Annotated in this window: 47 protein-coding genes and 1 other annotated feature (2 of these 48 cut by a window edge); of the genes, 41 read left to right on the top strand and 6 right to left on the bottom strand. The window is 28.5% G+C overall.

Annotated elements, in window-relative coordinates; all coding sequences use genetic code 11:
- Positions 1-778, bottom strand: partial view of an ABC transporter permease subunit gene (locus Q3304_RS14220; RefSeq protein WP_223195857.1) — the 5' portion only. 125 nt of this gene lie to the left of the window's left edge; only the first 778 of its 903 coding nucleotides appear in the window; its start codon is at positions 776-778; its stop codon lies off the left edge, out of view.
- Positions 779-1,542: 764 nt separating this feature from the next.
- Here Q3304_RS14220 and Q3304_RS14215 point away from each other — a divergent pair.
- From Q3304_RS14215 to Q3304_RS14165, 11 genes are all read left to right on the top strand, one after another.
- Complete coding sequence (locus tag Q3304_RS14215) at positions 1,543-3,129, top strand: NAD(P)H-hydrate dehydratase (protein ID WP_407814856.1); 1,587 nt, start codon at positions 1,543-1,545, stop codon at positions 3,127-3,129.
- Between the two features lie 181 nt (positions 3,130-3,310).
- Entirely contained in the window at positions 3,311-3,757 is a 447-nt protein-coding gene (locus tag Q3304_RS14210; RefSeq protein WP_054269500.1) for an NfeD family protein, read from the top strand.
- A 20-nt stretch (positions 3,758-3,777) separates the two neighbouring features.
- Complete coding sequence (locus Q3304_RS14205) at positions 3,778-4,821, top strand: SPFH domain-containing protein (RefSeq protein ID WP_054269501.1); 1,044 nt, start codon at positions 3,778-3,780, stop codon at positions 4,819-4,821.
- 771 nt (positions 4,822-5,592) lie between these two features.
- Positions 5,593-6,753 carry a glucose-1-phosphate adenylyltransferase gene (locus Q3304_RS14200; protein ID WP_054269502.1) on the top strand — a complete coding sequence of 387 codons (1,161 nt, stop codon included), beginning with the start codon at positions 5,593-5,595 and terminating at the stop codon, positions 6,751-6,753.
- A 1-nt stretch (position 6,754) separates the two neighbouring features.
- Positions 6,755-7,885 carry a glucose-1-phosphate adenylyltransferase subunit GlgD gene (glgD, locus tag Q3304_RS14195; RefSeq protein ID WP_054269503.1) on the top strand — a complete coding sequence of 377 codons (1,131 nt, stop codon included), beginning with the start codon at positions 6,755-6,757 and terminating at the stop codon, positions 7,883-7,885.
- Positions 7,886-7,913: 28 nt separating this feature from the next.
- Positions 7,914-9,356: a glycogen synthase GlgA gene (gene glgA / locus Q3304_RS14190; RefSeq protein ID WP_407814857.1), complete on the top strand. Its 1,443-nt coding sequence runs from the start codon at positions 7,914-7,916 to the stop codon at positions 9,354-9,356.
- A 13-nt stretch (positions 9,357-9,369) separates the two neighbouring features.
- Complete coding sequence (locus Q3304_RS14185; RefSeq protein ID WP_167640072.1) at positions 9,370-11,790, top strand: glycogen/starch/alpha-glucan phosphorylase; 2,421 nt, start codon at positions 9,370-9,372, stop codon at positions 11,788-11,790.
- Positions 11,791-11,794: 4 nt separating this feature from the next.
- Positions 11,795-13,660: a glycoside hydrolase family 13 protein gene (locus Q3304_RS14180; RefSeq protein ID WP_407814858.1), complete on the top strand. Its 1,866-nt coding sequence runs from the start codon at positions 11,795-11,797 to the stop codon at positions 13,658-13,660.
- A gap of 240 nt (positions 13,661-13,900) precedes the next feature.
- Positions 13,901-14,539: a GntR family transcriptional regulator gene (locus Q3304_RS14175; protein WP_054276184.1), complete on the top strand. Its 639-nt coding sequence runs from the start codon at positions 13,901-13,903 to the stop codon at positions 14,537-14,539.
- 172 nt (positions 14,540-14,711) lie between these two features.
- Complete coding sequence (locus tag Q3304_RS14170; protein WP_407815446.1) at positions 14,712-15,584, top strand: MerR family transcriptional regulator; 873 nt, start codon at positions 14,712-14,714, stop codon at positions 15,582-15,584.
- Positions 15,585-15,620: 36 nt separating this feature from the next.
- A complete protein-coding gene (locus Q3304_RS14165) occupies positions 15,621-16,925 on the top strand; it encodes an MATE family efflux transporter (RefSeq protein ID WP_407814859.1) in 1,305 nt (434 codons plus the stop codon).
- 146 nt (positions 16,926-17,071) lie between these two features.
- Here the strand turns inward: Q3304_RS14165 and Q3304_RS14160 are convergent, their stop codons facing one another.
- Together Q3304_RS14160 and Q3304_RS14155 are read right to left on the bottom strand one after the other, a co-directional pair.
- On the bottom strand, positions 17,072-18,403 hold the full coding sequence (locus tag Q3304_RS14160) for an MATE family efflux transporter (protein ID WP_407814860.1): 1,332 nt from the start codon (positions 18,401-18,403) through the stop codon (positions 17,072-17,074).
- Positions 18,396-18,830: a MarR family winged helix-turn-helix transcriptional regulator gene (locus tag Q3304_RS14155; RefSeq protein WP_407814861.1), complete on the bottom strand. Its 435-nt coding sequence runs from the start codon at positions 18,828-18,830 to the stop codon at positions 18,396-18,398. Before Q3304_RS14155 ends, Q3304_RS14160 begins: the two co-directional genes overlap by 8 nt.
- Positions 18,831-19,487: 657 nt before the next feature.
- On the opposite strand from Q3304_RS14155, the gene Q3304_RS14150 reads away from it, so the two are divergent.
- The 4 genes from Q3304_RS14150 to speB are packed head-to-tail and all read left to right on the top strand — an operon-like array spanning position 19,488 to position 23,190.
- Entirely contained in the window at positions 19,488-20,963 is a 1,476-nt protein-coding gene (locus tag Q3304_RS14150; protein ID WP_407814862.1) for an aminotransferase class I/II-fold pyridoxal phosphate-dependent enzyme, read from the top strand.
- Positions 20,964-21,021: 58 nt separating this feature from the next.
- On the top strand, positions 21,022-21,435 hold the full coding sequence (gene speD / locus Q3304_RS14145; RefSeq protein WP_054269513.1) for an adenosylmethionine decarboxylase: 414 nt from the start codon (positions 21,022-21,024) through the stop codon (positions 21,433-21,435).
- Between the two features lie 35 nt (positions 21,436-21,470).
- Complete coding sequence (gene speE, locus Q3304_RS14140; protein ID WP_407814863.1) at positions 21,471-22,322, top strand: polyamine aminopropyltransferase; 852 nt, start codon at positions 21,471-21,473, stop codon at positions 22,320-22,322.
- Complete coding sequence (speB, locus tag Q3304_RS14135) at positions 22,312-23,190, top strand: agmatinase (RefSeq protein ID WP_407814864.1); 879 nt, start codon at positions 22,312-22,314, stop codon at positions 23,188-23,190. The genes speE and speB overlap by 11 nt, the downstream gene beginning before the upstream one ends.
- Positions 23,191-23,363: 173 nt before the next feature.
- Here speB and Q3304_RS14130 read toward each other — a convergent pair whose 3' ends face one another.
- Positions 23,364-23,564: a cold-shock protein gene (locus tag Q3304_RS14130; RefSeq protein WP_003418660.1), complete on the bottom strand. Its 201-nt coding sequence runs from the start codon at positions 23,562-23,564 to the stop codon at positions 23,364-23,366.
- A gap of 457 nt (positions 23,565-24,021) precedes the next feature.
- On the opposite strand from Q3304_RS14130, the gene Q3304_RS14125 reads away from it, so the two are divergent.
- Entirely contained in the window at positions 24,022-25,512 is a 1,491-nt protein-coding gene (locus Q3304_RS14125; RefSeq protein WP_054269516.1) for a 4Fe-4S dicluster domain-containing protein, read from the top strand.
- 268 nt (positions 25,513-25,780) lie between these two features.
- Complete coding sequence (locus Q3304_RS14120) at positions 25,781-27,277, top strand: 4Fe-4S dicluster domain-containing protein (RefSeq protein WP_407814050.1); 1,497 nt, start codon at positions 25,781-25,783, stop codon at positions 27,275-27,277.
- A gap of 256 nt (positions 27,278-27,533) precedes the next feature.
- Here Q3304_RS14120 and Q3304_RS14115 read toward each other — a convergent pair whose 3' ends face one another.
- Both Q3304_RS14115 and Q3304_RS14110 read right to left on the bottom strand, forming a co-directional pair.
- A complete protein-coding gene (locus tag Q3304_RS14115; RefSeq protein WP_054269518.1) occupies positions 27,534-30,446 on the bottom strand; it encodes an EAL domain-containing protein in 2,913 nt (970 codons plus the stop codon).
- Between the two features lie 74 nt (positions 30,447-30,520).
- Positions 30,521-30,769, bottom strand: coding sequence for a hypothetical protein (locus Q3304_RS14110; RefSeq protein WP_079739679.1), 249 nt, complete (start codon positions 30,767-30,769; stop codon positions 30,521-30,523).
- A gap of 196 nt (positions 30,770-30,965) precedes the next feature.
- On the opposite strand from Q3304_RS14110, the gene Q3304_RS14105 reads away from it, so the two are divergent.
- The 24 genes from Q3304_RS14105 to Q3304_RS13990 all read left to right on the top strand — a co-directional run.
- Entirely contained in the window at positions 30,966-31,880 is a 915-nt protein-coding gene (locus Q3304_RS14105; RefSeq protein ID WP_407814051.1) for a ComEC/Rec2 family competence protein, read from the top strand.
- 109 nt (positions 31,881-31,989) lie between these two features.
- Positions 31,990-32,181, top strand: coding sequence for a hypothetical protein (locus tag Q3304_RS14100; RefSeq protein WP_021383686.1), 192 nt, complete (start codon positions 31,990-31,992; stop codon positions 32,179-32,181).
- A 221-nt stretch (positions 32,182-32,402) separates the two neighbouring features.
- A complete protein-coding gene (locus Q3304_RS14095; RefSeq protein ID WP_021383697.1) occupies positions 32,403-32,753 on the top strand; it encodes a DUF6483 family protein in 351 nt (116 codons plus the stop codon).
- 261 nt (positions 32,754-33,014) lie between these two features.
- Entirely contained in the window at positions 33,015-34,520 is a 1,506-nt protein-coding gene (locus tag Q3304_RS14090) for a DUF1846 domain-containing protein (RefSeq protein ID WP_054269520.1), read from the top strand.
- Positions 34,521-34,908: 388 nt separating this feature from the next.
- A complete protein-coding gene (gene dinB / locus Q3304_RS14085; RefSeq protein ID WP_407814052.1) occupies positions 34,909-36,006 on the top strand; it encodes a DNA polymerase IV in 1,098 nt (365 codons plus the stop codon).
- 261 nt (positions 36,007-36,267) lie between these two features.
- Positions 36,268-37,404 carry an ABC transporter ATP-binding protein gene (locus Q3304_RS14080; protein WP_407814053.1) on the top strand — a complete coding sequence of 379 codons (1,137 nt, stop codon included), beginning with the start codon at positions 36,268-36,270 and terminating at the stop codon, positions 37,402-37,404.
- On the top strand, positions 37,397-38,944 hold the full coding sequence (locus Q3304_RS14075) for a glycine betaine ABC transporter substrate-binding protein (RefSeq protein WP_054269523.1): 1,548 nt from the start codon (positions 37,397-37,399) through the stop codon (positions 38,942-38,944). Before Q3304_RS14080 ends, Q3304_RS14075 begins: the two co-directional genes overlap by 8 nt.
- 252 nt (positions 38,945-39,196) lie before the next feature.
- Entirely contained in the window at positions 39,197-40,063 is an 867-nt protein-coding gene (locus Q3304_RS14070) for a cation diffusion facilitator family transporter (RefSeq protein ID WP_054269524.1), read from the top strand.
- 140 nt (positions 40,064-40,203) lie between these two features.
- A complete protein-coding gene (locus tag Q3304_RS14065) occupies positions 40,204-41,346 on the top strand; it encodes an aldo/keto reductase (protein ID WP_074178278.1) in 1,143 nt (380 codons plus the stop codon).
- 304 nt (positions 41,347-41,650) lie between these two features.
- The gene (locus tag Q3304_RS14060) at positions 41,651-42,871 is read left to right on the top strand and encodes a DUF6080 domain-containing protein (protein ID WP_223153215.1); all 1,221 of its coding nucleotides are present in this window, start codon (positions 41,651-41,653) and stop codon (positions 42,869-42,871) included.
- Between the two features lie 28 nt (positions 42,872-42,899).
- Positions 42,900-43,787 (top strand): decaprenyl-phosphate phosphoribosyltransferase, encoded by an 888-nt coding sequence (locus Q3304_RS14055; protein WP_407814054.1) that lies wholly within the window; start codon positions 42,900-42,902, stop codon positions 43,785-43,787.
- 21 nt (positions 43,788-43,808) lie between these two features.
- Positions 43,809-44,438, top strand: coding sequence for an HAD family hydrolase (locus Q3304_RS14050; protein WP_407814055.1), 630 nt, complete (start codon positions 43,809-43,811; stop codon positions 44,436-44,438).
- Positions 44,439-44,469: 31 nt separating this feature from the next.
- A complete protein-coding gene (locus tag Q3304_RS14045) occupies positions 44,470-44,907 on the top strand; it encodes a small multi-drug export protein (RefSeq protein ID WP_074178277.1) in 438 nt (145 codons plus the stop codon).
- Between the two features lie 211 nt (positions 44,908-45,118).
- Positions 45,119-46,486, top strand: a complete 1,368-nt coding sequence (locus tag Q3304_RS14040) for an MATE family efflux transporter (RefSeq protein ID WP_074178276.1) — start codon at positions 45,119-45,121, stop codon at positions 46,484-46,486.
- Between the two features lie 210 nt (positions 46,487-46,696).
- On the top strand, positions 46,697-47,962 hold the full coding sequence (locus Q3304_RS14035) for a 30S ribosomal protein S1 (protein WP_407814056.1): 1,266 nt from the start codon (positions 46,697-46,699) through the stop codon (positions 47,960-47,962).
- Positions 47,963-48,079: 117 nt separating this feature from the next.
- Positions 48,080-48,799: a phosphatase gene (locus Q3304_RS14030; RefSeq protein ID WP_054269531.1), complete on the top strand. Its 720-nt coding sequence runs from the start codon at positions 48,080-48,082 to the stop codon at positions 48,797-48,799.
- A gap of 20 nt (positions 48,800-48,819) precedes the next feature.
- Positions 48,820-49,266: a hypothetical protein gene (locus tag Q3304_RS14025; RefSeq protein ID WP_054269532.1), complete on the top strand. Its 447-nt coding sequence runs from the start codon at positions 48,820-48,822 to the stop codon at positions 49,264-49,266.
- A 157-nt stretch (positions 49,267-49,423) separates the two neighbouring features.
- Positions 49,424-49,671 (top strand) — a binding site (T-box leader).
- A gap of 127 nt (positions 49,672-49,798) precedes the next feature.
- Entirely contained in the window at positions 49,799-51,541 is a 1,743-nt protein-coding gene (gene leuA / locus Q3304_RS14020) for a 2-isopropylmalate synthase (protein WP_074178275.1), read from the top strand.
- Positions 51,498-52,775, top strand: a complete 1,278-nt coding sequence (leuC, locus tag Q3304_RS14015; protein WP_407814057.1) for a 3-isopropylmalate dehydratase large subunit — start codon at positions 51,498-51,500, stop codon at positions 52,773-52,775. The genes leuA and leuC overlap by 44 nt, the downstream gene beginning before the upstream one ends.
- Before the next feature lie 14 nt (positions 52,776-52,789).
- Positions 52,790-53,281: a 3-isopropylmalate dehydratase small subunit gene (leuD, locus tag Q3304_RS14010; protein WP_054269535.1), complete on the top strand. Its 492-nt coding sequence runs from the start codon at positions 52,790-52,792 to the stop codon at positions 53,279-53,281.
- Positions 53,282-53,287: 6 nt separating this feature from the next.
- On the top strand, positions 53,288-54,358 hold the full coding sequence (gene leuB / locus Q3304_RS14005) for a 3-isopropylmalate dehydrogenase (protein WP_407814058.1): 1,071 nt from the start codon (positions 53,288-53,290) through the stop codon (positions 54,356-54,358).
- A 281-nt stretch (positions 54,359-54,639) separates the two neighbouring features.
- Complete coding sequence (locus Q3304_RS14000) at positions 54,640-55,155, top strand: PaaI family thioesterase (RefSeq protein ID WP_054269537.1); 516 nt, start codon at positions 54,640-54,642, stop codon at positions 55,153-55,155.
- 351 nt (positions 55,156-55,506) lie between these two features.
- A complete protein-coding gene (locus Q3304_RS13995) occupies positions 55,507-56,583 on the top strand; it encodes an alanine--glyoxylate aminotransferase family protein (protein WP_021383755.1) in 1,077 nt (358 codons plus the stop codon).
- A 238-nt stretch (positions 56,584-56,821) separates the two neighbouring features.
- Positions 56,822-57,671: the 5' portion of a D-2-hydroxyacid dehydrogenase gene (locus Q3304_RS13990; RefSeq protein ID WP_407814059.1), read on the top strand. It continues 92 nt past the right edge of the window; only the first 850 of its 942 coding nucleotides appear in the window; its start codon is at positions 56,822-56,824; the stop codon falls past the right edge of the window.

The raw sequence follows: 57,671 nt of genomic DNA, 5'->3' as shown, positions 1-57,671 counted from the left end.
TTATAAGTTTTAAGTCGGTTGATAACATTCCTAAACTCATTGCAAAGTATATAGTGAATTGGTATATAAAAGAGCCAACGATTATTGCAGTAGTATCTTTAATAAAAGTGAATTTCTTAAATAAAGTAATACCAATTATTATAGATGCAATTCCAAGAACCAAAGTTCCTATACCCATATTTACATCTGAGAATCCTAAGAACTGAGCCATAAGGCTACCAGATAAAGCTATAAGTCCATTTGAAATCATAAGTCCTAGTATCTTTATAGAGCCGATATTTATACCCAAAGATTTAATCATTTGAGAGTTATCACCAACACCTTTTAAAGTGTATCCAAGACCTGTTTTTAAGAATAAGTCTAAGAAGACTTTACAAATAAAAACGAATACTAAGGCTAAAACTATAGGAGATACTTCTCCATTGAATAAGTGCTTGAAACTAAATAGAGGGATGTTTGATTTTCCCATTATTCTTAAATTGATAGAGTATAGCATTCCCATAACTAAAATACCAGAAAGTAAGTTAGAAATCTTAAACTTAATGTGAAGAATTCCAGTAACAAGACCAGCAGTGCAACCACATAAGATAGCCATTAGTGTTGCCACTACAGGGGAAATACCATTAGTAAGAGAAAATGCTACGATAGAAGCACCCATTGTGTAACTACCATCAGCAGACATATCTGGAAAATCTAAGATTTTGTAAGTTATATAAACCCCCAGTGCCATAATCGATAAAATTAAACTTTGCGTCATTACAGATATAATACCTGACATAAATAAAACACCCCTTTGAAAATATTTTTTAAATATTTTTTTAAATTTAATTTAAAAATTGAATTTTAATATAAAAAAACCACACAGTATATATAACTGTATGGCAAAAACACGAATGAGCCACACAGTATAATCCATGTGGCTCTATATTATGATGATAAAATAAAAACTTTAACAACAATTACTATAGCCAACACAGATACAATCCTTAAAAATCATAATCCTAAGGGGTTTGTATCTATGTCATGACAATTTGTCTTAACTTAGCTACAAACCCTAACTAAATTGGCTATTAAAAAATCGTACTTGTTTGTTTAATAAAGTCTTCATGTTTATCTCTCCTTTTAATTTAATAATTTTGAAAATTTTGTTTTCTATTTTGTATAGTAATTAGTTTAATACAGTAAAAAATAAAAGTCAACTATAAATTTAAGAAAATCATTAAATTATCAGAAAATTTGATTTAAATAAAAAAATTTTTATGTGTGGAATATAGCAATATTCTTAATTATTATTTTCTAAATAAAAATAAAAAATATTTGGATGATTAGTTCAAATAGGCTTTAAACCAACATAATAACTCAAATTATGTGATATAATAAAATTAAATAATTATTTTAATTCAAAATTTTTTGTTATTTTAGATTACTTTAAAATTTTAGTTTTAGTAATTTTATTATGATATTTATGATATTAAAAAGACTTCAATAGATATTTATCTGTGAATATTTAGGAAGTCTTTAACTTTATAGGAGTGATGATTTATGTTGATAGGTACATCTGATTTAAGTAAAAACGTTGATGCTGCATGTGTGACAGAGTTGGGAATCCCAATGATTGTATTAATGGAAAATGCCGTGATATCTGCAATGAAAAATATGGATATAGATATATATAATAGTTATGTGGTTGTATGTGGTGTTGGTAATAATGGTGGAGATGGTCTTGGGATAGCAAGACATTTAAATACAAAAGGAAAAGATGTAGAAGTATTTTTAATAGGAAATCTTGAAAAGCTAAGTGAATGTTCCAAAATAAACTACAATATACTTTTAAATATGGGTATTAATATTATAAATATTAATAAAAGTGATTTAATTGAAAAAGATGATGAAAATATAAATAAAAATAAAGTTGATAAAATTATTAAGAATGAAAAGGAAAATATTATAAAAAATAAAAATTTAACAATGTTTAAAGAAGCAATATCTAAAAGTGATGTTGTAGTAGATGCTATATTTGGGACTGGATTAAAAAGAGATATAACTGGTATTTTTAAAGAAGTAATCGACATGGTAAATGATAATAGTAAAAATACATATTCTATAGATGTTCCATCTGGTATAAATAGTGATAAAGGAAATGTGTTAGGAACTTGTATTAAAGCAAATAAGACAATTAGTTTTGAGTTTTATAAAAGAGGTTTTTTAAACTATGACACTAGTTCACTTATAGGTAATGTAATTGTAGAAAAAATAGGTGTTCCAGATTTTATTACAAAAAAATACCATGAAGACGAGTTCATAACTGATGAGAATTTTGTGAAAAATAATATTAGAATAAGAGATGTACATGGTTTTAAAAGTGATTTTGGAAAAGTATCTATAGTTGCAGGTTCAAAAGGATTTTATGGTGCAAGTTTTATAGCAACTGAATCTGCTGTTAAGAGTGGAAGTGGACTTGTGACATTGATTAGTGAAGAAGATGTACAAAACAAGGCATCTATTAGGCTTACAGAAGCGATGACTGTAAATTTTGAAGAAGAAAGATTGAATAAAATATTAAGTTCTAGTAATGCAATTGGTTTTGGTCCAGGAATGGGAGATAGTCATCAGACATTTGATAAATTGCTCAAAACAGTGGAAGGTTCTAATTGTCCAATTGTATTAGATGCTGACGGATTAAATGTTATGAAAGATAGATGTTATAGATTTTTAGAGTGGGAAAATAAATTCGTGATTACACCTCATCTGGGAGAAATGGCCAGGTTGACAGGAGACTCAATTGGGTATATAAGAGAACATAGGGTAGATGTAGCAAAAGAATTTGCTCAAAAATATAATGTAGTTGTACTTTTAAAAGGTTATCAAACTGTCATAACAGATGGCAAAAAAACATATATAAATCCTACAGGAAACAGTTGTATGGCAACTGGAGGAATGGGAGACTGTCTTCTTGGCATGATTACTTCATTTATAGGTCAAGGTGTGGATGTATTTGAAGCTACAGTCATGGGAGCGTATATACATGGTTATATAGGAGATAAATTAAGCAAGAAAATGTATACAGTAACTGCAACGGATTTAATAAGTAACATTTCGTTAACAATGAAGGAGTTTTTGCTTATCTAGTGAATGATATTTGATACTACTTTGTAACAACTTTAACAAAGTATGTTGATATAATACTATTAAATTAATTTAAAATTAATTTATTTTATTGGTTTATGGTTTAAATTTACATTTAAAAGCATTGTATAAACATAATATTTATATAGGGTTTTATAATTCATATGAAAAGAGGGAAGATAGTATGAAATTAATATGGTTGATAGTAGCAATCTTATTTGGAATAGCAGAAATGTTGACACCAAGTTTAACTCTGATATGGTTTAGTGTAGGAGCTGTAGTACTTATATTTTTAAGTAGCTTTGTAGAGAGTATATTCTTACAGATTCTAATTTTTGCAGTAATCTCTATAACTATGTTGGTTGTAGCTACTAAAAAAATAGTAAAGAAAGATAAAGGTTATAAGTCTAACACTAATTTACAAGCGATGATGTCTAAAAAAGGTGTTGTTACAGAAGAGATTTCTCCAAATAGCACAGGTTTAGTTGTAGTTGAACATGAAACATGGACTGCTATTTCTATAGATGGTGAAAAGATAGAAAAAGACTCTACAGTAGAAGTATTGAAAATAGAAGGGGTAAAACTAGTTGTTAAAAAAGTAAACTCTACAACTAGTGTGACAAATCAATAGAATAAAGGAGGATTTATAGTATGGGTATTAAAATTGTTTTAAGTATTGTATTAATAGTAGTAGTTGTAGCAATAAGTTTAACTTGTATAAGAGTTATAAAACAATCTAAAGTAGGTATAATAATGAGACTTGGAAAGTTTCAGAAAGTAGCTGATACAGGTGTACATTTCTTAATACCATTTTTAGATCAGATGGCATATGTAATTGATTTGAGAGAAATTGTAATAGATTTCCCACCTCAACCAGTTATAACTAAGGATAATGTAACTATGCAGATTGATACAGTTGTATATTATAAAGTTACAGACCCAGTTAGATATGTGTTTGAAATAGCAAATCCAATAGCTGCTATTGAAAACTTAACAGCTACAACATTAAGAAATATAATTGGTGAACTTGACTTAGATGAAACATTAACATCAAGAGATATAATAAACGTAAAAATGAGAACTATTCTAGATGAAGCAACAGATAAATGGGGAATAAAAGTAAATAGAGTAGAGTTAAAGAATATAATGCCTCCTCATGATATTCAAGTTGCGATGGAAAAACAAATGAGAGCAGAAAGAGAAAGAAGAGAAGCGATACTTCAAGCAGAAGGTAACAAATCAGCTGCGATATTACAAGCAGAAGGAGAAAAACAATCTGCTATACTAACAGCAGAAGCTAGAAAAGAAGCTATGGTACGTGTAGCAGAAGGAGAAAAAGAATCTGCTATCTTGGTTGCAGAAGGTGAAGCTGAAGCTATAAGACAAACAGCTATTGCTAAAGCACAAGGTGAAGCTGAAATGATAAAAAGAACTCAAGTTGCAACAGCAGAAGGTTTAAAATTAGTATTTTCAGCAATGAAAGAGTCTGATATTGACAATAATATTTTAGCATTGAAATCTATGGAAGCACTTGAAAAAATGGCTGAAGGTAAGTCAACAAAACTAGTTTTACCTTCGGAAGCAGTTAACTTCTTAGGAACATTTAAAGGAATAAAAGAAGTTATGAGTGATGATAACAAAGATATGTTAGATGTAAAAGAAGTTTTAGATAATAATGATTCATTAAAAAAATAAAAGAGTTTTGTTATCACAGGAAGGAAATGGAAATTAAAGGTCGAATTAATTAAATATAGTATAAAAATGCACGTTGAAAAGAAGAAGACTTATAGCTTTTTAAGTCTTCTTCTTTGTTTTTATTTAAAAAATAATATTATAAAAACAAATTAACAGAATTTTTATACAATTTATTCTTTACTAATATAAAAAGTGTTATATAATAATATATAAAACATGTAGGTAATGAGAATGATTTTAATTAATCTATTTATATCATTAGCACACATAATTATAAAAATAGCAACATTACTATTAATAAAACTAATAACCTAATTGTAACTTTGTAATTTACTGTTTAGATGATGTCAAAAAAGTGTTAATGAAAAAAAGGTTAACTATTGATTATTTAAAATTTTTTAGACAATTATTTAACAAATTTATAATTATGTTTTATTATCATGCATTTAATAAATAAAAAAATAAGTATATCTATTATGGTATAAAATATTCATAAAAAATGTTTTTTATATTTGTTAAATAAAATTTGTATTATTTTTTAACTGAGAATTGAATATTAATAAATACTATGGTGTTTATGGAAAATAATGTATACGTCAACAAGCATATTATGGGGTATACATTATATCAATTGTATAGTTGATATTATTTTATTTTTATTAAAGTATCATTTGAGCAAAATTTATACACAACATTTATTGACTGATAGAGTTTATAAAAGTAAAAATGCAATTATAAATATTAATTACTAGATGAGGGGAGTGTCATTAAATGAAAAAAGAGATGTTAGCTATGATTTTGGCAGGAGGGCAAGGTTCAAGGCTAGGCGTTTTTACAAAAAGAATTGCCAAACCAGCAGTGTCATTTGGAGGCAAGTATAGAATTATCGATTTTGTGTTAAGTAATTGTTCAAACTCTGGTATCGATACAGTCGGTGTTTTAACTCAATATAGACCGTTGATATTAAATTCACATATAGGTATGGGAAGTCATTGGGATTTGGACAGAATAAATGGTGGTGTATATGTTTTGCAACCATTTATGAATGAAAAAGAAGGTAATTGGTATAATGGTACAGCACATGCAATATATCAAAATATGGATTTTGTAGATACTTATAATCCAGAATATGTATTAATACTATCAGGTGACCATATATATAAAATGGATTATAGTAAGATGTTAAAATTTCATAAAGAAAAAGGCTCTAAAGCCACAATAGCAGTAATTGAAGTCCCTTGGGATGAGGCTTCTAGATTTGGAATAATGAATACAAATGAAGATTCAAGTATCTATGAATTTGAAGAAAAACCAAGTGAACCAAAGAGTAATTTGGCATCTATGGGAGTATACATATTTGATTGGAAGATGTTGAGAAGTTATTTTAAAGAAGCAGAAAAAAATTCAGAAGTAAATTATGATGATTTTGGAAAGAATTTAATACCTAAAATGTTAGAAGATAATGTTGGAATGTATGCTTATCCATTTAAAGGTTATTGGAGAGATGTAGGAACTATACAAAGTTTATGGGATGCTAATATGGATATAATAAAATCTCCAGAAACTCTTGATTTAGCAGACCCTAAATGGAAAATATATACAAATACTATGGCAATGCCTCCACAATATATAGGTAAAAATGCAAATGTCCATAGATCAATGATAGCAGATGGTTGTAGGATTTTAGGTGAAGTTGGTAATTCTGTATTATCACATGGAGTTGTTGTTGGTAAAGGAAGTAAGGTAATTGATTCAGTAATAATGCCAAATGTTGTAATAGGTGAAAATGTAACTATAGAAAAAGCTATGATAGGTGAGTGTGCAACAATAAATGATAATGTTCAGATAAAAAATGTAAATAATGAAATAAATGTAGTTTCTGAATACGAAAATATTGAACCTAGATGCGTATTAATAGAAGGAGGTCTTTAAGATGAGAAATGAATGTTTAGGCATAATAAATTTAAACAAAAAAGGAGACCCAGCAATAAACAAGCTTAACTATGGAAGACCAATAGCATCTACGCCAGTAGCTGGAAGATATAGAATAATAGATTTTGCTTTATCTAATATGATAAATTCAGGAATCACTAAAGTTGGAATATTCGCAAAGGAAAAATACAGATCATTGACAGACCATATAGGCAGTGGAAAAGACTGGGATTTAAGTAGAAAAAAAGGTGGCTTATCAATTTTTAGTCCAGAAAATACTAAGTATAGAAATACTTATTCACATAGAGAAGGTGATATATACACTATCTTAGCTAATCTAGATTATATAGAAAAGAGTGAAGAAGAATATATTTTAATAGCACCTAGTTATATGCTATGCAACTTGGATTATTCTAAAGCATTGGAGTATCATAAAAAATCTCATAATGATATAACTATAATATATAAAAATGTAAATAATGCAAATAAAGATTTTGCTGGTAATTTAACTTTGAATTTGGATAGTAACAATAGAGTAATAAATGTTGGAAATAATTTAGGTAAATTCCCTAGAGCCAATATATGTATGGAAACTTATATTATGAAACGTGAAGATTTTGTAGAGTGTATATATAATATTGTAAATAAAGGCAATTATTGTTATCTAGAAGAATTCATTATTGAAGAAGCAGAAAACATGAAAGTAGGAGCTTATGAGTATACAGGATATCTGAAATGTGTAAATTCTGTTGAATCATATTTTGAAATGAGTAAAGATTTATTAAATTTAGAAATTGCTGATGAATTATTGTATTCTGAAAGAAAGATATTTACAAAAGAAAAGAATGAATCGCCTACAATTTATACAGATAGTGCCAAGGTAGAAAATAGCTTTATAGCATCAGGTTGTCTAATTGAAGGTACTGTAAAAGATAGTATCATATTTAGAAAGGTCAATGTTGAAAAAGGAACAGTTATAGAGAACTCAATAGTAATGCAAAATTGTGTAATAAAATCAAATGCAAAATTATATAATGCAATATTAGATAAAAATACAAATATATCAAATGGAAAAGAATTAAGAGGAGATGAAAAATATCCTCTTGTAGTAGAAAAGAATACAAACATATAAATATATTTTTTAGAAGGGGGAATGACTAGTGAAGGTTTTTTATGTAACAGCAGAGTGTTGGCCCTTTGCAAAAACTGGAGGATTAGGGGATGTATCTTATGCATTACCTAAAGAATTAAAAAAAGAAGGCGTAGATGTAAGGGTTATAATGCCTAAATATTCAACTATACCAAGTTATTTAAAAGATCAACTAAAAGAGATAGCTGTGTTTAGTGTACGTGTTGGATGGAGAAATCAATATTGTGGGCTTTTAGAAATGGAATTGGATGGTGTCAAATTTTACTTTATAGATAATGAATTTTATTTTAGAAGAGAAGACGAAAGAAAGAGTATATATGGATATGGAGATGATGCAGAAAGGTATACTTTCTTTACAGATGCTGTTTTAGAAGCTATAAGTAGAATTGATTTTTATCCAGATGTAATACATATAAATGATTGGCATACAGGAATGTTACCATTGATTTTAAAAGAGAGATATGCAACCCTTGAGGGGTATAAAAATATAAAAACTATGTATACTATACATAATCTTCAATATCAAGGTGTGTTTGATAAGTTTGTTTTAGATGATATATTGGATTTACCTCAAAAATACTTTGATAATGGAGATATAGAATATTATGGCTCAATAAATTTTATGAAAGCTGGAATAAATTTTGCAGATAAAATTATAACTGTTAGTCCTACTTATGCAAATGAAATACAAACATCATTTTATGGTGAACAATTGGATGGTTTGCTTAGAAAAGAATCAGGAAAATTAAAAGGAATATTAAACGGTATAGATTATGACTTAAATGACCCTGCAAAAGATAAAGATATCTTTGTTCATTATGATGTAGATTCTATTGATAAGAAGATAGAAAATAAATTGAGACTACAGGATATTTTAGGTCTGAAAAAAGATTCATCTATTCCATTAATAGGAATAGTTTCAAGATTAGTTTCTCAAAAAGGATTTGATTTAATAGCATATATGATGCCTGAACTTATGAGAGAAGATTTACAAATTGTTGTTTTAGGAACTGGAGAACATCAATATCAATCAATGTTCAATTATTATGATTCTAATTTTTCTGATAAAGTATCAGCTAGAATTACTTTTAATACATCATTGGCTCAACAGATATATGCTGCAAGTGATATATTCTTAATGCCATCATTATTTGAGCCTTGTGGTATAGGGCAAATGTTAGCTATGAGATATGGTTCTTTGCCAATAGTTAGAGAGACTGGAGGGCTTAAGGATACTGTAATGCCTTACAATAAATTTACTGGTGAAGGCAATGGATTTAGTTTTAAAAATTACAATGCTCATGAGATGTTTTTCTGTTTGAAAAATGCAATCAAAGTATTTAAAGATAAAGAAGAATGGACTAAATTAGTTGGAAATGCAATGAGAACAGATAATAGTTGGAAAAAATCAGCTAAGGAGTATATAGAAACATATAGAGACATATGTGATTAAAGGAGTGGTTTTTTTGGTAACAATAAGCAAAAAGAAATTCAAGCAAAAATTTGAAGTGAAAATGTATAGCTTATATGCACAGTCTATCAAGGAAGCTACTAATGAACAATTGTTAAACGTATTATGTAGTTTATTGAAAGATGAAATAGCAAAAAAGTGGGTTGCAACAAAGTTAGACAAGAAAAAGGAAGTTTATTATTTTAGTCTTGAATTTTTAATAGGAAGACAATTAAAATCAAACTTACTAAATTTGAATATTGAAGAAGAAGTTAGAGAAGGTTTATCTGAATTAGGAATTAACTTGGATGATTTAGTTGAAGCTGAAGTAGACCCAGCCTTAGGAAATGGAGGTCTTGGTAGATTAGCTGCTTGCTTTTTAGATTCTATGGCATCCTTGAATATAAGTGGTCAAGGGTATGGAATAAGATATAAATACGGTTTGTTTGAACAAAAATTTGTAAATGGTTATCAGGTAGAAGTACCTGATAACTGGCTTACAGAAGGACGATATGCTTGGGAAACTGTAAGGCCAAATGAAGCAGCAATGGTGAAGTTTGGTGGAGAGGTAGAATTAGTTAAGGAAGGTAGTCATTTAAAAGTAATGCATAAGAATTACCTTCCTGTAATGGCAATGCCTTATGATATACCAATAATTGGGTATCAAAATCAATGTATAAATACTTTAAGATTGTTTAAAAGTGAGATACCAAAGAGAGATTTTGGTGAACTTACTTCAAACGCTCTAAATTATTCTGGTAGCTATGAAGAGGCTTTAAAACATAAGTATTATACTGAGGAAATATCACAGGTACTATATCCAGATGATTCAAATTATGCAGGAAAGTTATTGAGATTAAAACAAGAATACTTTTTTGTAAGTGCAGGGATACAAGATATAATAAGAAAATATAAAAAGAACAAACTGGATATTAGCAATTTATGTGATAAGGTAGCAATTCATATAAATGATACACACCCTACCTTATGTATACCAGAACTTATGAGAATTCTGCTTGATGAAGAAAACTTATCTTGGGATGAGGCATGGGAAATAACTAAAAAAACAGTATCTTATACTAATCATACTATAATGTCAGAAGCAATGGAAAAATGGCCTGTAGGTATGATGAAAGAGCTATTACCAAGAATTTATATGATAATAGAAGAAATAAATAGAAGATATGTAGAGGAATTAAATAATAAAGGATATGACCAAGATAGAATAAATAGAATGAGTATAATAAGCTGGGATAACATCAACATGGCAAATTTATGTATTGTTACAAGTCACAGTGTAAATGGAGTTGCTAAGCTTCATACTCAAATTCTTAAAACAGAGGTATTGAAAGATTTCTACCAAGATGAGCCAAATAAATTTAATAATAAGACTAATGGAATTGCACATAGGCGATGGCTTATAAGTTCAAATCCTGAACTTAGCAATTTAATTACAGATTTAATTGGTGATTCATGGAAGAAAGATACTTTACAGTTAAAGAATATTGAAAAATTTAAAAATGATTCTTCTGTTTTACAGAGACTTGATGATATAAAATACAATAATAAAGCAAATTTAGCAAAACTTATAAAAGATAAATACGATTTAAATATCGACCCAAATTCAATATTTGATGTTCAGGTTAAGAGATTACATGCTTATAAGAGACAGTTGTTGAATATATTTAATGTACTTCATATGTATCATGAGTTACTTGATAATCCTAATTTAAATATTGACCCGAGAACTTTTATATTTGGTGCAAAAGCTGCACCAGGATATTATTTAGCTAAATGTATAATCAAATTTATAAATTCTGTTGCAAGTACTATAAACAATGATGTCAGAGTAAGGGACAAGTTAAAAGTAGTGTTTTTAGAGAATTATGGAGTATCATTAGCAGAGATAATAATACCAGCAGCAAATGTTAGTGAACAAATATCAACTACAACAAAGGAAGCATCAGGAACAAGTAATATGAAGTTTATGATGAATGGCGCTATAACTTTGGCTACACTAGATGGCGCAAATGTAGAGATATGTGAACAAGTAGGAAAAGAAAACATGTTTTTATTTGGACTTAGTGCAGAGCAAGTATTGAATTATAATAAGTATGGTGGATATTCTTCACTTGACTTATACCATTCTAATATGAATATAAAAAGGGTAGTAGATGATTTAATAAATGGATTTATTCCTAATCTAGGTGAAGAAGGAAGAAGTATTTATAATTCACTTACCACTTACAATGATGAATATTTTGTATTGAGAGATTTTGAGAATTATGGTGAAGCTCAAGCTGATATAAACAGGTTATATAGAGATAAAGAAAAATGGAATACAATGTCTTTAGTTAATATAGCTAACTCAGGATTTTTCTCCTCAGATAGAACAATTTCTGAATATGCAAAAGACATTTGGTTTAAAAGGGTGTGATTAGATGCAAGATATAATAGAATATAACTCTTGGGATAAAAATTTTAAGGCTCCATTTGGAGCTTTAAAATTTGATGAGGGATTGACTATTTATGTTAAAGTAAATGAAGTATATAATGTCGATTCTATTTCCCTAGAAATAAATAAAGAAGAAGAAATGAGAACAATAACTTTAAATGAAGAATTAAGTAATGATAAACTTGGAAAGTGTTTCTGTTGCAAGATGGAAAACTTTGAAGAGACAGGTGTTTATTTTTATTATTTCAAAGTTGATGTAGAAGTGGATGGCAATAAAAAAACTGTATTTTATGGAAAGAATAGAGAAAATGGATATTCTTGTGAGTATGACTACAATGATATAAATAAATATCAAATCACTGTTTATAAAGATTTTAAAGTACCAACATGGTATAAAGAAGGAATACTTTATCATATATTTGTAGACCGATTTAATAATGGCAATCGAAATGGTAAAATTGACAATCCTAAAAAGAATAGTTTTATATATGGGAATTGGGAAGATATACCTATGTACATAAAAGACAGCAAAGGTGACATTATAAGGTGGGACTTCCATGGTGGTAATTTGAGAGGGATAATCAACAAACTTGGATATCTAAAAAAACTAGGAGTAAGTATACTATATTTAAGCCCTATATTTGAAGCATCTAGTAATCATAAGTATGATACAGGTGATTATAAAAAGATTGACCCAATGTTTGGAGATGAAGAGACATTTAAAGAGCTTATTAATAAAGCAAAAGAAAAAGATATGTCAATAGTATTAGATGGTGTTTTTAGCCATACTGGAGCAGATAGTAAATATTTTAATATGTATGGAAACTATAATAGCCTAGGAGCATATCAATCGAAAGAGTCTCCATATTATCCATGGTACATGTTTGAAGACTTTCCTCAAAAGTACAAAAGTTGGTGGGATGTTAAGACATTGCCAAATATAAATGAACTAGAAGATAGCTATATGGACTATATAATATATGACAAAGATAGTGTTATAAATAAGTGGATAGATATGGGTGTTAAAGGTTGGAGGTTAGATGTTGCAGATGAACTACCAACTAAGTTTATAAGAGAGTTAAAAAAGGAACTAAAAAAAGCTGATGATGATTCAATTCTTATAGGAGAAGTCTGGGAAGATGCGTCAAATAAGATTAGTTATGGTCAAAGAAGAAGTTATCTATTGGGTGAAGAATTGGATTCTGTTATGGGGTATCCTTTTAGAAACAATATGTTTTCTTTTCTAAAAGGAGAAATTAAATCGTATGAACTTTGCAATAGATATATGCAGATTAAGGAAAATTATCCAAAAGAATCATTTAAGTCTAATTTAAATTTAATTGGCACACATGATGTTACAAGAGCTAAAACTGAATTGAATTATGATGTGGATTTAGTGAAGCTTGCAGTAGCTGTACAGATGACCTTTGAAGGTGTACCATATATATACTATGGAGATGAAGCAGGTCTTTGTGGAGGTGTTGACCCAGATAATAGAAGAACATATCCATGGAAAAATGAAGATGAAGATATGCTTAGTTTCTATAAGGATATTATAAAAATTAGAAATAAAAATACACTTTTAAGCTCAGGAGATACAGACTTTATATATACAGAAAATAATTCTGTGTTTGCTTTTATTAGGTTTAATGAAAATAATGATAGAGTATTAATTTTGGTAAATAGAAGTGAGAGTACTGAAAGAATATCATTAAATATAGATGGCAGTTTTATTGAAGAAATACCAATAAAGTATAGCCCTAAAAATGTAAATAATACTACACAAATTGAAAATAATGAATTGAGAATTGATTTAGGAGCAAAATCATTTGGCATTTTTAGAATAAATTAAATACTTGATTTAAAAAATAAAGAGAAAGTAAAAATGTAGAAAAAATTTTGATAAATCAAAACTTTTTCTACATTTTTTGTTTAAATTACTATAAGAATTTTAGTATTTCAAAATATTACAAACAAGTATAAAAAATATGATAATTGTGATATTATATAAATGAGTAAGGTAAAACTGAACCTCTCTACCAAAGTTGGCGGGAGATTTAACTTTTATAATCTTAATATGGAGGAACGTCTTATGAAGGTAGATCCACTTACAACTCAAGTATATGACTATATATCAAAAAAAATCCAAAATGGAGAGTATGAAGCTAATCAGAGAATTACTGAATCTGAGATTTGTAACTCTATAGGAGTTAGTAGAACACCAGCAAGGGAAGCACTAACTAGGTTGGCGGGTGAAAATTTACTAGAAAAGATACCTAATAAAGGATTTGTTGTAAAAGAATTTCAAGAAAAAGAAAAACTAGACACCTATTCTGTAATTGGAGTATTGGATGCTTTAGCAGGTTCTTCAGCAGTACAAAATTTAACTGAATCAGACTTAATAAAAATGGAAGAATTAACAGAAATGATGACTATATCTATAAAGTATAAAAATTACAGTAACTATTTAAAATTAAGTAATGAATTTCACGATATATACATAGCTAAATCAGAAAATCAAGTGTTAATAAATCTATTGAATTCTTTAAGATATAACTTTATGTCAAAGTCATATACTAGTAATAATGAAGATGAGTTATATAAAATGTTGACATACAGTAATAATCAACATATTGAAGTAGTAAAATTTATGAAAGAGAATGATTTAGAAAATGTTGAAAGAATTCTGAGGGAACATTGGAAAACGATACCTGTATCGGAGATGGAATAAAGAGGAGCTTTTATAAAGCTTCTCTTTATTTTTTTATATATATTTATGTTTTTTGTTAATTATTAATAAAAAAAATATGAATAAAATTAATTAAAAATAAAATTAATTTTATGTTGCTGTTTGCATAAGAATATAGTATTATTTTAATGCAAAATATAAAGGGGGAGATTATATAAAAACATATTTTTCAATAGGTGAAGTATCTAAGCTTTTTGGATTATCAATAAAAACTCTGAGATACTATGATAAAATAGGTATACTAAAACCAGCATATGTAAATCAAGAAAATAAATATAGATATTATTCAAGAGAGCAGTTTATGAGTATAGATGTAATTAAGTACTGCAAGATTATGGGAATGACTCTTGAAGATATAAAAAAATTGATTGATTCAGATGGTTCAATAAAATCTATGTTGAATACAATTAATGAGCAGAAAAAAATGATAGAAAATAAAATAAAAGAATTGTCAGATGTAAAAAAATATTTAAATGATATAGAATCTAATGTAAATGAATTATTGGAATATGGTTTAAATCAGGTATTTGTAAAATACAATAAAGAAAGAAAAGTAAGTGTTTATAAATGTGATTCAAAAGATGAAGTTGAGTTTGAGATGTATCTTAGACGTGTTATCTTACATGTTCAGGACAAATACAACGATGTCTATCCTATAATCTCAGGGAGTATTTCTTATGAAAAAGTAATTAAAGAAAGAGATACATTATTATATGATAACATAGTTGATTTTACAAGAAGAGACAATTATGAAAATGAATATATTTTGCCAGAAGGAGAATATCTAACTATATTATATGATGATAATTGGAATAATGCTTATGATTATTATCAAAAAATAATAGATTATGCTAAGGATAACAATATAGAAATTGTTGGTGATTTTAATGAAATATGGATACTCTCTAGAGTAGACTCAGATTCAAAAGAAAAGACATTAGTTCAGTTAGAAATAAGAAAAAATAGTATACAAAAAAACTTGACTCTCCCCTCAGAGGATATATTAATATTTTATATAGTGGAATAATAATTATCATAATAATATATAGAGGGGAGATTTATAATGATAAAAAAATTTTTAGAATATGCCATACCATCAGCTCTTGCTATGTTTGTATCATCATTTAATACTATATTAGATGGAATATTTTTGGGGAAAGGACTAGGTGATGCAGCACTTACAGCTGTTAGTATAGTGGTGCCTCTTGTTATGGTGTTTTTAGGGTTATCTAGTTTAATGGCAGTTGGAGGAGGAGCATTAGTATCAAAAAACTTTGGTTTTGGAGATGATGAAAGGGCTATAAATATATTTAGGCAAGTTATAAAAGTGTTAATATTGGGTAGTGTATCTCTTACAATATTTTGTATACTTTTTTCAAATCATATTGTTAGATTTATGGGAGCAACTGAAAGCTTGGTTGGATTATCTGCTGAGTACTTAACCTTTTATGCTGTTTTTTGTCTTCCAAACTTACTAGGACTTGTTTTCTGTAGCTTTTTAAGAAATGATGGAAGACCAAAACTTGCAATGATAGCAACTTTGTCAGGGACAATTTTTCATATAGCTTTGAATTATATATTTATATTTAAACTTGGATTTGGTATAAAGAGTGCAGCAATTGCAAGTGGATTAGGTCAGTTATCAACACTAATGATAATGCTACCTCATTTTGTATTTAAGAAAGGTAAATTGTCCTTTGGAACAGCTAAAATAGAAAAAGATGTTTTGAAAGAATTGTTTGCAATAGGGTTCCCTTCATTTTTTGCAGAGTGCGCTTTTTCAATAATAATACTTGCACATAATATAGTTTTAACAAGAGTGGTTGGAGATGTAGGTCTTTCAGCTTATGCTGTAGTGAACTATATAACTACAAATATTTATAATCTTCTAATGGGAATAACTTTGGGTGTTCAGCCACTTATAAGCTATAATTTTGGTTCTAAAGAGACTAATAAAATGTTAAGTTATTATAGTATGGCAACGAAGATGAGTATTTTTGTGTCTGTAATATTTACAATAGTGTGCTTCTTGTTTGGAAGAGAGATTATAAAAATATTTACAGGTGATGAAGAGATTATTTTAATGGCATATGTTGCACTTAATATGGCTAATATAGCTTACCTTATGATTGGAAAAAATTTAACAACAACTATGTATTATCAAGCAATAGAAATGCCAATACATTCTAATGTTATAGGGGCTTTGCGTTCAATTTTACTTTTACCTATTATATTGATTATTTTTTCTAAGTTATTTGGAGCAAATGGAATATGGGTAAGTATGGCTATTTCAGAGCTTTTAACAGTTTTGATTATGAGTAAAGCAGTGAATATAAAGGAATGCACAAAAAATGCTATAAGTTTATAGCATTTAATATTATAAATTATATAAGTAAGAGTTGTCTTAAAGCTGACTTTTTTAATCAAGTTTCAAGTTCAACTCTTTTATATTTTTTATAAAAAATTTCCTCATTCATACAACACTCAACAGGAATGTATTATCTGATGATATATTTAAAGATAAGTATAGGTATCTTTTTTCTTAAATATATAAAATACTGCCACAATGAATCCAAGAACTTCTGCTACAGGAACTGCCATCCAAACACCAAATTCTCCAAATATATTAGGAAGAATAAGAATAGCACCTACAATAAAAATGAAAGTTCTTGAAAATGATATAATGGCTGAGGTCTTTCCGTCTGAAAATGCGGTAAACATTGCAGAAGTAAAAACTCCTAATCCCATAACAATAAAAGATAGAGAGTAAATAGAAAATCCATGAAGTGTAATATCATAAACACTACTATTTACTGGAGTGAAAATTGTGATTGCTTTTGTTACTGTCAAATGAATCAAAAAGTTTGCTAATACTGTACTTATAAGCAAAAAAATAATATTGTTTTTAAATATACTCTGTAACTGCTCTTTGTCATCATTTCCATATTTGAAACTTATGACAGGTGCAATTCCATTAGAATATCCAAAATAAAGAGCAGTGAATATATATTGAAAATAAAGTATGATTGTAATAGAAGCTACACCATCTTCTCCATAAAATTTTAATAGAACATAATTAAACAAAAAAGTTGTTACAGCATTTGCTAAATTTGTTACCATCTCAGATGAACCGTTTGTACAAGCTTTTATAAGTACTTGCCAATCTATTTTAGGTTTTACAAAGCATAATGAATTTTTCTTAGATGTAAAGAAAAATAACAAGCCCACGATTGCAGGAATACAATAACTTATTCCTGTAGCAATTGCTGCACCATTTACACCTAGATTCAAGGGTGCCATAAAAATATAATCTAAGACAATATTTGTAATACCAGCTAATAAAGTAACAGCTAATCCTAATGTTGGTTTTCCTACTGTAACAAAGAATGTTTGAAAAGCCGTTTGAAGAAAGAAAGCAGGAGCAAATGAAAATATAATTTTTGCATAACAGATAGTTAAGGGAGACTGAATGGGACTTACACCTAAAAGTAAAATAATTTCATCAATGAAAACATTCCCTAGAATCGCAATCAAAATTCCTATTAAAACCTCTATAGCAATTAAAAAACTAAGATTTTCCTGTGCCTCTTTTTGTTTACCTTCACCTAATTTTCTTGCAATTATTGCACTACCACCAGTTGCAATCATAATTGCGATTGCCATTTCAAAGCATATTGCAGGATAAAACATATTAACAGCAGATAAAGCATTCGTGCCAATTAATCGTGATACAAACATTCCATCAACAATAATATACATAGATAAACTAATCATCATCACAATGTTAGGTATTGCAAATTGTAATAATGAACAAAAGGAAAACTTTTTAGCCAAAACATTATCCATTATTGATTTCCTCCTTGAGTAATTCATAATATTTTGTGTTACTTACAATTAGCTGATTTATCAATTCTTCACCTAATTCTTCCATTACATTTTCTTCCATTTGAAGTAATGGCTTTAATATTTCGCAAGCGAAATCACTTCCTTTAGGTGTAAATGTAATCAATCTTTCCCTTTTATTTTCTTCATTTGGGGTAATTAAAATATAACCTTTTTTTTCAAAATCAAATAAAATTCCATGAACTGTTTGTTTAGGTAAAGCCCACCAATCACATATTTGTTTCTGAGTGCATGTCTTAAAATCATACAGGGTATATAGAACAACTAAAGAGTTGTAATTCAATTTATTCTTTTTTGCCCATATCCTATATAAATCCAATGTACTGCTTAAAGCAGAGTTTACAAGTCTGATTTGTTTTCTAATATCCATAATATCCTCCTAATAGTACTAATCGGTGCTTTATATAGTATAGTACTGATTAGTACTATTGTCAATAAGAAATAAAAAGAAACAAAAAATATCTTCCTTACCTATTTGCCATTCTAAACAAGGTTGTTTTGTCATATCAAGACACTTTTATTCTTTGTAAATCTTTATTTTGTATCTGGTTTTATTTATAAAAATAGAATTTATTTCATCAAATAAAAAAAATTTAATAAATTTTAACAGAAAATAAAAATACAAAAATAGGAAATTTATTTAGTCTAACTAAACCAGAAATTTTGACATGTGAAATCAGAATAATATAAAAGTTTAGTAATAAAATACTTATAACTTAAAAATATTAAACTCAAAAGCTTTGTAAATCTCAAAAAAATAGAAATGATAAAAAAATAAAAAACAAAAAAGTTTATAAATACTAATTTTTAAAAAAATTAATATGAACAATAAAAAATAAAAAAGTTTATAAATATTGACATGACTAATGTGTGAGTTTTTGGATAGAACCAAAAAAACACTTGTAAAAGTAGCGGGATATTAATATAATAAATATCATGAGTTTAATAAAAGTAAAAATAAAAAATAGAAATAATAAATAAGAATACAATAATTATTTGAATATAGAGAGGGGATGAATTCAAAATCATGGATAGTGAGTTCGCAAATGCAGTTGAATTGAGCTATGAATGTGCTCCATTATTAGAGTCTTTAAAGGAATACTCAGAAAAAGATATAGCTTGCTTTGATGTGCCTGGACATGTAAAAAATAGAGGTGTAGATATATTAAATAAATATCTAGGTGAAAATCTCATGAAAATGGATATAAATTCATCACCAACTATGGACAATGTATCTGCTCCAAATGGGGTTATAAAAAATGCACAAGATTTGTTAGCGCAAGCATATATGGCTGATGAAGCATTCTTTATAACTAATGGTACAACTCAGGCAATACATGCAATGATTTTGAGTGTGATAAAACCAGGTGAAAAAGTATTACTTCCAAGGAATATACATAAATCCGTGATAAATGCATTAATACTCTGTGGAGGAATACCAATATTTATACAGCCAGAATTTGATGAGAAATTAGGCATAAGTTTAAATATTACTCTTAAAAAAATTAAAGTGGAGATAGAAAAAAATCGTAATATAAAAGCATTATTTTTCCTTAATCCAACTTATTATGGAGTTTGTGCTGATATTGAAAATATCATAGAGCTATGTCATAAAAATAATATTTTGGTGCTAGTGGATGAAGCTCATGGAGCTCATTTTCCATTTCATTTAGATTTGCCTCCCTCTGCAATAGGACTAGGAGCTGATATGGTAGCTGTAAGCATACATAAAACTGGAGGTGCATTGACACAGTCTTCAGCACTTTTGCTTAATAGAGGCAATGTAAAATTTGAAAAAGTTCTTCAATCAATAAATATGTTACAGTCAACATCAGCATCTTATTTGCTTATGGCAAGTATAGATGGTGCTAGAGCAAACCTAGTTGAAAATGGAGAAAAGCAATTATCAAAAGCACTAAATTTATCCAGGTATGCAAAATCAAGATTAAACAAAATTGATGGAATAAAAGTTTTATCTACTGAAATATTAAAACAAAAAGGTGTCAAATTTATAGATGAAACAAAACTATGTATAAACGTGAAAGAATTAAATTTAACTGGATTTGAAGTCTATGACCTATTATATAAAAATTTTTCGATTCAAGTAGAATTAGGAGATTCGTACAATATTCTTGCACTTGTATCTATTGGAACGAATAAGTCTGATATTGATAGATTAGTAAAAGCACTCTCTATAATTGCAAAGGTCTATAGAAAAGAATCTGCATTAAATGAGTTTAATATGGTTCAAATAAATCCTACTATTAAACTTAATCCTAGAGAAGCTTTTTATGCACCGAAAGAAAGTGTAGAACTTGATTTGTGTATAGATAGAGTTTGTGGAGAATCAATAATGGCATATCCACCAGGGATACCAATTGTTGCTCCAGGAGAATTGATAACAAAAGAAATTATGGAATATATTATTTTCTTAAAAAATAGCAATGTATATCTAACTGATGTGCAAGATAAAAACTTAGATAGAATACTTGTAATAAAATAAATTGCTTTATTTAGAAAAAATAAGAATAGATTAAATATGTAGAGGAGTTGGGATTGAAATGAAATTTGAAACACTAGGAAGACATATACTAGTAGAATATTATAATTGTGATGAGAATGTACTTAAAGACCCACATCTTATAGAAAATTTTATGAATGATTCAGCATTAAATGCAAAAGCTACAATCGTTGATTCTGTATTTCACCATTTTAATCCTTGGGGGGTTTCAGGTGCTGTTATAATTGCAGAATCTCATTTAACAATACATACTTGGCCTGAGTATGGTTATGCAGCAGCAGATTTTTTTACTTGTGGTGATATAGACCCATGGAAAAGTTTTGAATTGTTAGAACAACTTTTAAAATCAGAAAGAAGTGAGTCTACAGAAATTCCAAGAGGTCTGACTACAAAAATAAAAAAATATTCAAAAAAAGATTTAGGGAAAATTACTCATAAGCCAGAAGCAGTATAAATACAAAATATATAGGAGAAAGTGAGGATTATTATATGGAGCTTTGGTATACAGAAGAATGGACAGAAAATGTAAGATTTTCTATAAAAGTAAATAAACATTTATTTGAGGGGAAGTCTCAATTTCAGAGAATAGATGTATTTGATAGTGATGAATTTGGAAAGTTTCTAACAATAGATGGGTTAATGATGGTAACAGATAAAGATGAATTTATATACCATGAGATGATAACTCATGTTCCTATGTCTACAAATTTAAACATAAAAAAAGTATTAGTAATAGGTGGGGGTGATGGCGGAACTGTAAGAGAATTAAGCCGTTATCCACAAATAGAAAAGATTGATATGGTTGAAATAGATAAAATGGTTGTAGATGTATCTAAAGAGTATATGGATATATGCTCATGCAAATTAGATGATGAAAGAGTTAATTTATATTTTGAAGATGGTGTTAATTTTGTTAAATGTGCCTCTGATAAATCTTATGATTTAATAATAGTAGATTCAACTGACCCAATAGGACCAGGAGAAGGTCTTTTTTCAACTGATTTTTATAGAGATTGTCATAGAATACTGAGTGATGATGGAATTTTGGTAAATCAAAGTGAAAGTCCTTATTTTGATTTTAATGCTAGGGAGATGAAAAGAGCTAATAAGAAGTTAAAAGAAATATTTCCAATATCTGAAGTCTATCAAGCACATATACCAACATACCCATCTGGTCATTGGTTGTTTGGTTTTGCTTCTAAAAAATTTAGTCCAATAGAAAATCAAGATAGGGATGAATGGGAAAAATTAAATTTAAAAACTAAATATTATAATAGTAATATACACTTAGGTTCGTTTATGTTACCTCAATATGTAAAGGAGATGTTAGATGAACAATAATTTCTATCACATGAATACTTTTATGAGTATGGACAAAAATTATGAAGAATCTAATCTTATAGTATTTGGTGTTGGATTTGATGGAACGACTTCAAATAGACCAGGAGCTAGATTTGCAAGTGGTTCTATGAGAAAAGAATTTTTTGGTCTTGAAACATATAGTCCGTTTTTAGATTTGGACTTGGAAGATTACAATATATGTGATTATGGAGACTTAGAAATAAGTGTAGGAAGTACAGAAAAGGTATTAGAAGAAATATATATAGAAACATCTAAGATTGTTAGAGATTCAAAAGTTCCATTTATGATTGGAGGAGAGCATTTAGTTACACTACCAGCTTTTAAAGCAGTGTATGAAAAGTATAATGATATATATGTAATTCATTTTGATGCTCATGCAGATTTAAGAGAAGAGTATAATAATAGCAAAAATTCTCATGCAACAGTAATTAAAAGGGTATGGGATGTTGTAGGAGATAATAAAATATTTCAATTTGGTATAAGGTCTGGTACAAAAGAAGAATTTAAGTTTGCGACAGAACAAAAGCATACATATATGGAAATTGGAGGAATAAACACCTTTGAAAATATAATTAATATGTTGAATGGAAAGAATGTTTATTTAACTGTAGATTTAGATATACTAGATGCATCTGTATTTCCAGGAACAGGTACACCAGAACCTGGTGGTATAAATTATAGAGAATTTCAAGAAGTTTTTAGAATCATAAAAAACTCTAATATAAATATCGTTGGTTGTGATATTGTAGAGTTAAGTCCTGATTATGATATTACAGGTGTATCAACAGTTATAGCCTGTAAAATATTGAGAGAGTTATGCTTAGTGATATCTGATAAAATTAAATAGAGTAGTTTTTGATAGTAATATATTATAATAAAAGAAGTTATTTTAAAAAGATGTTTTGAATTGTCTTTTTTAAAGTAACTTCTTGTTTTTGTAATGTATTATAAGTATAATAAACAACAAAAAAGAGCCTACGATAGCTCCTTTTCTAAAATATATATATTTAAATTAAATAATTATATTCTATTTACGTTTTCAGCTTGAGGTCCTCTATTACCTTGAGTTATATCAAAGCTAACCTTTTCGCCTTCTTCTAAAGTTTTGTATCCATCATTTTGTATAGCTGAGAAATGTACGAAAACATCGTCTTCTCCCTCTACAGATATGAATCCAAATCCTTTTTCATTGTTAAACCATTTTACTATTCCGTTTTTCATTATAAGAAAACCTCCGCTTTATTAAAAAATACAAACTAAAAAAATAAGTCTGTTCTATTAATATAGCATAAATTTAAAATAAAAGCAAATAAATTTTTTAAAAAAATTAATTAATTTTAGAATTTAAGAAAAACTGCTAAATCATATAATAACAGATAGTGTAAAATCATACCAAACTATGAATGAATTTAATAGCAAAAAATGTAATAAAAAGGAATGCAAATAAAAAGTAAAATTAAAAAATATAATAAAAAATATTATATATTCGATTAAAAATTCAAGATAAAAATAGTGAAATTTCAGAAATATCAATATTATTATACAATAAAATATAAAAACATTATATATATTCGATAAAATAAAATTTAAACATATAATATTTTATGTATATATTAATAAAAGCAAATATTGTGTTATAATGGTATCGTATAAAATCATTTACGGGGGTGGTATTAAAATGTTTCAATTTGAAACACAAATACACAAATTAAGACATGATGTTTTAACAGCAATAGCTAGGCTTGGAAAAGAAGATAACCTTACAAGAGAAGCAATGGATAATATTCAATATGAAATAATAAAAGGTGAGAAACCTACATACAGATGTTGTGTTTATAAAGAAAGAGCCATAATATCTGAGAGAGTAAATGTAAGTATGGGGTTAGAACCAGGTCAAGATAAAATAGATTTAGATACAATGGATATAGGAGAAGATGAACAAATTATATATATTTTGGAGGCTGCATGTGATAGTTGTCCAATAAATGAATTTACAGTAACTGATATTTGTAGAGGCTGTCTAGCGCATAGATGTAAAGAAGCTTGTAAATTTGGTGCTATAACACATGTTGGAGGAATGGCTTATATAAATCACGAATTATGTAAGGCTTGTGGAATGTGTAAAAAAGCTTGTCAATATGATGCCATCTCAGAGGTTGTTAGACCATGCAAGAGCGTATGCCCAACTAATGCCTTAGGATTTGATAGAGAGAATATGAAAGCTATGATACATGAAGATAAGTGTCTAAACTGTGGTGCATGTATGTCAGCCTGCCCATTTGGAGCGATATCTGATAAGAGTTTGATTGCTCCTGTAGCTAGACAATTAGTTAAAAATGAAAAAATGTATGCAGTAGTAGCTCCAGCTATAACAGGTCAAGTTGAAGCAAATGTTACATATGGTCAAATAAAGAATGCTATAAAATCATTAGGATTTGTAGATGTACTAGAAGCAGCTTGTGGAGCAGATGCAGTCACAGTGCATGAAAGCTTAGAGTTTGCTGAAAGAATGGAAAAAGGAGAATCTTTTATGACAAATTCTTGTTGTCCAGGATTTGTTGGTTATATAGAAAAGACATTCCCAAATCATGTAGGAAAAATATCATCTACAGTATCTCCTATGATAGCTAGTGGAAGATTTATAAAAAGTTATGAGCCAGATGCTAAGGTTGTATTCATAGGACCATGTACAGCTAAAAAGAGTGAGGCAGCTAAGAAAGAATTAAAAGGTGCAGTGGATTATGTACTGACTTTTGAAGAAATAATGGCATTATTTGAAGCATTTGATATAGACTTAGCTAAGTGTTCAAATGAAGATATAGATGATGCATCAATATTTGGAAGAGGTTTTGGCGCTGCTGGAGGTCTTACAAAAGCCATAGAGAATTACCTTGCTGAAAAAGGCATAGGTGTTAACTTTGAACCTGTAAAGATTTCTGGTGCAAGAGAAATCAAGAAAACTATGACTATGGCAAATTTAGGAAAATTAGAAGGTAACTTTATAGAGGGAATGATGTGTGAAGGTGGATGTATAAATGGTTCTGGTAAGTTCTTATCAGGTGCAAAAGTTAAAGCCACTTTTGATAGAAAAAATTCTCAATCAACTAAGAAGAGTGTCTTAGCAAATACTAAGATAAAAGATTTTAGTAAAATAAATTTAGAAAAATAAAACGAGTATAAAATACATATTATATAGAGTTGTTCTAAGTTGCAATTTGACTTTTGAGCAACTCTATTTTTATTTATATTTTGTTTATTTAGTAATTTAAATTAAAAACTATATACACTTAAAATAAAAATTACATATATAATATTTTGTATATAACTTAACAAAGTATACGCCTGTGTTATAATGATTTATGGGAATAAATGAAAATACAATGTACATAATAGTAGAAATATAGCAAAAAAGATGTGATTTATGGGGAGGATTACTTATGTTTGAGTTTGAAACGCAACTAAAAAGGTTGAAGCATGAAGTTTTAACAGCAGTAGCTAGATTATCAATTGAAGAAAAATTAACAAAAGAAAATATAGAAAAAATTCCATATGAAATAATCAAAGGAGAAAAAGCAAGATATAGATGTTGTGTTTATAAGGAGAGAGAGGTAGTTCTTGAAAGAGCACAACTTGCATTAAGTTTAACACCAAATAGTAAATATGGAGATATAAATCCAGATTTAGTAAACTTAGATACAGATGAACAAATTATATATATAGTAGAAGCAGCATGTGATAGATGTCCAATAAATGAATTTACAGTTACAGAACTTTGTAGAGGCTGTCTAGCACATAGATGTAAAGAAGCGTGTAAGTTTGGAGCGATTTCTTACATAAATGGAAGGGCATATATAAATCATGATTTATGCAAAGCTTGTGGAATGTGCAAAAGTTCCTGTCAATATGATGCTATATCTGAAGTTGTAAGACCTTGCAAGAGTGTCTGTCCAACAGGAGCATTGGATTTTAATAGAGATACTATGAAAGCTATGATACATGAAGATAATTGTATAAATTGTGGAGCGTGTATGTCAGCATGTCCATTTGGAGCAATATCTGACAAAAGTTTGATAGCACCTGTTGCGAAAAAACTTGCCAAAAAGGAAAAGATGTATGCAATAGTAGCTCCAGCTATAACAGGTCAAATTGATAGTAATATTACATATGGACAGTTAAAAAATGCTATAAAGTCATTGGGATTTGTGGATATGATAGAAGCTTCTTGTGGCGCAGATGCAGTTACAGTTCATGAAAGTAATGAATTTATTGAGAGAATAAAATCTGGAGATGATTACATGACAAATTCATGTTGTCCTGGATTTTTTAAGTATATAGAGAAGATGTTTCCTGATGAAAAAGATAAAATATCATCTACAGTATCTCCTATGGTAGCAACAGGAAGATTGGTAAAAAAATTTGATTCTGATGCTAAAGTTGTATTTATAGGTCCATGTACAGCTAAGAAGAGTGAAGGAACAGATGCATGTCTAAAAGATGCAGTAGATTATGTGCTTACTTTTGAAGAATTAATGGCATTGTTTGAATCCTTTAATATAGATTTATCAAAATGTTCAAATGAAGATATAAATGATGGGTCAATTTTTGGAAGGGGATTTGGAGCATCTGGAGGTCTAACTAAATCCATACAAAACTATATTGCTGAGAAGGGAATTAGTTTTGATTTTGAACCTATAAAAGTATCTGGTCCAAGACAAATTAAAAAGACAATGACAATGGCTAAATTGGGTAGATTAGAAGGTAACTTTATAGAAGGAATGATGTGTGAAGAAGGATGTATTAATGGAGCAGGTAAGTTTTTATCAGGAGTAAAAGCCAAAAATACCTTTGATAGAAAAAATGGACAATCGACTAAAAAGAGTGTCTTATCTAATGATAAAATTAAAGAATTTGAAGATGTGACTTTAGAAAGATAGACTTAATTTTTATAAAAAGAACAGGGCTGTCGCACTAGAAAATAGTGCTACGCCCTTTTTTGTACAAAAAAGCAAATCCCAAGTTCAAAAGAACTTGAGATTCTTGTATAATATAATTCAGTTTACAAACTTTCTTGAAAATAATAAAGAGATTTCAAAGAACACTCTATTTATTGATGGTACAAAGATAGAGTCATCTTCCAATAGATATACTAAAAAAGTATTCTAAATTTATTATTTATAATAAACGTACACCTTAAACATTTGATTTAATTTCCAGTACAGGATTTTTTAATAATTGCTCAAAATCATCCTGTGGCATTGGCTTTGCATAAAAATATCCTTGTGCTAAATAACATCCAATTTCTTTTAGTATCCTCACTTGTTCTATACTTTCTACCCCTTCACATATAACTTTCATATTTAATTCTTTTGCTATATTTACCACTCCACACACAACAGCTTGTTCACGACTACCATGCATTCCTGTTTGTATAAATGTACGGTCTAACTTAATTATATCAATAGAAAATTGTTGTAATAAACCAAGAGATGAATATCCAGAACCAAAATCATCTATAGAAATAGGAAATCCTGATTCTTTTAGTTGATTAAAATGACTCAAAATCTGATTAAGATTTTCAATAAAAATGCTTTCTGTGACTTCTATTTCAAGGTATTTATGAGGTATTTTATATGAATCTGCTATTTCTATCAATCTTTCTGAGAAGCCTTCATTGTTAAAATGAATTCTGGAAAAATTACAAGATACTGGACTAATATTTAATCCTAAATCCATCCATCTCTTTAACATTTTGCAAACTTCCTCATAGATATAAAAGTCAATTTCTACCACAAATCCGTTTTTTTCAAAATAAGGAATGAATTCTCCAGGACTTATTATACCTTTATCTGGATAATTCCATCTTACTAGTGCTTCACTTCCTACCAATCTATTTGTATTCATGTCTACCTTTGGTTGAAAGTATGGAATAAACTCTCCATGTTCTAATGCTATTTGCATCCTATCTGTTAAGTTTCTTTGGTGTAATCCTTCCTCTCTCATAGCCATATCATAAAGCACAATACAACTTCTGTGTGTTATTTCTGTATTTCTTCTCGCATAATTTGCTAGGTCAAGCATGAGAGATATATCATGTTTTTCAACTTCATTTACTATGTATACGCCAAATACAAGAATAAGTTGGTAAGTTTTTCTCATTTTTTCTATCCAATCATTTAGTTGAGTGTCAATCTTAAAGAGACGTTCCTTTAAGCAATCCCAACTATTGTATTTTAATAACATAACAAATTGGTCTGCAGAAACGCGAGCACAAGATTCTTCAGAAGAGACAGTGTTTTGTAAAACTTTAGCTAATGCACAAAGTATTTCATCTCCTTCTGAAAATCCTAAAGTGTCATTAATCATTCGGAATTGTTTTATATCTAAATAAACAATCACATATAAACCACCTTCTGCATTTCTTAAACTCTCAATGGCTTCTTTAGAAAATTTATTTAAATTCCAAATTCCTGTAAGACTATCTCGGTATAACAAACTCTCGATACGCTTGTTATTTTTTGACTTTAATAAAAGCAGAAAACTCAAAAGTATAATAATAATAGCTGATATTATAATAATTCCTCCAATAATTGCCATCGGATGCTGATGAATAATATCTTGCCAAGTTATATCATATTGATCTATTGTATTTTTTAAAATTATTCTGTCCATTTCTTCTGTTGACATGTATTGAATACATTTATCTAGTATAGAAAACAACCTTGAATCTGCAGAATCAGAAATACCAATACTTATTTCTTCTGCATAGTTTGTCAAAGTTGAAACAGAAAATTTTTCATAACGAGGATTGGATAATAGATAATCTGCAATATAAGTATTTACATAAACAGCATCAACTTTATTCTTTAATACAGCATCAAAACATTCTTTTGGAGAATTATAATATTCTATGGTTCTATCCAGTTTCCCATCTTTAGTAATATTTTCTCCAATCAAAGAACCATTTACAGCTGCCACTTTTTTAATTTCATTTTCATTTTCATTTTCTCCACTAACTAAAACTACTGGAGCATGCAAATAATACTGTGTTGTTCTTATATTGTTTTTTTGGTTATTGATATAATCGTTTTCCATACCACAAACTACAGATATACTAGAATCTTTTGATAATTGAAGTGCTTCATTATAATTCTTTGCAGAAACAAATCTAAATTTCAAACCAGTGTTATTTGTAATTACCTTGAATAAATCAGCAACCACACCAGAAAACTCCCCTGTTTTGGAATCACTATATTCTAGTGGAATCTTTGTAGCATCATAAACAGCTGAAATTTCACCAGATTGTTGTATATATTCTTGCTCATCTTTTGTAAATACTGGCTTCTGAGCAGTACTTATAGAAAAATACTTATTGTATAATTTTGTTTCATAACTAGAATTCCTAAGTGTCAATGTATTCAAAGCAGAATTTAGTTGAGATAATAAATTTGGCTTATGGTTTGAAACCACAGTGTAAAGTGGTTCTGGAGAAAATTGTGCTACACTTTTAAATGTACTAGTCCGACCAAGATGTGTTATAGCAACACCATCTAAGTTTCCATTTTCTAAATCTCTTAACAAATCATTTGTTTCTTTATAAGATACAATTTGAACTTTAAAATCATTTGTTTTACAATATTTTTTAAAGTTTTCAGCATCTTTACTATTACTAATAACACCTACTTTCATATCTTGAAAAGAATCAAAATCCTCATAATCATAACGAGTATCGTCCACTCTTACATTTAAAGTTGTATAAATATTACACATTGGCAGTGTTGGAAAAAGCATTTCTTTTGTACGCTCTTTTGTATAATAGACACTAGGAAGAACATCTATCTCACCTGATTTTAACATTTCAAAAGCATTTTCCCAACTTTTACAATCTACTATTTCATATTTCCAGTTAGTGTATTTATTAATTTCCTGCAAATATTCAAAATTAAACCCTATATACTCACCATTTTCATTTCGACTCATATAATCACCATCATCATAATATCCGACTTTAACTGGAACCTTATCTGAAGCAGAGTCAAGTTCTATTGGAAAAGAAAGAAAAATCATACAAACAATCAGAATCAGTTGAAAGGTTTTTAACTTCAAAATTTTGTCCCCCTCCCTCTTAATAGCTATATTATATCATTTTCAATAGAAAAATAGAATATACTGCCAACTGTTTAACTTTCAGAATATTTCTCGAATTTCAAAAGTTGTATAGGGGTTACTTTATTTCCTCTAATTCGAGAATAAGTCTTATATAATTTTTCTAACTTCATCTCCTCAATAATTTGACTTAATAACCTTACAGAATCATCTTTTGGAATCATATAATCCATATTTAGTGGTAATTTAAATTGATGATTATCACAATAAGTAGCATAATTAATTTGTATAGTATTTTGTTTTTTAATACAAGTATTATACAAGAATCCCAAGCTCTTTTGAACTTGGGATTTACTTTTTTGTATAAAAAAGGGCGTAGCGCTATTTTCTAGCGTGACAACCCCGTTTTTTAAATGCCACAAATATGCCTAGAATTTGCCCCGTTTATATGTGTATTTTACTAAGTCAGGATTGTTATACTATAAATATGTAATAAATAAAATTTATAGGAGATTTTGGATGAAGAGAATAATATTAAGAGACATCATGTTTTTTATTACTACATTGTCTGTAATTGCAATATTATTGATTGTGGTAAATATAACTACTAATGGTAAGATAAAATCAACAAGTGAATCTTATTTAAAGAGTGAAAAAAATAGTGTAAGTCAAAATAATATTCAAGGCAACACAAAAAATACTGCATTTAAGACTACTATACTAAGCACTGGAAAATCAGACTGTATATTAATTGAGATAGGCGATAAAGTTGTAATGATTGATACAGGAGAAGATAAAAATGGAGAACAAATAGTTGATAAATTAAAGGAAAAAGGAGTAAATACACTTGATTATTTGATTTTAACTCATTTAGATAAGGACCATATAGGTGGAGTCGATAGTGTGCTATCTAGTGTCAAAGTAAAGAATCTGATACAAGCAAATTATGAGAAAGACAGTAAACAGTATGATGAGTATACAGATTCACTTAAACAATCTGGTGTAGAACCAGTAGTACTGAAGGAAAAGATGAATCTTGAAATCAATAATGCAAAAATAAGCATACAACCAGCTTCAAAAAGTGATTATGAAAGTTCGAATGATTATTCAATAATGACTAGTATAAATTATGGAGAACACAGGTTTTTGTTTGCAGGAGATGCAGAGGAAAAAAGGTTGGCAGAGTTTATAAGTGAAAATACCTTAAAATATGATTTTGTTAAAATTCCTCATCATGGAAGGTATGACAAATTAACTGAAGCATTTTTAGAGTCTATTACCCCAGAATATGCTGTTATTACTTGTTCAGATAAAAAAGCTCCTGATGAAGATGTATTAAAAATATTAGAAAAACTGAATGTAAAAACATTTTTGACTTCTGATGGAGATGTAGTCATCAATAGTGATAGCAAGACATTGAGTGTTAGACAATAATTTTTTTTAGAAAATCTTTGAAAAAATCATTAGCAAATATTACCCCTTAAACATAGTATATTTTAGGAGCTGAAACTCCACATACAAAATAACTAGGAGGTAACATATTATGTTGGATAGATTTTTTGGTGAAGGCGGATTTGGCGGATGTGCTTGGTGGATAATAATATTATTCTTCTTATTCTTAGCATTCCAAGATTGTTGGGCTGAGATGGACTTATGTGCATGGATACCTTTCTTAATAGTATTATTAATACTTTGTGAATGCGGTGACGTTTTTGATGGAGGATGTGGATGCTAAAAAAATCAATTTAGATGATTTAACAAAGCGTACGGTGGGTATAAGTAAAATACCAAACCAATCACAATCTAGTGTTTGAAGGTAGTCGGAAATCCCCCGCTACCTTCTTTTTTTATGTTTAAAATCTATTTTTGAATTATTTCATTTACATATAATAATTTTTAATATAAAGTCTGTTATAATTAAAAAGAAAATAAACTTTATTTATAGGAGATGTAAAAATGGCTATAGTAGATAAGATTTTCAATGAGATAAAACTTATGGTTGCAAGACTTTTATTGGGAAAGAAATACAGTGAATATGAAGAAAAAGATTTAGTGTATAATACAGAAGAAGAAGTTATACTTATTACCTTGAAACGACTAGTTTTTCAAGGAAAAGTGAATGAAGCAGAAGAGATTTTATTCGATAAAGCTAACACTGTGAATACTGAAAATATGCAGTATATAGCAATAGAATTTTACACTATGCTTATGGAAAAAACTGATGAGGAATTAGAGGCTATGAATTTCTCTAAACAAGAAGTATATCAAGGAATAGAAGATATTAGAAAAGTATTGAACTTGGAGTAAAAGATATATGAGAATATTGAAATAAATTAGTGATAAGGTGAGAATATTATATTTAGATATATAAAATATAATATTCTTATTTTATTAGTTATATGAGTATATCTAATTTACTATAAAACTATCTTGAAAAAAATTAATCTTAATTGTATAATATTACTTTGAGTGAAAAAGTATTAACATTTTTTTATAAGATGTTTTACTAAAAAAATATATATAAATATACTGTTATCAATAAGAAATTTAATTTAGTGAGGTGTTAAGATGAAAATAGGATTTGACCACAAAAAATATTTAGAAGAGCAGTCTAAATATATCTTAGAAAGAGTAAATAATTTTGACAAGCTTTATTTAGAGTTTGGAGGAAAATTAATGGGAGACCTTCATGCAAAAAGAGTACTTCCAGGATTTGATGAAAATGCAAAAATAAAAGTATTACAACATATGAAAGAAAAAGTAGAAGTTGTAATTTGTGTATATGCAGGAGATATAGAAAGAAATAAAATAAGAGGAGACTTTGGTATCACTTATGATATGGAAGTTTTAAGATTAATAGATGATTTAAGAGGTTATGAGTTAGATGTAAATAGTGTAGTAATTACTAGATTTGAAGGACAACCTGCTACAACTGTATTCATAAATAAATTAGAACGTAGAGGAATTAAAGTATATAAGCATTATCCAACAAAAGGATATCCATCAGATGTTGAGACTATAGTTAGTGATGAGGGGTATGGAGCAAATGAGTATATAGAAACTACAAAACCAATAGTAGTAGTGACAGCACCAGGTCCTAATAGTGGGAAACTTGGTACTTGTTTAAGTCAGTTATACCATGAAAATAAAAGAGGAAATGTAGTTGGATATTCTAAGTTCGAGACATTCCCAGTTTGGAATGTACCTGTGAAGCATCCTTTAAATATAGCTTATGAAGCAGCTACGGTTGATTTAAAAGATGTAAATATGATAGACTCATTCCATCTTGAAACTTATGGTGAAATGTCAGTAAACTACAATAGAGATTTAGAATTATTCCCAGTGCTTAAAAAAATAATAGAAAAAATAACTGGAAAAGAATCAATTTACCAATCTCCAACTGATATGGGTGTTAATAGAGTTGGATTTGGAATAATAGATGATGAAGTAATAAGAAAAGCCTCGATAGAAGAAATAATAAGAAGATACTTTAAAACTGCCTGTGAATATAAAAAAGGACAAGTTGATAAAGGTGCTTATGATAGAATGAAAATGATTATGGAAGAACTTAACCTAAAACCAGAAGATAGAAAAGTTGTCTTACCTGCTAGAAATTACAGTAATAAATTAAAAGAAAATGCTGATAAGAATGATACTTGCCCTGTAGTAGCGCTAGAGTTAGAGGATGGAACAATATTAACTGGTAAGGGTTCTGACTTAATGAATGGAACAGCAGCAGCTGTATTAAATGCAATTAAACACTTAGCTAATATATCTGATGATATGCATTTAATATCACCTGTAATATTAGAACCTATTATAAATCTAAAAACAAAAACTTTAGCTAGTAGAAATGTTTCTCTTAGTTGCCAAGAGGTTTTAACTGCACTTAGCATTTGTGCTGTAACTAATCCAACTGCACAATTTGCTATGGAAAAATTGGCATTATTAAAAGGATGTCAAGCTCATTCTACTACTATACTAAATAGAGACGATGAACAAACATTTAGAAAACTTGGCATAGATGTAACTTGTGACCCAGAGTATCCATCACAAAATCTTTACTATAGTTAAAATTATATAAAAAAATATGGGCTGTTTTAAAGTAATAGTTTGAGCAGTCCATTACAATTATAATAAAATCAGTAGGCTGCCTTGTACAAGGCAGTCTTTTGTTTTTAAAACATCCCATTTAAATTAATATATATACTGTTATCCATAAGGAATTTTAAATTTAGTTCCTTGGAATACCTATTGTAAAGCTTTTATATAGTTTTTGCAAGTGTTTTTAAGGATTTTTTATAAATTATATTAAATTAGTTGATTATAGGATGTTTTATATATGGAAAATATCAATATGTAAAGAGAATTAAAAAAAAGAGCATAAAGAAACATAAGTTTGGTATAATTAAAAGGTAATCTAAATAAACTCAATCTGTTTGTATTTTAAAAGGTGATAAGGATGGAACTTCATAGAAAAATAATTCACATAGACATGGATGCTTTTTATGCATCTATAGAACAAAGGGATAATAAAAAATTAAAAGGAAGACCTGTTATTGTTGGAGGAAATCCACAAAGTAGAGGTGTAGTTGCAACTTGTTCTTATGAAGCTAGAAAATTTGGTATACATTCAGCTATGCCATCAGCTGTAGCTTATAATAGGTGCCCATATGCAGTTTTTGTAAGACCTAGATTTGATGTGTACAAGGGTGTATCAAATCAAATAAGAGATATATTTTATAGATATACTGATTTAGTTGAGCCATTGTCTTTAGATGAAGCTTACTTAGATGTAACAAAAAATAAAAAAAATATTGACTCATCAATTGAGATAGCAAAGCAAATAAAAAGAGATATATTTCGAGAAGTTGGTCTTACTTCTTCAGCTGGTGTGTCATACAACAAGTTTCTAGCCAAAATTGCGTCGGATTTAAAAAAACCTAATGGTCTGACTGTAATAAATGAAAAAAATGCCCAAGAGTTTTTAGATAAATTACCTGTAAATAAATTTTTTGGTGTTGGAAAAGTTACTTCAAATACCCTTAAAAATTTAGGTATAAAAACAGGATACGATTTAAGGTGTTTAAATTTATTTGAACTTGAAAATATATTTAAGAAAAAAGGTTATGAATTGTATAAATTCGCAAGAGGAATAGATGATAGACATGTAGAGCCAAATAGAGTTAGAAAATCTGTTGGGGCAGAGACTACATTAAGTCATAACCTGGATATTGATGAAGAAGAAACACGCAACATTCTTGATGAACTTTGTGAAGAGGTATGTCATAGATTAAAAAATTCTGAGAAATTTGGAAAGACACTTACATTAAAAATTAAATATGAAGATTTCACAAAGATAACTAGAAGTCTTAGTTTAGACCATTATATTGATGAATATAGTGATATAAGAAGTGGCATAGACAATTTATTAAGAAATGTCGAGATGAATAGAAAACAAATAAGGCTATTGGGAGTTACAATATCGAATTTAAGTGATAAAAAAGAAACCTACAAAGATATTACTTTATTTGAGTATATGGATAGTATCCAACTATAGTTTTTTAAAAAATGAAATAACACTAGTTTTGATGTTATATAATTAAGACTAGTGTTATTTTGTGAATATTTTTATTACTTTATTTTTCAACATTATGTATTGTATAACTATATATAAATACTTTATATTTGTAGGAATTTTCAGTCAGAAACTGACCTAAAAGGTCTACTTTGTTTACATAAAGAGAATAATATGATATAATTATAAAAACAACTTATAATATTGCTGGAGGTTGCTTGTCGATGAAGGGGATGATAGATTATGATAGAAATAAGAAATGTAACCAAAAAGATAGGAAATAATGTTATATTAGATGATATTTCTCTAGTTGTAGAAACAGGTACATTGGTGGTTTTAATTGGTTCAAGTGGTTGTGGGAAGACTACAACATTGAAGCTTATAAACAAATTAATAAAACCTACATCTGGTGAAATATATATTAATGGCAAACCAATTTCTCAAGAAAATGAAATAGAGCTTAGAAGAAAAATAGGATATGTTATACAGAACACAGGCCTATTTCCTCACCTTACAATAAAAGAAAATATAGAGTTAATTCCACGCCTAAAAAAGGAAAAGTCCATTGAAGAAATTGAGCAAAGAACATTACAACTACTAGAGATGGTAGGTCTTGATAGTGATGAGTTTTTAAATAAGTATCCTTCAGAACTTAGTGGTGGTCAACAACAAAGAATTGGTGTTGCAAGATCCATCGCAACTGATGCTGAGATAATATTAATGGATGAGCCTTTTAGTGCTTTAGACCCAATAACAAGAACATCTTTACAAGAGCAATTATTTTCTCTTCAAGATGAATTGAAAAAAACTATAATATTTGTAACTCATGATATGGATGAGGCTTTAAAGATAGCTGATAAAATTTGTATTATGAAGGATGGGAGAATAGCACAATATGATACTCCAGAAAATATACTTAGAAAACCTGCAAATGATTTTGTAAAAGATTTTATTGGAGAAGATAGAGTTTGGGATAATCCAGAGTATATAAAAGCAAGGGATATTATGATAAAAAATCCTATTGCTGTAACTTCAACGAGAACTGTAACTCAAGGGATAGAAATTATGAGAACAAGTAAGGTTGACAGTTTACTAATTATAGACAGAGCTAAAACATTAAAAGGGATTGTTACAGTAAAGGATATGAAAGATATTAATGACAAATCAATATTACTTGCTGATATTATGTCAAAAGAGCCTTTACATGTGAATGAAGGAGATAATTTAGTTGAGATATTGAATGTAATGAACCGTAATTCGGTTGGATATATTCCAGTTGTTTCTGATGAAAATAAACTTGTGGGGCTAATTACTAGAAGTAGTTTACTTTCCGTTTTAAGTGAACAATTCCTAGAAATGGAGGTGAGTGTCCTTGGATAATTTTTTTAACTTTATACTATTACAAAAGGATAAGATTATAGAGCTTTTAATACAACATATGAGTTTAACTGTTACATCTATTTTGATAGCTATAATAGTTGGAGTTCCTCTTGGAATAATTATTTCAAGAATCTCATCTCTTAGAAAAATAATACTTGGATTTGTAAACTTAGTCCAAGCAGTTCCGTCTATGGCACTTTTGGGTCTTCTTGTACCTATACTTGGGATAGGAAGTAAACCAGCCATATTTATGGTAGTAGTCTACTCATTACTACCAATTGTAAAAAATACGTATATAGGTATAACCAGTATTGACCCAGTCGTATTAGAATCAGCTAAAGGTATTGGTCTTACAAGAAATCAGACATTATTTAAAATACAATTTCCTTTAGCACTACCTATAATAATGGGTGGGGTTAGAATTTCTGCTGTTACAGCTGTTGGTTTGATGACTCTTGCTGCGTTTATAGGTGCAGGTGGTCTAGGATATTTAGTATTTTCAGGTGTTCAAACTGTAAACAATAATATGATTTTAGCAGGAGCAATTCCATCATGTATAATTGCACTACTAGTTGATTATTTATTTAGTAAAATTGAAGTTGCAGTTACTCCAAAAGGATTAAATCCAAAAGCACCAAAGAAAAATTATATAGCACTTAAAGTAATATCTGTTGTAGTTGTTGTTTCAATGTTGTTTGTTGTTTTTAGTTCAAGTTTTTCAGGTAAGAAAGATACAATAACTATTGGTTCTAAAGATTATACAGAACAACTTATACTTGGTAATGTTTATGCTGAATTAATAGAAAAAAATACAAATCTTAATGTTAAGAAAAATTTAAATCTAGGTGGTTCATCTGTTGCATTTAATGCAATTAAATCTGGTGAACTAGATATGTATGTGGATTATACAGGTACACTTTTGGTAAATGTAATGAAACATACTCCAATTAAAGATGCTGATGAAGCATATAAGGTTGTAAAAGATACTATGGAAAAAGAAAATCAGTTAACTTTACTTGACCCTCTTGGATTTAATAATACTTATACATTAGCCATGATGCCTGAGACTGCCGAAAAGTATGGAATAAATACTATTTCTGATTTGACTAAATATGGTAAAGACTTTACTTTCTCGCCAACTTTAGAGTTTGAAAATAGAGAAGATGGTCTTATAGGAATCGCTAGAGATTACGGATTAAAGTTTAAAGATGTAAAAGCAATGAATGGAAGTTTAAGATATACAGCTTTAGCTAATAATGAATCTCAAGTTATAGACGCATTCTTAACTGATGGTCTTATTAAAAAGTTCAATCTTAAGATACTAGAAGATGACAAAAACTTCTTTGTACCATATTATGCAGCTCCATTAGTAAGAGAAGATACTTTAAAGAAATATCCTGAGTTAGAAAAAGTTATGAATATGCTTTCAGGTAAAATAAATGAAGAGACTATGAGAGAACTTAACTATCAAGTTGATGAGCTTGGTAAATCACCAGAGGACGTTGCTCATTCATTCTTAGTTAAAGAAGGTTTAGTATAAAAAATTAATAGTTCCTATCAAAGACTTAAGTTATAGATAATATTTTATATATTGTCTATAACTTATTTTTATGTATATCAAAACAATGACTGAATTTTTTATTTAGAATTAAGTTTCAAATTGAATGAACAAGTACAACCAATTTTGAATATAAATATAATAAATGTGATTATATATAATTTTATTGTCTAGTTAATTAATATTGATACATAGTCTTTTTTCGATTAAATCGAAGGGAGGAGGTAGATTATTATGGATAATTATAAGAAAGTAAAGCAAGTATTATGGATAATTTTATTTGCTAATTTTGCAGTAGCATTATTAAAAATCATTATTGGTAATCAAATCAAGAGTTATAGTATGACAGCTGATGGATTCCATTCTCTGTCAGATGGAGCATCAAATATAGTAGGACTGATAGGCATTTTCTTTGCGTCTAAACCAAAAGATAAAAATCATCCCTATGGACATAAAAAATTTGAAATTATAACTAGCTTATTTATTAGTGGAATGTTGTTTGTTATAGCAATTAAGATAATTCTTAGTGCAGTGTCAAGAATATCCAATCCAATTACACCTTCTATAACTATAGAAAGTCTAATTGCTTTAGTAATTACACTTTTTATAAATATTTTTGTATGTATGTATGAATATAGGATTGGAACTAAACTGAATAGCTATGTCTTGATTTCAGATTCACTGCATACAAGAAGTGATATTTTTGTATCTCTAGGAGTATTAGTTACTCTAATTGGTGTAAAATTAGGATTCCCAGTAATAATAGAATCTATAGTACCTATTATAATCTCTGCATTTATAATTTACTCAGCTTATGGAATATTTAAGCCATCTATTGGAATTTTAGTAGATAGGGTAGCTGTAGAGGAGGATTATATAAGAGAAATTGTGTTTGAATTTAATGAAGTAAGAGATGTCCACAATATCAGAAGTAGGGGAAGTAAAAGTTCTATTTATATTGATATGCATGTGATGGTAGACCCCTTTATAAGTATAGAGCAATCTCATGATTTAACACATAAAATTGAAAAACAAATCCAAGAAGAGATTAATGAAAATGCTCAAGTAATAGTTCATATTGAACCTTTTTATAGCTTTTAATTTGGTTATAAAATGTCAATCGTAAAATTTTATAATTTATAAAAAAAATATTATACCATAAATAATTTATAAAAAATATTTATGGTATAATATTTTTTGTAAAGAAAAGAAGTCTTAATATATCTAAGGAGGAGTTTATAATGAGATACGTTGAATATGGGAAAACAGGGAAAATGGTTTCAGTAGTTGGTTATGGTGGATTAAGGTTTGATTTAGAGAAAAGCAATCAAGAAAATGCCGATTTAGTTAAATATGCATATGAAAAAGGTATTAATTACTTTGATACAGCACCAGGGTACTGTGATGATAGAAGTGAAGATATATTTGGACTAGCTTTTAGACAAATGATGGCGGAAGGTAAAACTGATTTTTATGTATCAACTAAAGAAAAACCAAAAGTGTGTGATACATCAGAAAAAGCTATAGCAGCTGTAAAAAAATCAATAGAGAGATTAGGCGTATCTAAAATAAATTTTTATCATGTATGGAATATTAGAAAGATGGAGCATTACGAACTAGCTATGAGACCTGGAGGTCAATATGAAGGATTATTAAAATGTAAAGAAGAAGGATTGATTGACCATATAGTATTCTCATCACATCAGCCAGGAGACGAAGTTATAGAGATTCTTGATGAAAATAAGTTTGAAGGTGTAACTATGGGAATCAATATATTAAACTTTCCATATAGATTAAAAGGAGCTAAATATGCTGTTGATAATGGATATGGTGTTGTAGCTATGAATCCATTAAGTGGTGGAACTATTCCAAAATACAATAAAGAGCTTTCTTTTTTAGCAAAAGAGGATGAAAGCACTATAGAAGCCGCCTTAAGATTTAATATAGGAATTCCACAAATAAGCGTATCTTTGATAGGATTTAATAAAAAGCAAGATATAGATGATGCATGTAAGATTGCAGATGAAAATAGAATTTATTCAGATGAAGATATACATGACATTGAAACAAGATTAAATCAAAATATGAATGAAATATGTACAGGATGTGGGTACTGTAAGGTATGTCCAAAAGGTATTAATACTCCAGCTTACATGCTTTTTTATAATGAAAAGCAGATGTTTAAAAAGAGTGATGAAGAGATGACAAAATTAGTTTATGGATTAGGACATTGGAATTATACAATGAATAGTGATGCAAAAGCTGAAGAATGTATATCTTGTGGAAAATGTGAAATTGAATGTACTCAGCATTTACCTATAATCGATAGATTAAAAGAGATTAAAAAATGGGAAGAAGATGGAGTTAATAATGTTACAGTGTAATTAATTTATATTATGCTAGAAATTCATTATTTAGGAATACTTTAGAATATGGTTTTAGTATCTAAGGAGACAAACTATAATATTGTCTCCTTAAATTATGTTTTTGTACTTTACTAATAAATACTATATATATAGTATCTATTTAAATATAGCATTAATAAAGTAAATATTGTGGTTGTAAATAAAGACTTATTCAATTAAAATAAAACAAGTAAGGATATTATAAAGGCGACTATTAAAATTAAGGGAATAAATTATAGGTAGTAACAAATCCTATATAATGAATGGATGGTGATATATATTGATGAGTAAAATATTAAAATACAAAAATGAGATGTTGTTATTTATATTAGTTGTAATAACCTATCTAATAATAACTAAGATATTTTTTTCAAAAACCACTATATTTTATGATTTGAACAATACTTATGATGTGTTATTAGATACAGATACTGGCGTTTTATTCAATTTAAATGTATTTGCTATAAATCAAGATAATAGTAAACACATATTATTTTCAGCAATTATATCAATTTTTGCATATCCAATATACTTATTTTGTACATCAATAGCAAATCCAGGAACAGCCGATTTTAATAGCGCTTATGGATTTGGATTGATTTGTCTACAAATAATAACTAGCGCGATGTCTATAACTTTAGTTTTTAATCATATTAAAAAGATAAAAATGCAGAGGTTAACTTTAATTTTACTTACTATGATAATGATATTTTCTTTCCCACAACTATTTATGACTTTGAATGTAGAGAGATTTATATATAGTCAGTTTTCGTTAATATTTTTTATACTTATTGCAAATAAGATGAAAGGAAAAAATTCTTATTTGGTTGAATTAGCTGCTATCCCTTTGTTTGGAATAACTATTAGCAATATATATTTGTATTTTTTTAATATTATATTTGAATTTAAGCTAAAATTAGGAAAAATGTTAAAACATTTAGCTACATTTATCTTAATAGCATATATTTGTGTAGTTTCAACGAAATCTTATGAGAGTTTTATGAACCTTGGCAATGTAATACAGTATGACACGAAATTTATAAGAAGTGGACCAATTTTAGAAAAAATTGCAATGATTATAGAAAGATTGTTGTATTCAGTTTTTTATTTTCCTGGAGCAGAGCTTAAAAAAGGTCTGTTTTTGCAAAATGGAGAAGTTGCGACAATACCAGTTATTCTTACATTATTAGCATTTTGTTTTTGTGTTTTGTCAGTTATTGAAAACTCAGAAAAAAGAGTTCCTAAACTATGTATGGGAATAATTATATTCAACTTAGTTTTACATGGAATAATAGGATATAATCTAGTTAATTCAAGTATAATGGCTATAAATTTTAGTTTTGCAGTTATAGTCTTATTGGCTTATTTCACTAAAGCACTTAGAAAAAATGAAAAAAATATGTACAATATATTTCTATCATTGTTACTGGTTACTATAATAATTAGTAATGTAAATGGATTTATAGAAATTTTAAATATAGGGATAAAGTCATATCCTGTTTAAAAAATAATATTGAAAGGGTAGTAAGTTTATGAAACAGACAAATACAAATGTAAAGCTTCTTACTAAAATTTCAGATTATATAAAACTAATGAGAATAAAGCAATATATAAAGAATTTCTTTGTATTTTCGGCTATAATTTTTTCAAATAACATACTAAATACAAATTTACTATTAAAGACATTTATTGCATTTGTATGTTTTTGTCTTATATCATCATCAGTATATGCATTGAATGATGCTATAGATATGGATAAAGATAAAAAACATCCTAAAAAACGTAATAGACCAGTTGCAAGTGGGAGAATAAGTAAAAAAAATGCTAATATACTATTTGTAATATTAGCTTTGATTTCAATTAGTTTATCAATAGTTGTTAATTTCAGATTGACTATAATTCTTGTTCTTTATTTGATAAATAATATATTATATTCTCTTAAATTAAAGAATCTAATATTATTAGATGTGTTTTCAATATCTCTTGGATTTATATTTAGGGTTTATGCAGGGTGTGTAGCCATAGATGTAAACTTATCAAATTGGATAATATTATGTACCTTTTTCTTATCTTTGTACTTAGCTTTTGGAAAACGTAAAAAAGAAATAGAGACTTTAAGAGATGATGCAATTGAACATAGAAAGATACTAGAAGATTATGACATAGAAAATCTAAATCAAATGATGGTAGTTATGTTAAGTTCTACAATTGTGTGTTATGCTTTGTATTCTACAAGTAATCCAGAAAAACCACATATGATATTTACAACAATATTTGTAGTTTATGGTGTACTTAGATATAATTATATAATTAACACTACAAATGAAGGAAATCCTACCGAGATTGTATTAAAAGACTGGACTTTAAAAATAAACGTAATATTGTGGATAATTGCATGTTTAATAATATTAATTTTTTAGTGATAGGATGGGGAAATACTTATGAAAAAAAGTGTATTATTACTCGATGTAGATTATACTGTTATAAATACTGATAGCATGTTAGATTTTTTTATTTATTCTTTAAAAAATAAAACATTTAAAACTATTATAAAGTTGCCATATATTGTTTTTACTCTAGCTATGTACTTACTTAGAATAGTACCTTTGAAAAGAGCAAAAGAGGCAATCTTTCATCCAATAGTAGATTTTAGTGAAGAAGATTTAAAATTTTTTTTTGATGACTGTATTATGAAAAAAATTAACGAGTCTATGAAAAAAATTATTTACAAAAACAAAAAAGAACATAATATTATAATTATGATAACAGCATCTCCATATGCGTATATGAAATACTTTAAACATTATGGTTTTGCAGATGAGGTTATAGGCACTGAGTTGTTTTATGAAAATTCAAGATATAAAAACCAATTTGTGGGGGAAAACTGTAAGGGAATTGAAAAAATACATAGAATAAAGGCTGTATTAGATAAGCTTGGGATAGAGATTGATTATGAAAATTCATATGCATATTCGGACTCTAAGAGTGATTTACCTATGCTTTCATTAGCTAAAAATGCTTTTTTGGTTAGTAAAAAGAATGGTGAGGTTATAGAACGAATAAATTCATAACTTAATGTCACTTAGAATAGGAGGGAATAGTTTGGGATATTTACACATATTAATTTTATCTATGGTTCCTGTAACAGAATTAAGAGGAGCCATTCCTATAGGTATTGCAATGGGTTTAAATCCTATGTGGGTTTATGTATTTAGTGTAATTGGTTCTACTTTGGTATCAATTCCCTTGATATTAACATTTAGGCATGTATTGCAATTTTTAAGAGGGAAAAAATTATTTAAAGGGATTGCAGATACAATTGATAGAAAAATAAATTCAAGAATGAAAAAATTAAAAAGTGTTTCAATGATAGGTATAATACTATTTGTAGGGATACCACTTCCAACTACAGGAACATGGACCGCATCTGCTATAGCTTCTATACTAAAAATGAGAATAAAAGATGCCTTTGTAGGAGTATTTATTGGTAATTTATTATCAGGAGTTATAGTTTCAGCACTTTCTCTACATATAATATAAAACTATCCAAGCAATATGTTTGGATAGTTTTTTTATGAGTATCATTTAAATTCATTTTGCTCTAAAATGTTTACTATGGCTAAAGAAATATAGTATAGTATTATTTGTGAGGAAAGTACTAAAAATTTTCCTACTAATAAAATAAATTTTTTATATAGAATAAAATTTCAATCACAATAAATTTTAATTAATAGACTAAGGAGGTTTTAAAGTGGAAAATTCAAGCACTAATTTAGGAAATGAAAGTGTAGGAAAATTGTTATTTAAACTTGCTACGCCCGCTATTATTGCACAAATCGTAAATGTTTTATACAACATAGTGGATAGGATTTTCATTGGAAGAATGGAAAGTGGAGAAGTTGCTATGGCAGGTGTCGGAGTAGCATTTCCGATAATAATTATAATAACTTCATGTAGTTATTTAATTGGTATGGGAGGAGGACCATTAGCTGCTATAAAAATGGGTGAACAAGATAATGATGGTGCAGAGAAAATAATGAGTAATAGTTTTTCTGTATTAGTGATTTTAGCAATACTTTTAACTATAGGTTTTCAGATTGGAAAAGAGCCTTTGCTTTGGATGTTTGGGGCAAGTGAATCTACTATTGGATATTCGATGGATTATTTAAAAATTTATTTAATAGGTACAGTATTTGTTCAAATCTCATTGGGAATGAACACTTTTATAAATACCCAAGGATTTGCTACAACTGGTATGATTACAGTTGCTATAGGTGCTTTGATAAACATAATACTTGACCCAATTTTTATATTTGGTCTTAATATGGGTGTAAAAGGAGCTGCATTAGCCACTATAATTGCACAAGGTGTTTCCGCTATTTGGGTATTGGTGTTTCTATTTGGAAAAAAAAGTATACTTAAGATAAAAAAGAAGTATATGATACCTAAAGTAAGTATTATATTACCAGTCCTGGCGTTAGGAATATCTCCATTTATAATGCAATCTACAGAAAGTCTAGTACTTATAGCATTAAATAGTAAATTGCAGATGTATGGAGGAGATTTAGCAGTAGGTTCAATGGCTATAATGAGTAGTATAATGCAAATTCTTATGCTTCCTAATATGGGCTTTACACAAGGAGCACAACCAATAATAAGTTATAATTATGGTTCAGGACAACTTGATAGAGTCAAAAAGACATTTAAATTGTGCCTATTGTCATGTTTTACATATTCTACTATTTTGTGGATTCTACTTATGATGTTCCCTGCATTTTTTGTTGGTATATTTAATAAGAATCCGCAGTTACTTAGCATGACTAGTTGGAGTATAAAAATATATTTTGCAGGTTCTTTTATGTTTGGAATTCAACTAGCTTGTCAACAAACATTTTTAGCACTTGGAAAAGCAAAAATATCTTTGATTTTAGCTCTTCTTAGAAAAGTTGTACTTTTGATACCTTTAATATTTATACTTCCAACATTTTTTAATGAAAAACTTTTTGCAGTACTTTTAGCAGAGCCAATTGCAGATATAACAGCAGCTACTATAACAGCAATCTGTTTCTTTATATTTTATAAAAGCTCTCTATCAAAATCTAAAACGACAGAAGAATAATATATATAATATAAAATTTCCATGAAAATATTTTAATAGATAAAAATTAGAATTTGTATTTTAATTTAATAAGATATTTTCTATAATGTATAAAGATATAAAGTTGAATTAATTTTTAAAATTACAATAAGAAAAATGTAAGTATTTGCAATATTAATGGTATAATATTTACAGATATGATAATTAATAAAAGGAAAGGATGTTTATATAATGGAAAATGATTTAACAATGCAAGAATTACTTGACCAGCAAGAACAAGTATTCAGCAAAGTGAAAGTTGGAGAATTAATAACTGGAAAAATAATTGCAGTGAGAAATGATGAAGTACAATTAGGATTAGACTACGGGTTTGATGGGATAATACCTATAAGTGAATTAAACATAGAAAAAAATCAATATATAGAAGACTTATACCATATAGGTGATGAAGTAAGTGCTGTAATAACAAAAGTATCTCAAAAAGATGGGACAATAACTTTATCTAAATTACAATTTGATAAAAGAAATGATTTTGCAGAATTACAAAAAGCTTATGATGAACATAGAATAATAACTGTAAATGTTGAAAAAAATATAGACAAAGGTGTATTTGCTAATTACAATACATATACATTTTTTATACCAATCTCTCAACTTGATACAAAGTTTATTACAGATACATCTAAATTTGTTGGTCTTAATTTAGAAGTTTATATAAGAGACTTTGATATTAGAAAGAATAGACTTGTAGCATCTCATAGAGATGTATTACAAGAACGTATAAATAAAGAGAAAGAAGAAAGAAGAGCTCAAATTAAAGCAGAAAAAGAAGCTGAAAGAGCTAGAATCAAACAAGAAAGAGAAGAAGAAAAAGCTCGTATTAAAGTAGCAAAAGAAGAATTATTTAATTCTCTTGAAGTTGGACAAAAAAGAGATGGTAAAGTAACGAAGATAATGTCTTATGGAGCATTTGTGGATATTGGTGGAATTGAAGGATTAGCACATATAAATAATTTAGCTTGGGCAAGGGTTGAAAATGTTGAAGATGTTGTTTCAGAAGGTCAAGAAGTAGAAGTTTATGTGTTAGATGTAAATAAAGATACTAAAAAAATTGCATTAGCATTAAAAGACATAAATAATGACCCATGGGATTTAATAGCAAAAGAAGTGAAAATTGATGATGTTGTTAATGCTAAGGTTCTTAGAATAATAGAAAAGGGAGCTTTTGTTCAAATTAAAGAAGGTGTAGATGCTTATTTACCGATATCTGAATTGAGCGATACTAGAGTTGCTAAAGTTACTAATATTGTTAATATTGGAGATGAAGTTAAAGTTAAAATTCTTGACTTTAAACCAAAGACTAAAAGAATGTTAGTTTCAGTAAAAGAAGCGACTAGAGAGCCAGAAGAAGATATAACAGAATACCTAGAAGTAGAGGAATCTTTAGGAAGTATTGGAGAATTATTTAAAGATAAATTTAAAGATTTAGAAGTATAAAATAATTTAAAATGGGGCTGTTTTAAAACATTACTCTGTCTATTATGACAGCTTTAGTTTTGAAATAGCCCTTTAGCTATCTACAAAAAATTATATAAAATATCAGGAGGAAACTTAATGAAAAAGTCTATTATAGATGTACATTGTCATACCTTAATAAGTGGACATGCACATAGTACTTTTAAAGAAAATGTCGAAGAAGCAGTTCATAAAAATATAAAATATCTAGGAATATCAGACCATGGACCTAATATGCCAGGAGGGCCACATCCATTTTATTTTTATAATTTACATCTACTTCCACGAAAAGTACAAGATGTAAGAGTCCTTAGAGGAATAGAAGGAAATATAATGGATTATGATGGAAATTTAGATGTTCAGGAAGATATGTTACAGCATCTAGACTATGTAATTGCAAGTCTTCATAGACCTTGTATAATTTCAGGAACAAAAGAAGAAAATACAAATGCTATTTTGAATGTAATGGATAAACCTAAAGTAAAAATAATTGGTCATCCAGATGATAGTAGATATCCTTTAGATTATGAATCTATAGTAAAGAAAGCTAAAGAAAAAAATATTCTTTTGGAAATAAATAATTCCTCATTAAGTTCAAACTCTCATAGAACTGGAACTTGGGAAAATGCAAGTCACATGCTAATGTTATGTAAAACACATGGGGTAAGAGTGATTCTTGGTACAGACTCTCATATATGTTATTCTATAGGCGAATTTGAAAATGCAGAGAAAGTTTTAAAATCAGTAGATTTCCCAGATGAATTGGTCATAAATTATCATGAAGACGAAATTATAGAGTTTTTTGATATAAATTTTTAGAATCGTGGGAGTGAAAAAATTTGAGTAAAAATAAGTTTATCTATATGAATTATTATGACAATGGTTATTTTAAAAAAGGAATGGTTATATATATGCTTTTAGCACTTGTAATTTTAGCTACAATTTTTATATATTCAACCAAAATCTTATATCTTTTATGTATAGTAACAGCAGTTTTTCTTTTTAAACAAGGACGTGATTTTTTTAATAAATATGAGGGAAAAGTGTATCTTACTCTTGATAATCATTCAATATTAATAAATAATCAATGTATATTCAGTATAAAATCCAAAAAAAATCAAAAATTTAACTATAAAATAATAGAAAAAATAGAAGTGGTAAAAAAAGTATTAAATATATACACAGACGATTCTAATTATAAAATAAGATTGAGTGCACTGAGTTTTGAAGATGAAAAAAAATTATTAAATATTATAGACGAAAAGTTGAAAAAATTTAAGGGATAACACTATACTGTTTTCAATAGTTAGCATGGTTTATAAAATTACTTGTTAAAAATAAAAAATAAAAAAATATAGATATTTATTTTTTTTGTGTTGACAATATATTTTAATGTGTATATAATAACTATTAAATCAAAATATTTAGAAAATTTAAATGATTAAAAAAGCAATGAATAGAAGCAGTAAGAACAATGAAACTTTCAGAGAGCTAAAGTATGGTGTGATTTAGTAGTTGATAGTTCTGAACTTGTCTAGGAGCTGTTTCCTAAGATTTATGTCTTAGGATAATCGGAGTAATTCCACGTTATAGGAAATATAGTCATTATAATTATTTATGTTGGCTATTACTAAGAGAGCTTTTTAGAAAGCTAAATAGAGTGGTACCGCGAGCAAAACCTCGTCTCTAATTTTACTAGAGATGGGGTTATTTTTATTCTAATGATAAAATTAATATTTATTCTTATGAATTAAATGGGGTAGGATTGCGTCGATATAAGGTATACTGGATACAAAAAACATAAAAGGGGGAAATAACATGAAATATGGAAAGTATAAAAAGTATGGAAAAATGCAAATAGAAAATCGTAAATGGCCAGACAAAGAGATATTTAAGGCTCCAATTTGGTGTAGTGTTGATTTAAGGGATGGAAATCAATCACTACCAACACCTATGAGTGTAGATGAAAAAGTCAGAATGTTCAAAATGCTTTTAGATACAGGATTTAAGGAAATAGAAGTGGGATTTCCATCAGCATCAAATACAGAGTACACATTCTTAAGAAAATTAATAGATGAGAATATGATTCCAGATGATGTAACTATACAAGTTCTTACACAATCCAGAGCTCATCTTATAGAAAAAACATTTGAATCAATAAGAGGGTGTAAGAAAGCAATTATACATTTATATAATTCTACATCAGTTCTTCAAAGAGAAGTAGTCTTTAATATGAGTAAGCAAGAAATAATAGATATAGCAGTTGAAGGGGCAAAATTGTTCAATGAAGAGATAAAAAAATATCCAGAGACAGAGTTTACTTTTGAATATTCACCAGAAAGTTTTACAGGAACAGAAATGGATTATGCACTTGAAATATGTGAGGCAGTGATAGATGTCTGGAAGCCAACTCCACAAAAGAAAGTGATAATAAATCTTCCATCAACAGTGGAAATGGCAACACCAAATGTATATGCAGACCAAATAGAATGGTTTTGTGAAAATGTAAGTTGTAGAGATTCTATCATATTAAGTTTGCATACTCATAATGATAGAGGGACTTGTACAGCAGCAAGTGAACTTGGATTATTAGCTGGGGCAGATAGACTTGAGGGTACCTTATTTGGAAATGGTGAAAGAACTGGGAATATGGATATAGTGAATGTCGGACTTAATCTTTATACACAAGGAATAGACCCAGAGTTAGATTTTAGCAATATTGATAAGATAAGAGAAATATATGAGGGATGTACAAAACTTGTAGTCCATGATAGACATCCATATGCAGGGAATCTTGTACATTGTGCTTTTTCTGGTTCTCATCAAGATGCTATTAGAAAAGGCATGATAGCAATGAAAAACAGAGCTAATGATTACTGGGAAGTTCCATATTTACCAATAGACCCTCATGATATAGGAAGAGAATACAAAGAGATTATTAGAATAAATAGCCAATCCGGAAAAGGAGGAGCTGTTTATATAATGGAAACAGATTATGGATTTATGATACCTAAGAATATGCATTCTGATTTTGGAAATGTAGTAAAAATGGAATCTGATAGAATAGGGGAAGAGCTTAGCAGTGAAGCAATATTTAACTTATTTAAGAAGGAATATATTGATGTTGAGAGCCCTTATAAAGTTAAAAAATATAAAATAAAATCAATGGATGAACTAAACTATGAAAATGATGATTCTAATGATACTAATATGATTGAGATGACCGCAAGAGTAACTTACATGGGAAATGAACAAAGAATTGTTGGTATAGGAAATGGACCTGTAGATTCGTTTAATAATGCATTAAAAGAATGTGGCATGAAAGATTACAAATTCAGATACTATTGGGAGCATGCATTAGAAGAAGGCTCACATTCAAGAGGTGTCGCTTATGTAGGGATAGAACACAATGATAAAGTCTATTTTGGTGTAAGTATATCAGAAAATATAAATACAGCAGCTATTAATGCACTTATGAACGCGATAAATAAAAGTTATATTGAGGAGGAAGTAAAAGATGGGGATGACTATGACACAGAAAATCTTAGCAAAACATGCTAATTTAAATGAGGTTAAGAAAGGGCAGCTAATTGAAGCAGATTTAGATATAGTTTTAGGAAATGATATAACATCACCAGTAGCAATTAGAGAGTTCGAAAAATTAGGTATTGAAGATGTTTATGATAAGACTAAAGTAGTAATGGTCTTAGACCACTTTGCACCTAACAAAGATATAAAAAGTGCAGAGCAATGTAAGTTTACAAGAAGTTTTGCGAAGTCAAAAGGCGTTATAAATTTCTTTGATGTAGGAGAGATGGGAATAGAACATGTTCTTCTTCCTGAAAAAGGGATAGTAACAGCTGGAGATGTAATTATAGGTGCAGATTCACATACTTGCACATATGGAGCCTTAGGAGCATTTTCCACTGGAGTAGGCTCAACTGACATGGGAGCAGGTATGGCTACAGGAAAATGTTGGTTTAAGGTACCTGGAGCAATAAAATTTATACTGAAGAATAAACCAAGTAAATGGATAAGTGGTAAAGATGTAATACTTCATATAATAGGTAAGATAGGTGTTGATGGTGCACTTTATAAGTCAATGGAGTTTTGTGGAGATGGAGTAAAGTATTTATCTATGGATGATAGATTTACTATTTGTAATATGGCAATAGAAGCAGGTGCTAAAAATGGAATTTTTTCAGTAGATGATAAAACTATGGAATATATAAATTCACATAAGTGTACAACAATAACGAAAGATGTAAGTGTATATGAAGCAGATGAAGATGCTGTTTATGATGAAGTATATGAAATTGATTTAGCTGAATTAAAAGAGACAGTAGCTTTTCCTCATCTTCCTGAAAACACTAAAACAGTAGATGAGATTGATAAGGATATAAAGATAGACCAAGTTGTAATCGGTTCTTGTACAAATGGAAGAATATCAGACCTTGAAGTAGCGGCTGAAATCATGAAAGGTAAAAAAGTAGCAGATGGAGTCAGAGTAATGATATTCCCTGGAACTCAACAAGTATATCTTGAAGCTATAGAAAGGGGTTATATCACTACATTTATAGAGGCAGGAGCAGCAGTTTCCACTCCAACTTGTGGACCTTGTTTAGGAGGTCACATGGGAATACTTGCATCAGGAGAAAAATCAATTTCAACAACAAATAGGAACTTTGTAGGAAGAATGGGGCATGTTGATTCAGAAGTATATCTTTCAAGCCCAGCTGTAGCAGCAGCATCAGCTATAACTGGTAAAATATCAAAACCATCAGAGATAATTTAAAGGAGGTAAAGTTTATGATTGCTAATGGAAGTGTTTTTAAATTCGGAGATAATATAGATACAGATGTAATAATACCAGCTAGATATTTAAATATAGCTGATTATAAAGAATTAGCTATGCATTGTATGGAGGATATTGATGATAAATTTGTTTCTAAGGTAAAAAAAGGAGACATTATAGTTGCCACTAAAAACTTTGGTTGTGGTTCATCAAGAGAACATGCTCCAATTGTAATAAAAGAAAGTGGAGTATCCTGTGTAATTGCTTCTACTTTTGCTAGAATATTCTTTAGAAACTCTATAAATATAGGGCTTCCTATACTTGAATGTGAAGAGGCTGCTAACAATATAGAAGAAGGAGATAATATAGAAGTAGATTTTTCTACAGGTGTCATAAAAAATATAACAAAAGGAAAAGAGTATAAGGCAGAACCATTTCCTGAGTTTATGCAAAATATTATACTAAATGAAGGCTTAATCAATTCAATAAAAGTAAACAGGGGGTAGTGGGTTATGAATTATAATATAGCAGTCATAAAAGGTGATGGTGTTGGACCAGAAATAATAGAAGAAGGTATAAAGGTTCTAAATAAAATTTGCTTTAAATTTAACCATAGATTCGATTGTGAATATGTATTAGCTGGAGGATGTGCTATAGATGAAACTGGAGAGGCTTTACCAAATAAAACTGTTGAAGTTTGTCGAAAAAGTGAGGCTGTATTACTTGGTGCTGTTGGAGGTCCAAAGTGGGATAAATGTAAGGGTGATATAAGACCAGAAGCAGGTCTTTTAAAGCTAAGAGAGTCATTGGGATTATTTGCCAACTTAAGACCAGCTACAATGTATGAAAGTATAAAAGAAGCTTCACCACTTAGAGCAGATATAGTTGAGAAAGGCATTGATTTTATTGTTGTGAGAGAGTTAACAGGGGGCATTTATTTTGGAGAACGTGGAAGAAAAATTATTGATGGCATTGAAAATGCTTATGATGTAGAGACATATAACGAGAATGAAATAAGAAGAATTGGAAAAAGAGCTTTTGAAATAGCTAGAGATAGAAAAGGAAAACTTATAAGTGTGGATAAGGCAAATGTGCTTGAGAGTTCAAGACTATGGAGAAGTATAATGGAAGAACTAGCTAAAGAGTTTGAGGATGTAGAGTTATCTCATATGTATGTTGATAATGCTGCGATGCAAGTTGTAAGAGACCCTAGTCAGTTTGACGTAATAGTAACTAATAATATATTTGGAGATATAATATCTGATGAAGCATCCATGATTACAGGTTCTATAGGTATGTTACCATCAGCATCACTTAGAGAAGATAGTTTTGGTATGTATGAGCCAATACATGGAAGTGCACCTGATATAGCAGGAAAAAATATTGTAAACCCAATTGCAACTATTCTATCTGTAAGCATGATGCTAAGACATAGTTTTAATTTAGAAGAGGAAGCTAAGTGTATTGAAGGTGCTGTGCAAAGTGTACTTAATAAAGGCTATAGAACTAGTGATATTTATAATAGTATGGGAACTGTTGTAGGAACTAAGGAAATGGGCGAATTAATAGTAAATGAAATTTAGAATTATAATTTAATTTATATAATACAGATTGAATGTATGATTTGGGAAATTAGTAAAAAATCTGTTTTAATATAGTTTATTTTTAGAGCACAATATGGTTTTGAGTAATTTTAATTACATAAAACCATATTGTGTTTTTTTAGAAAGTAATACATAAGATTAAAGTCATCATATCGAAATAGTCTATTTTTAGTATTAGAAGTTTGCAGGTATTTAATTAATATTATATAATATATTTTAGAATTATTTAATATTAAGCAACTATCAATGTAGGTTAGGAGATGGATTTTTTGGCAAAGTATAAGGTTTTAAAGAAGCAAAATAGTAGCAAATCTTGTTTAGTTTGTGGAACACAGAATGAACTAGGACTTAAAGCAGATTTTTATGAACTTGAAAATGGAGAACTTGTATCAATTTGTAATACAAAAGATTGGCATCAGAGTTATCCAGGAAGAGTACATGGAGGTATGTCTGCTGCAATATTGGATGAGACTATTGGAAGAGCTGTAAGTATAAATGATGACCAAATTTGGGGAGTGACAGTATCTTTAGAATTGAAATATAAAAAGCCAGTGCCAACGGATGCGACTATAAAAGTTGTTGGAAGAATAACTAAAGAAAATAGGAAATTGTTTGAAGGTACAGGTGAAATCATTCTACCAAATGGAGATGTAGCAGTGACAGCAACTGGAAAATATATGAAAATGCCTATTGGTCAAATTTCAGAAGGTGACTTTTCTGATGAAGAATGGTTTTTCGAAGAATCAAAAGAAAATGTAGAATATATTGAACTTTAATTAAAAAAAATTTATATCTAAAAAACATAAAATTAAAAAATTCTATAAAAAATATAAAATAAAAATAAATTAGCTATACTAAAAAGATTTCTCTTAATAGCATTAAATTTACATATCAAAAAAATTAATTTACATAGCTAAAAAGTCTATTTTTTTTGAGAGTATATTTCAGAATATTCAGACTTGTGATGATGTACAAAATGAATGATTTCATAAAATATATAATAAAAATTATATATAAAAAATAAATTTTATGTTGACATAGTTAATTCAGCTTGATATTATAGTTATTAAAAATAAGGACAGTAAAAACGCTATCCATATTACAAACTAAAAAAGGGGGGAATTATAATGAGTAAGAAATTATTTATTCCTGGTCCTATTGATGTTAAAGAAGAAGTCTTGCAAAAGATGGCTACACCAATGATAGGACATAGAGGAAAAGATGCATCTGTACTCCAAAAGAGTATAAGTGAAAAAATGCAAAAACTATTCTATACAAACAACACGATACTTTTATCCACGTCATCCGGAACTGGTTTAATGGAAGGCTCCATTCGTTCCTGTACATCCAAAAAGGCAGCAGTATTTTCCTGTGGATCCTTTGGTGATAGATGGTACAAAATGGCAGTGGCTAATAATGTCCCAGCGGATATATTTAAAGTTGAATTAGGAGAGGCAACAACACCAGAAATGGTTGATAAGGTGCTTTCTACCGGAGAATACGATTTAATAACTGTAACTCACAATGAAACTTCAACTGGAATAAGAAACCCAATAGAAGAAATCGGAGAAGTTGTTAAAAAGTATAAAGATGTGGTCTACTGTGTAGACACTGTAAGTTCAGCCGGTGGAATAAAAGTCGAGGTTGATAAGATTGGAATAGATATTTGTATAACATCAGTACAAAAAGCACTGGGATTACCACCAGGAATGTCTATTTGCACATTTTCTCAAAAAGCAATCGATAGAGCTAAGCAAGTACCTTTTAGAGGAGTATATCTTGATTTGTTAGCAATGTATGAATACTTAATCAAGAAAAACTACCAATACCCTTCAACACCATCTCTTTCTCACATGTTCGCTTTAGATTTCCAATTAGATAATATATTAGATGAAGGCTTAGATAACAGGTTTAACAGACATGAAGACATGGCAAACTTAGTTAGAAACTGGGCTAAAAAACACTTCCAAATTTTTACCAATGAAAATCACTTATCCAATACACTTACTGTTATAGAAAATACTCAAGGTATTAGTGTATCAAATTTAAATTCAAAATTACAAGAACGAGGATTCCAGATAGCAAATGGCTATGGCGATTTAAAAGAAAAAACTTTTAGAATTTCACATATGGGTGACTATACTGTCGAAGATGTACAAGAATTACTAGATAATATTGATGATATATTAGGTTTTAATAAATAATATTATAAAATTATGTATTTTTAATAGAAATTTAGAATATATAGTAGAATATATTTTATAAAAATTACATATTAAATTTTTAACAAAGAATAGGGAAATTTGATATGACTTTAATAAAAAAATATTTTGAAAATTATATAAACAGAAAGTTAAACTAAATAAAGTGTTTTATGGATAAAAATACTTTAAAAAATAAAAATTGGGAAAATTAAGTGAATAAAAATTGGAGGAGTTTGTTATGTATAATATATTAATTACTGATGGAATAGAGAAAGAAGCAGCGAGAAAATTGAGAGAGTTAAATTTTAATGTGATAGAGCAGTTTTATGAAAAAGATGATTTAGGAGATAAACTTAAAGATGTTGATGTACTTGTAGTACGTTCAGCTACTAAAGTTACTAAGGATGTAATAGATAAAGCATTAGAGGGCAAAAAATTGAAGTTAATAGTAAGAGGTGGAGTAGGATTAGATAACATAGATGTTAAATATGCAGAAGCTAATGGCATAAAAGTTATGAATACTCCAAATGCAAGTAGTATATCTGTTGCAGAGCTTACAATAGGTCAATTATTTGTGCTTGCAAGATTCATAAATACTGCAAATGTAACTATGAGAGATGGAAAATGGGAGAAGAAAAAATATAAAGGTACAGAAATTAATGGAAAGACACTTGGACTTATCGGTTTTGGAAGAATTGCAAAAGAAGTTGCAAAGAGAGCTGAACTATTAGGTATGGATGTTATATATACTGACATAATGGGTGAAGCAAAAGGCTTTAACAAATATAGATTCTGTGATATGGAAGAAGTTTTAGAAAAGGCAGATTTCTTATCTTTACACATACCATTTGATAAGAATAAGGGGGCAGTAATAACTGAAAAAGAAATAAACAAGATGAAAGATGGTGCTTATCTAATAAACTGTGCAAGAGGCGGTTTAGTTGATGAGAAAGATTTACTAAAAGCATTAGATGAAGGTAAATTATCAGCAGCTGCTATAGATGTTTATGAACAAGAACCTACATTAAATCTAGACTTAGTAAATCATCCAAGAGTTTCTCCTACACCTCATATTGGGGCATCTACAG

Origin of the sequence: Clostridioides sp. GD02377 (assembly GCF_045899875.1) — a bacterium.
GTDB lineage: Bacteria > Bacillota > Clostridia > Peptostreptococcales > Peptostreptococcaceae > Clostridioides > Clostridioides difficile_A.
This window is presented reverse-complemented; position numbering and strand designations above follow the sequence as displayed.

What these genes read in the sequence shown, in the direction of transcription:
- Q3304_RS14215 (WP_407814856.1), top strand. Translation starts at nt 1,543, where the DNA reads ATGTTGATAGGTACATCTGATTTAAGTAAAAACGTTGATGCTGCATGT.
- Q3304_RS14210 (WP_054269500.1), top strand. Translation starts at nt 3,311, where the DNA reads ATGAAATTAATATGGTTGATAGTAGCAATCTTATTTGGAATAGCAGAA.
- Q3304_RS14205 (WP_054269501.1), top strand. Translation starts at nt 3,778, where the DNA reads ATGGGTATTAAAATTGTTTTAAGTATTGTATTAATAGTAGTAGTTGTA.
- Q3304_RS14200 (WP_054269502.1), top strand. Translation starts at nt 5,593, where the DNA reads ATGAAAAAAGAGATGTTAGCTATGATTTTGGCAGGAGGGCAAGGTTCA.
- glgD (WP_054269503.1), top strand. Translation starts at nt 6,755, where the DNA reads ATGAGAAATGAATGTTTAGGCATAATAAATTTAAACAAAAAAGGAGAC.
- Q3304_RS14180 (WP_407814858.1), top strand. Translation starts at nt 11,795, where the DNA reads ATGCAAGATATAATAGAATATAACTCTTGGGATAAAAATTTTAAGGCT.
- Q3304_RS14175 (WP_054276184.1), top strand. Translation starts at nt 13,901, where the DNA reads ATGAAGGTAGATCCACTTACAACTCAAGTATATGACTATATATCAAAA.
- Q3304_RS14165 (WP_407814859.1), top strand. Translation starts at nt 15,621, where the DNA reads ATGATAAAAAAATTTTTAGAATATGCCATACCATCAGCTCTTGCTATG.
- Q3304_RS14160 (WP_407814860.1), bottom strand. Translation starts at nt 18,403, where the DNA reads ATGGATAATGTTTTGGCTAAAAAGTTTTCCTTTTGTTCATTATTACAA.
- Q3304_RS14155 (WP_407814861.1), bottom strand. Translation starts at nt 18,830, where the DNA reads ATGGATATTAGAAAACAAATCAGACTTGTAAACTCTGCTTTAAGCAGT.
- Q3304_RS14150 (WP_407814862.1), top strand. Translation starts at nt 19,488, where the DNA reads ATGGATAGTGAGTTCGCAAATGCAGTTGAATTGAGCTATGAATGTGCT.
- speD (WP_054269513.1), top strand. Translation starts at nt 21,022, where the DNA reads ATGAAATTTGAAACACTAGGAAGACATATACTAGTAGAATATTATAAT.
- speE (WP_407814863.1), top strand. Translation starts at nt 21,471, where the DNA reads ATGGAGCTTTGGTATACAGAAGAATGGACAGAAAATGTAAGATTTTCT.
- speB (WP_407814864.1), top strand. Translation starts at nt 22,312, where the DNA reads ATGAACAATAATTTCTATCACATGAATACTTTTATGAGTATGGACAAA.
- Q3304_RS14130 (WP_003418660.1), bottom strand. Translation starts at nt 23,564, where the DNA reads ATGAAAAACGGAATAGTAAAATGGTTTAACAATGAAAAAGGATTTGGA.
- Q3304_RS14125 (WP_054269516.1), top strand. Translation starts at nt 24,022, where the DNA reads ATGTTTCAATTTGAAACACAAATACACAAATTAAGACATGATGTTTTA.
- Q3304_RS14120 (WP_407814050.1), top strand. Translation starts at nt 25,781, where the DNA reads ATGTTTGAGTTTGAAACGCAACTAAAAAGGTTGAAGCATGAAGTTTTA.
- Q3304_RS14105 (WP_407814051.1), top strand. Translation starts at nt 30,966, where the DNA reads ATGAAGAGAATAATATTAAGAGACATCATGTTTTTTATTACTACATTG.
- Q3304_RS14100 (WP_021383686.1), top strand. Translation starts at nt 31,990, where the DNA reads ATGTTGGATAGATTTTTTGGTGAAGGCGGATTTGGCGGATGTGCTTGG.
- Q3304_RS14095 (WP_021383697.1), top strand. Translation starts at nt 32,403, where the DNA reads ATGGCTATAGTAGATAAGATTTTCAATGAGATAAAACTTATGGTTGCA.
- Q3304_RS14090 (WP_054269520.1), top strand. Translation starts at nt 33,015, where the DNA reads ATGAAAATAGGATTTGACCACAAAAAATATTTAGAAGAGCAGTCTAAA.
- dinB (WP_407814052.1), top strand. Translation starts at nt 34,909, where the DNA reads ATGGAACTTCATAGAAAAATAATTCACATAGACATGGATGCTTTTTAT.
- Q3304_RS14080 (WP_407814053.1), top strand. Translation starts at nt 36,268, where the DNA reads ATGATAGAAATAAGAAATGTAACCAAAAAGATAGGAAATAATGTTATA.
- Q3304_RS14070 (WP_054269524.1), top strand. Translation starts at nt 39,197, where the DNA reads ATGGATAATTATAAGAAAGTAAAGCAAGTATTATGGATAATTTTATTT.
- Q3304_RS14065 (WP_074178278.1), top strand. Translation starts at nt 40,204, where the DNA reads ATGAGATACGTTGAATATGGGAAAACAGGGAAAATGGTTTCAGTAGTT.
- Q3304_RS14060 (WP_223153215.1), top strand. Translation starts at nt 41,651, where the DNA reads ATGAGTAAAATATTAAAATACAAAAATGAGATGTTGTTATTTATATTA.
- Q3304_RS14055 (WP_407814054.1), top strand. Translation starts at nt 42,900, where the DNA reads ATGAAACAGACAAATACAAATGTAAAGCTTCTTACTAAAATTTCAGAT.
- Q3304_RS14050 (WP_407814055.1), top strand. Translation starts at nt 43,809, where the DNA reads ATGAAAAAAAGTGTATTATTACTCGATGTAGATTATACTGTTATAAAT.
- Q3304_RS14035 (WP_407814056.1), top strand. Translation starts at nt 46,697, where the DNA reads ATGGAAAATGATTTAACAATGCAAGAATTACTTGACCAGCAAGAACAA.
- Q3304_RS14030 (WP_054269531.1), top strand. Translation starts at nt 48,080, where the DNA reads ATGAAAAAGTCTATTATAGATGTACATTGTCATACCTTAATAAGTGGA.
- leuA (WP_074178275.1), top strand. Translation starts at nt 49,799, where the DNA reads ATGAAATATGGAAAGTATAAAAAGTATGGAAAAATGCAAATAGAAAAT.
- leuC (WP_407814057.1), top strand. Translation starts at nt 51,498, where the DNA reads ATGGGGATGACTATGACACAGAAAATCTTAGCAAAACATGCTAATTTA.
- leuD (WP_054269535.1), top strand. Translation starts at nt 52,790, where the DNA reads ATGATTGCTAATGGAAGTGTTTTTAAATTCGGAGATAATATAGATACA.
- leuB (WP_407814058.1), top strand. Translation starts at nt 53,288, where the DNA reads ATGAATTATAATATAGCAGTCATAAAAGGTGATGGTGTTGGACCAGAA.
- Q3304_RS14000 (WP_054269537.1), top strand. Translation starts at nt 54,640, where the DNA reads ATGGATTTTTTGGCAAAGTATAAGGTTTTAAAGAAGCAAAATAGTAGC.
- Q3304_RS13995 (WP_021383755.1), top strand. Translation starts at nt 55,507, where the DNA reads ATGAGTAAGAAATTATTTATTCCTGGTCCTATTGATGTTAAAGAAGAA.